The 48,099-nt window shown below is 35.5% G+C and carries 41 protein-coding genes and 2 pseudogenes; 18 read left to right on the top strand and 25 right to left on the bottom strand.

The features are described from left to right. Nucleotides 1–136: 136 nt before the first annotated feature. Both IQ247_RS14830 and trmFO read right to left on the bottom strand, forming a co-directional pair. Complete coding sequence (locus IQ247_RS14830) at nucleotides 137–865, bottom strand: phytanoyl-CoA dioxygenase family protein (protein ID WP_193921196.1); 729 nt, start codon at nucleotides 863–865, stop codon at nucleotides 137–139. A gap of 139 nt (nucleotides 866–1,004) precedes the next feature. Beyond that, nucleotides 1,005–2,393, bottom strand: a complete 1,389-nt coding sequence (gene trmFO, locus IQ247_RS14825; RefSeq protein WP_193921195.1) for an FADH(2)-oxidizing methylenetetrahydrofolate--tRNA-(uracil(54)-C(5))-methyltransferase TrmFO — start codon at nucleotides 2,391–2,393, stop codon at nucleotides 1,005–1,007. Between the two features lie 225 nt (nucleotides 2,394–2,618). Here trmFO and ychF point away from each other — a divergent pair, with 225 nt between their 5' ends. Further along, nucleotides 2,619–3,707, top strand: a complete 1,089-nt coding sequence (ychF, locus tag IQ247_RS14820; protein ID WP_193921193.1) for a redox-regulated ATPase YchF — start codon at nucleotides 2,619–2,621, stop codon at nucleotides 3,705–3,707. 179 nt (nucleotides 3,708–3,886) lie between these two features. Further along, on the top strand, nucleotides 3,887–5,053 hold the full coding sequence (locus tag IQ247_RS14815; RefSeq protein WP_193921191.1) for an NAD(P)/FAD-dependent oxidoreductase: 1,167 nt from the start codon (nucleotides 3,887–3,889) through the stop codon (nucleotides 5,051–5,053). Here IQ247_RS14815 and IQ247_RS14810 read toward each other — a convergent pair. The 3 genes from IQ247_RS14810 to IQ247_RS14800 all read right to left on the bottom strand — a co-directional run bounded on the left by IQ247_RS14810 (nucleotide 5,050) and on the right by IQ247_RS14800 (nucleotide 10,017). Then, entirely contained in the window at nucleotides 5,050–5,427 is a 378-nt protein-coding gene (locus tag IQ247_RS14810) for a response regulator (protein ID WP_193921189.1), read from the bottom strand. The two genes, IQ247_RS14815 and IQ247_RS14810, sit on opposite strands and share 4 nt — an antisense overlap. Nucleotides 5,428–5,559: 132 nt before the next feature. Next, nucleotides 5,560–8,268: a response regulator gene (locus IQ247_RS14805; RefSeq protein WP_228059750.1), complete on the bottom strand. Its 2,709-nt coding sequence runs from the start codon at nucleotides 8,266–8,268 to the stop codon at nucleotides 5,560–5,562. Between the two features lie 78 nt (nucleotides 8,269–8,346). Beyond that, a complete protein-coding gene (locus tag IQ247_RS14800; protein ID WP_193921185.1) occupies nucleotides 8,347–10,017 on the bottom strand; it encodes a GAF domain-containing sensor histidine kinase in 1,671 nt (556 codons plus the stop codon). Between the two features lie 463 nt (nucleotides 10,018–10,480). On the opposite strand from IQ247_RS14800, the gene IQ247_RS14795 reads away from it, so the two are divergent. Beyond that, on the top strand, nucleotides 10,481–10,693 hold the full coding sequence (locus tag IQ247_RS14795) for a CAB/ELIP/HLIP family chlorophyll-binding protein (protein ID WP_193921183.1): 213 nt from the start codon (nucleotides 10,481–10,483) through the stop codon (nucleotides 10,691–10,693). Nucleotides 10,694–10,736: 43 nt separating this feature from the next. Then, complete coding sequence (locus IQ247_RS14790; protein ID WP_193921181.1) at nucleotides 10,737–10,976, top strand: hypothetical protein; 240 nt, start codon at nucleotides 10,737–10,739, stop codon at nucleotides 10,974–10,976. A 164-nt stretch (nucleotides 10,977–11,140) separates the two neighbouring features. Here the strand turns inward: IQ247_RS14790 and IQ247_RS14785 are convergent, their stop codons facing one another. From IQ247_RS14785 to IQ247_RS14775, 3 genes are all read right to left on the bottom strand, one after another. After that, nucleotides 11,141–11,845, bottom strand: coding sequence for a hypothetical protein (locus tag IQ247_RS14785; protein ID WP_193921179.1), 705 nt, complete (start codon nucleotides 11,843–11,845; stop codon nucleotides 11,141–11,143). Nucleotides 11,846–11,985: 140 nt separating this feature from the next. Further along, nucleotides 11,986–12,636 (bottom strand): methyltransferase family protein, encoded by a 651-nt coding sequence (locus IQ247_RS14780; RefSeq protein WP_193921177.1) that lies wholly within the window; start codon nucleotides 12,634–12,636, stop codon nucleotides 11,986–11,988. 49 nt (nucleotides 12,637–12,685) lie between these two features. Then, entirely contained in the window at nucleotides 12,686–13,345 is a 660-nt protein-coding gene (locus tag IQ247_RS14775) for an acetoacetate decarboxylase family protein (RefSeq protein WP_193921175.1), read from the bottom strand. Nucleotides 13,346–13,585: 240 nt separating this feature from the next. Here IQ247_RS14775 and IQ247_RS14770 point away from each other — a divergent pair, with 240 nt between their 5' ends. Further along, complete coding sequence (locus IQ247_RS14770; RefSeq protein ID WP_193921173.1) at nucleotides 13,586–15,160, top strand: hypothetical protein; 1,575 nt, start codon at nucleotides 13,586–13,588, stop codon at nucleotides 15,158–15,160. 41 nt (nucleotides 15,161–15,201) lie between these two features. Here IQ247_RS14770 and IQ247_RS14765 read toward each other — a convergent pair whose 3' ends face one another. Both IQ247_RS14765 and IQ247_RS14760 read right to left on the bottom strand, forming a co-directional pair. Continuing rightward, nucleotides 15,202–15,666 carry a cupin domain-containing protein gene (locus IQ247_RS14765; protein ID WP_193921171.1) on the bottom strand — a complete coding sequence of 155 codons (465 nt, stop codon included), beginning with the start codon at nucleotides 15,664–15,666 and terminating at the stop codon, nucleotides 15,202–15,204. Nucleotides 15,667–15,739: 73 nt separating this feature from the next. After that, complete coding sequence (locus tag IQ247_RS14760) at nucleotides 15,740–16,360, bottom strand: DNA-3-methyladenine glycosylase family protein (protein ID WP_193921169.1); 621 nt, start codon at nucleotides 16,358–16,360, stop codon at nucleotides 15,740–15,742. Between the two features lie 143 nt (nucleotides 16,361–16,503). On the opposite strand from IQ247_RS14760, the gene IQ247_RS14755 reads away from it, so the two are divergent. The 7 genes and pseudogenes from IQ247_RS14755 (at nucleotide 16,504) to IQ247_RS14725 (ending at nucleotide 21,619) form a co-directional block, all read left to right on the top strand. Continuing rightward, on the top strand, nucleotides 16,504–17,232 hold the full coding sequence (locus IQ247_RS14755) for a PEP-CTERM sorting domain-containing protein (protein WP_193921168.1): 729 nt from the start codon (nucleotides 16,504–16,506) through the stop codon (nucleotides 17,230–17,232). Between the two features lie 97 nt (nucleotides 17,233–17,329). After that, the gene (locus IQ247_RS14750) at nucleotides 17,330–18,424 is read left to right on the top strand and encodes a TRAP transporter substrate-binding protein (protein ID WP_193921205.1); all 1,095 of its coding nucleotides are present in this window, start codon (nucleotides 17,330–17,332) and stop codon (nucleotides 18,422–18,424) included. A gap of 92 nt (nucleotides 18,425–18,516) precedes the next feature. Next, nucleotides 18,517–18,612: pseudogene (locus IQ247_RS14745) on the top strand (hypothetical protein); the annotation flags it as partial. Between the two features lie 61 nt (nucleotides 18,613–18,673). After that, entirely contained in the window at nucleotides 18,674–19,063 is a 390-nt protein-coding gene (locus IQ247_RS14740; RefSeq protein WP_322745507.1) for a TetR-like C-terminal domain-containing protein, read from the top strand. Nucleotides 19,064–19,739: 676 nt separating this feature from the next. Then, nucleotides 19,740–20,249 carry a universal stress protein gene (locus IQ247_RS14735; RefSeq protein ID WP_193921167.1) on the top strand — a complete coding sequence of 170 codons (510 nt, stop codon included), beginning with the start codon at nucleotides 19,740–19,742 and terminating at the stop codon, nucleotides 20,247–20,249. Nucleotides 20,250–20,578: 329 nt separating this feature from the next. Further along, nucleotides 20,579–21,016, top strand: coding sequence for a Na-translocating system protein MpsC family protein (locus IQ247_RS14730; RefSeq protein ID WP_193921166.1), 438 nt, complete (start codon nucleotides 20,579–20,581; stop codon nucleotides 21,014–21,016). Between the two features lie 210 nt (nucleotides 21,017–21,226). Next, entirely contained in the window at nucleotides 21,227–21,619 is a 393-nt protein-coding gene (locus tag IQ247_RS14725; RefSeq protein ID WP_193921165.1) for a Na-translocating system protein MpsC family protein, read from the top strand. Between the two features lie 3 nt (nucleotides 21,620–21,622). Here IQ247_RS14725 and IQ247_RS14720 read toward each other — a convergent pair whose 3' ends face one another. The 3 genes from IQ247_RS14720 to IQ247_RS14710 form a co-directional block, all read right to left on the bottom strand. Continuing rightward, nucleotides 21,623–22,042: a response regulator gene (locus IQ247_RS14720; RefSeq protein WP_193921164.1), complete on the bottom strand. Its 420-nt coding sequence runs from the start codon at nucleotides 22,040–22,042 to the stop codon at nucleotides 21,623–21,625. A 377-nt stretch (nucleotides 22,043–22,419) separates the two neighbouring features. Beyond that, nucleotides 22,420–22,851, bottom strand: coding sequence for a response regulator (locus IQ247_RS14715; RefSeq protein WP_193921163.1), 432 nt, complete (start codon nucleotides 22,849–22,851; stop codon nucleotides 22,420–22,422). Nucleotides 22,852–23,044: 193 nt separating this feature from the next. Next, entirely contained in the window at nucleotides 23,045–26,242 is a 3,198-nt protein-coding gene (locus tag IQ247_RS14710; RefSeq protein WP_193921161.1) for a PAS domain S-box protein, read from the bottom strand. Nucleotides 26,243–26,717: 475 nt separating this feature from the next. On the opposite strand from IQ247_RS14710, the gene IQ247_RS14705 reads away from it, so the two are divergent. From IQ247_RS14705 to psb35, 3 genes are all read left to right on the top strand, one after another. After that, a complete protein-coding gene (locus tag IQ247_RS14705; protein ID WP_193921159.1) occupies nucleotides 26,718–26,921 on the top strand; it encodes a hypothetical protein in 204 nt (67 codons plus the stop codon). Nucleotides 26,922–27,430: 509 nt separating this feature from the next. After that, entirely contained in the window at nucleotides 27,431–27,613 is a 183-nt protein-coding gene (locus IQ247_RS14700; RefSeq protein WP_193921157.1) for a CsbD family protein, read from the top strand. A 541-nt stretch (nucleotides 27,614–28,154) separates the two neighbouring features. Then, a complete protein-coding gene (gene psb35 / locus IQ247_RS14695) occupies nucleotides 28,155–28,310 on the top strand; it encodes a photosystem II assembly protein Psb35 (protein ID WP_375341230.1) in 156 nt (51 codons plus the stop codon). 249 nt (nucleotides 28,311–28,559) lie between these two features. Here the strand turns inward: psb35 and IQ247_RS14690 are convergent, their stop codons facing one another. The 12 genes and pseudogenes from IQ247_RS14690 to IQ247_RS14635 form a co-directional block, all read right to left on the bottom strand. Beyond that, nucleotides 28,560–29,132, bottom strand: a complete 573-nt coding sequence (locus IQ247_RS14690; RefSeq protein WP_193921155.1) for a hypothetical protein — start codon at nucleotides 29,130–29,132, stop codon at nucleotides 28,560–28,562. Between the two features lie 169 nt (nucleotides 29,133–29,301). Then, nucleotides 29,302–29,664, bottom strand: coding sequence for a hypothetical protein (locus IQ247_RS14685; protein ID WP_193921153.1), 363 nt, complete (start codon nucleotides 29,662–29,664; stop codon nucleotides 29,302–29,304). Nucleotides 29,665–29,871: 207 nt separating this feature from the next. Then, nucleotides 29,872–30,729 carry an SDR family oxidoreductase gene (locus tag IQ247_RS14680; RefSeq protein ID WP_193921151.1) on the bottom strand — a complete coding sequence of 286 codons (858 nt, stop codon included), beginning with the start codon at nucleotides 30,727–30,729 and terminating at the stop codon, nucleotides 29,872–29,874. Between the two features lie 144 nt (nucleotides 30,730–30,873). Beyond that, nucleotides 30,874–30,990 (bottom strand): annotated as a pseudogene (locus IQ247_RS33610) (zinc ribbon domain-containing protein); the annotation flags it as partial. 68 nt (nucleotides 30,991–31,058) lie between these two features. Next, a complete protein-coding gene (locus IQ247_RS14670) occupies nucleotides 31,059–31,400 on the bottom strand; it encodes a hypothetical protein (protein ID WP_193921149.1) in 342 nt (113 codons plus the stop codon). Between the two features lie 186 nt (nucleotides 31,401–31,586). Next, nucleotides 31,587–31,856, bottom strand: coding sequence for a GlsB/YeaQ/YmgE family stress response membrane protein (locus IQ247_RS14665; protein WP_193921147.1), 270 nt, complete (start codon nucleotides 31,854–31,856; stop codon nucleotides 31,587–31,589). A gap of 409 nt (nucleotides 31,857–32,265) precedes the next feature. Beyond that, nucleotides 32,266–33,600, bottom strand: a complete 1,335-nt coding sequence (locus tag IQ247_RS14660) for a hypothetical protein (RefSeq protein WP_193921145.1) — start codon at nucleotides 33,598–33,600, stop codon at nucleotides 32,266–32,268. A gap of 166 nt (nucleotides 33,601–33,766) precedes the next feature. Further along, the gene (locus tag IQ247_RS14655) at nucleotides 33,767–34,876 is read right to left on the bottom strand and encodes a sensor histidine kinase (protein ID WP_228059749.1); all 1,110 of its coding nucleotides are present in this window, start codon (nucleotides 34,874–34,876) and stop codon (nucleotides 33,767–33,769) included. A 154-nt stretch (nucleotides 34,877–35,030) separates the two neighbouring features. Next, nucleotides 35,031–36,278 (bottom strand): ATP-binding response regulator, encoded by a 1,248-nt coding sequence (locus tag IQ247_RS14650; RefSeq protein ID WP_193921143.1) that lies wholly within the window; start codon nucleotides 36,276–36,278, stop codon nucleotides 35,031–35,033. Between the two features lie 316 nt (nucleotides 36,279–36,594). Then, nucleotides 36,595–37,146, bottom strand: coding sequence for a response regulator (locus tag IQ247_RS14645; RefSeq protein WP_322745506.1), 552 nt, complete (start codon nucleotides 37,144–37,146; stop codon nucleotides 36,595–36,597). Nucleotides 37,147–37,207: 61 nt separating this feature from the next. Then, entirely contained in the window at nucleotides 37,208–39,004 is a 1,797-nt protein-coding gene (locus tag IQ247_RS14640) for a sensor histidine kinase (protein WP_193921142.1), read from the bottom strand. Nucleotides 39,005–39,007: 3 nt separating this feature from the next. Continuing rightward, nucleotides 39,008–41,344: a PAS domain-containing sensor histidine kinase gene (locus IQ247_RS14635; protein WP_193921141.1), complete on the bottom strand. Its 2,337-nt coding sequence runs from the start codon at nucleotides 41,342–41,344 to the stop codon at nucleotides 39,008–39,010. 483 nt (nucleotides 41,345–41,827) lie between these two features. On the opposite strand from IQ247_RS14635, the gene IQ247_RS14630 reads away from it, so the two are divergent. The 3 genes from IQ247_RS14630 (at nucleotide 41,828) to carB (ending at nucleotide 48,069) form a co-directional block, all read left to right on the top strand. Further along, nucleotides 41,828–42,547 carry a response regulator gene (locus IQ247_RS14630; protein WP_193921140.1) on the top strand — a complete coding sequence of 240 codons (720 nt, stop codon included), beginning with the start codon at nucleotides 41,828–41,830 and terminating at the stop codon, nucleotides 42,545–42,547. Between the two features lie 272 nt (nucleotides 42,548–42,819). Continuing rightward, the gene (locus IQ247_RS14625) at nucleotides 42,820–44,637 is read left to right on the top strand and encodes an aspartate kinase (protein WP_193921139.1); all 1,818 of its coding nucleotides are present in this window, start codon (nucleotides 42,820–42,822) and stop codon (nucleotides 44,635–44,637) included. 174 nt (nucleotides 44,638–44,811) lie between these two features. Beyond that, a complete protein-coding gene (gene carB, locus IQ247_RS14620) occupies nucleotides 44,812–48,069 on the top strand; it encodes a carbamoyl-phosphate synthase large subunit (protein ID WP_193921138.1) in 3,258 nt (1,085 codons plus the stop codon). Nucleotides 48,070–48,099: the final 30 nt, after the last annotated feature.

Here is a 48,099-nt window from a genome sequence, read left to right as displayed (position 1 = left end):
AACTGATAACTGATAACTGAAATTACGCAATGGAAAAATATCTTACTAGGAGTGAGGAGTTAGTTTACAGTTGACAGTTGAAAATTAACTGATCACTGATAACTGATAACTGATAACTGATAACTGATAACTGATTTCAAGGGTAAACTCCGGGTGTTTTAAGAATTCCTCGTTGGCATGGAGTTAAATCTGTAAAATCATCGGGATTATAGTAGTTTCTCAACCATGCATATGAATGAGGAGAATATTTATAAAATAATGTTCTACGCTCATTTGTTCCTTGCCAAGGAAGGGTTCCGTGAGTTAAAGCTTCAGTAAATATAATGGCGTTTCCAGCTTTAACGGTAACTGATTTTACGCAACTTTTGGGCAGTTCTAAATTAAGCCATGATTGGGGACAGGGTAAATTACTTTTGTGACTACCGGGAATACAAGCAAATCCCCCATCACCGGGATGTACATCATTTAATTCGTAAGCAACCGCTAGCAAACCATTGTAAATTCCACCGTTGCGGAATGAGTAATACTGGGTTGGATCGTAGGGAGTTCCTCCACCGTGCAAATAACAGCCAATGGGACCAAGCCCTTGACGGATAATATGAAGGTAATCGTGGTCTAAACGAAATTTTCCTCCTAATAACTCAGATAAATAAGGAGTTATTCGGGGGTTATCGATCAAACTGCGGAAAGGTTTCCCCCACGAAAGCAAACTATCAAACCTTAATTTAGCTGCTTGCGGTTGATTTGCGATCGCAACTTGCTCGTCTACCAATTCCTTCAAAGCAGCAATTTCTTGGTTGCTAAGAACATCTTCAACAACTAAGAATCCTTGTAAATCAAATAAATAGCGTTCGGATTCGTTCATTTAATCTAGGGTGTTGAGCTTTAGGGATGGGGAGATGGTAAGCCACTCTCGTGCGGAGGAACACGACCGTTGAGAGAAGTGGCGCAACCCGAAGGGGGGTATGGGGTTCGGGGGAAAAATAAATAAGAACTGTCAACTGTCAACTGTCAACTAACTCCTCACTCCTAACTCTATCCCTGATAATTGCTAACTGCTCCAAAGCGCGATCGCGATATTTTCCGTAACGTTCGGGTTTGTTCTTTATTTTTACTCCTAAGTCCGGTAATATACCGAAGTTAGGGGGCATTGGTTGGAAGTGTTTGGGAGATGCGGAACTGATGAAGTCAAATAGCGCTCCCATCATAGTTGTGTTGGGCATGGTTAGGGGTTCTTTTCCTAAAGCGATTCGGGCGGCGTTTGTTCCCGCTAACCAACCTCCGGCGGATGCAGCGCTGTATCCTTCGGTACCAATAATCTGTCCGGCAGCTAGTAAGGTGGGACGTGATTTAAATTGTAGTGTGGGAATCATTAATTGGGGTGCATTAATAAAGGTGTTACGATGCATTACTCCCAATCGCACAAATTCGGCATTTTCTAAACCGGGTATCATCTGGAATATCCGCTTTTGTTCTCCCCAACGTAGGTTTGTTTGGAATCCAACCATGTTCCACAGTTTACCAGCTTTGTCTTCTTGACGTAACTGAACAACTGCGTAAGGACGTTGCTTTTTAACTTCTTCTCCTTCTGGAGTTGGTTTGTCAGGAGAATCATCACTCCATCCCGCAGTTGAAGGAGGAGTCAAACCTACTGGTTTGAGGGGACCATAACGCATGGTATCTTCCCCCCGTTGCGCTTGTTCTTCAATGGGTAAACAAGCTTCAAAAAATTTGGCGTTTTCTCGTTCAAAGCCTTTTAATTCAATTTGTTCAGCTTGACGCAATTCTGACCAAAATCGCAGATATTGCTGTTTATTCATGGGACAGTTGAGATAAGCTGCTTCACCTTTATCGTATCGGGATGCCATGAAGGCAACGTCATAATTAATCGATTCTCCCACAACTATGGGACTGGCAGCATCAAAAAAGCTGAGATATTCCATCCCGGTAAAGCGGCTCAAATCTGCTGCTAAATCGGGACTGGTTAAAGGTCCGGTTGCTAAGACTACAATACCTTCCGGAATTTCTCGTAATTCTTCCCGGCGAAAGTCAATTAAAGGATGGCTGCTGAGAGTTTCTGTCAAATCTTGACTAAATACACCTCTATCAACCGCTAAGGCTCCACCTGCGGGGACTTGATGCTCGTCGGCTTTGGAAATCACGATAGAACCGAGACGGCGTAGTTCTTCGTGTAGCAAACCAGCGGCTCTATCAGTTGCCATTGCTCCAAAGGAATTACTACATACTAATTCGGCTAAATGCTCCGTATGATGCGCTCCTCCGAAACGTTGCGGACGCATTTCATAAAAAATTACTGGAACTCCAGCGTTGGCTATTTGCCATGCTGCTTCAGTTCCAGCGAGTCCACCACCAATTACTATTATTGGATTCATACTTTAGATTACTAATGATTGACGGTCTAGTTTGGGACAAGATCGAGGGAAGTTTATTGTACCAGATGACTTTAATTCCCTTTTACCTGAAGATATTTTACTCCCTTGCTCTGAGGTGAAAAGTTGAACAAGCCCCTTCGGCTCAATAACCAAATAGAATTGAAACAAATTGCTGTTGGATTTAAGATAACCTGTGAGTTATAAATCTAAAATCTAAAATCCAAAATGCTAAGAGCCGGTATTGTCGGACTTCCGAATGTGGGAAAATCTACTTTATTTAATGCTGTGGTGGCTAATGCTAAGGCTGAAGCAGCTAATTTTCCTTTTTGTACTATTGAACCGAATGTCGGTATTGTATCGGTACCGGATGAACGGTTAGAAGTTTTAGCGAAGATTTCCTCTGCAAAGCAAATTGTACCCGCTCGTGTTGAGTTTGTGGATATTGCTGGTTTGGTTAAGGGTGCTAGTAAGGGTGAGGGATTGGGAAACCAGTTTTTATCCAATATCAGGGAAACTGATGCGATCGTTCATGTGGTACGTTGTTTTGATAATGATGATGTAATTCATGTTTCTGGTTCCGTTGGACCTGCTAGAGATATTGAAGTTATTAATTTAGAGTTGATTTTAGCAGATTTATCGCAAGTTGAGCGTCGCATGGATCGGACTCGCAAACAAGCGCGAGCGAATAAAGATGCTCAATATGAAATGTCGGTGTTGGAAAAGGTTGCAGCTGAGTTAAATGAAGGTAAATCGGTTCGTCAAATCGAGTTAACTGAAGAAGAAGCAGAAATAATTAAACCTTTGACACTGCTGAGTGCTAAATCGATTATTTACGCTGCAAATGTTTCCGAAGATGATTTGGCAACTGGGAATGAATATGTCGAAGAAGTGCGAAAAATTGCATCTCAAGAAAATGCTCAGGTAGTAATAGTTTCCGCACAGGTAGAATCGGAACTAGTGGAATTATCGGAAGAAGAAAGACTTGATTTTCTCGAATCTTTGGGTGTCAAAGAAGGTGGTTTGAAATCTTTGATTCGCGCTACTTACGATTTATTAGGTTTGCGGACTTATTTTACATCTGGTGAGAAAGAAACTCGTGCTTGGACAATCAAAGCTGGAATGTCAGCACCGCAAGCAGCAGGTGTAATTCATAGCGATTTTGAAAAAGGATTTATTCGTGCAGAAACCGTTAGTTACAATGATTTAGTTTCCTCTGGTTCCCTCGCTTCTGCGAAAGAAAAAGGTTTAGTTCGCGCTGAAGGAAAAAATTATATTGTTAAAGAAGGTGATGTCATGTTGTTTCTAACTAATTAATGTGAATTAATATTTTTGTAAGGTGTGTGACGCTGCGATAAATATTGATTGTGGTTATAAGTCGTGGGGTAAGAAGTCGGGTTTTGATGATTATTTTTTGGTTTTATCGATATAAGATTGTAAAAACCCGACTTCTATGATTTTTTTCCTACTCCCTACTCCCTACTTCCTATTTTCCTATGAAAACCTACGATATTATTATTATCGGTGCTGGAATTGCGGGTGCTGCACTTAGTTACGAATTAGTAACAAAAGGATTTTCAGTACTCTTATTAGAACAACATACTACACCGGAAAATGCTACTCGCTATAGTTACGGTGGGTTGGCTTTTTGGAGCGGTACAAATCCTTTAACTCGTCAATTATGTAATGAGTCAAAAAAACTTTATCAAACATTATCTCAAGAATTAAATACTGATATTCAATTTCGCGAATTAGATTTATTATTAACAGTTTCTAGAGATAGTAATCCACAGGAAATTGCTGCATTTTACCAAAGTGTTGTCACACCTCCACAATTACTCAATATTAATCAAGCTTGTGAATTGGAACCTTTATTAAATAGAGAAGCAATATCTGGTGCTTTAACTGTAAAACACGGACATATTCATCCAGAAAAAACAACACAAGCTTATATCAAAGCATTTTTACTTGCTGGGGGTAAAATGCAAATTAGCCAAGTTTTAGAGATAGAGGAAAATAATTTATCAGTTAAAACAAATACCGATACCTTTCATTGTAAAAATATTGTAGTTTGTGCGGGTGGATTTAGCAGACAGTTACTTCAAACATCTGGTATTCCTATCCAACTGTATTTTACCCATGCGGAAATAATCGAAACTGCACCCGTAGATTTTCATTTACATACATTAATTATGCCAGCAAATCTTCAACGTTTTCAACTAGAAGCTGACTCTACTAAAGATGATAAATTATGGAATGAAAGTAATCATCAACTTGGTTGGATTTTAGACGTAGGTGCAGTTCAATTTCAAGATGGTAGTTTACGATTAGGACAAATTAGCTATATTAATCCAAATCCTCATGCTGATGTAGATTCTACAAAAAGTGAAGCAGTATTACGAGACAATATCGGTAACGTATTACCTAGATTAGAAAATATATCGGGAACTTGGAATCATTGTTTAGTAACTTTTAGTAAAGATAACTTACCTTTGATTGGTGCTGTTACCCAAAATAATCATCATCATAATATTCATATTTTTTCTGGCTTCAGCAATCCTTTAGTAATTATTCCACCATTAGCGCGACGTTTTGCGAATTATCTGGCTGGCAATGAAGATGATATTGTTTGTCAATTTTCTCCACAACGTTTTAACAGTTAAATTCCTAATACTTCCCGTGATTTTTCTAAAATTGCTTTGGGGCGAAAAGGCTTAGTCATATATAAATCAGCACCAACTTCTAAGCCTTTCTCTTTATCATTTTCTTGCCCTTTGGCTGTCAAAATAATAATATAAATATCTGGAATTTGTAATTCTTTTTTTACAGTTCGACATACATCTAAACCGTTCATTTTCGGCATCATTATATCTAGAAAAACTAAATCAGGTTTCTGATTTTCAATTATTTCTAAAGCTTCTTGTCCATTTTCTGCAATAAGTAATTCAACACCTTCATCTTCTAATTTTTCTAAGACTTGTTCCATTAAGATGCGAATATTTGCTTCGTCATCGACAATTAAAATTTTCTTTTCCATAAATACCTGTTACTTCCACTTATTTAAACTATAATATCGAACCCGAATGGTTAGTTATTATTCCCTATTCCCTACTTTCTTTATTACAAGCATTTAACTGGACATTATATGAATAAAAAATCAGCATAAATCTTATTTGTCAGTATCACCTAATAAAATAAAAAATAAATTTTCTAAACCTTTTTCAAATCGTAATGTTTTGACTAAATCGTGTTCTTGTGATAAAACGGAATCAACAATAATCATATCAGGTTTGACAGATAAAGCTTTTTCTATACATTCTTCACCATTAGACGCTTCCACAACGTTGTAACCTTGTGTTTTGAGAATTTGAGATAAAGTTAATAAAGTTGAAGCAGTTGTATCTACTACTAAAACTTTTTTCGCTGATGTACCTTGAGATAGTAATAAGCCAATTTCTTTCATTAACTTATTGTTATCAATTGGTTTGGTCATATATCTATCAATACCCAATCTATATCCTCTTTCTTTATCTTCAAAGATAGATAACATAATAATGGGAATATCCATTTTAGTAGGGTCATTTTTGATAATTGCAGCGGTATCAAAGCCATTAATTTGAGGCATCATAACATCAAGTATAATTAAATCTGGTTTATCAGCTTTAATTTGATAAATTGCATCTAAACCATCTGTAGCTTCTCTGACTGCATAACCTTGATTTTGTAAAGATTGTCTGAGCAATTCACGAATATTCGCATCGTCATCAACCACTAAAATAGTTTTTTGACGGTCATAAGTCAGATTATTATTAGTAGAATGTTCTTGTAACTGTTGAACAATAGTATTTAAATTGACAATCTGTTCAAACTGGTTAATGACATTAATTTTAATTGGGATAGAAAATGCAAAAGTACTACCTTTCCCTAATTCACTTTCTACCCAAATATTACCACCATGATGTTCAATAATTTGTTTGCAAATTGGTAATCCTAAACCCGTACCTTGGGGTTTGTCGGTGAGGGTTTCTCCTACTTGTTTGAATTTATCAAATACTTTTGCTTGGTCTTCTAATGCTATACCATTACCTGTATCAATTATACTGACAACAATATTACTATTAATTAGTTTAGCACTACAGGTAATAGAACCTTCATGAGTAAATTTAATAGCATTTGATATGAGATTAATTAAAACTTGTATCAGACGGTTTTCATCGCCAATAATTTGCGGTAATTCTGGTTCAATATTTGTGATTAACTCTAAATTTTTGGTTGTAAATAAAGCGGATATAGCAGCTAAAGAACGCTCAATTAATTTGTCAATACTTATTGCTTCTTGCTTCCAATCAAGCTTTCCTGCTTCCATTTTTGCAATATCTAGTACATCGTTGATTAAAGCAGTTAGACGCTCAGCTTCAGAGATAATAATATTAATATTGTCTTTTACTCTTCTGATAGTTTTGTTAGTTTTGCGATTTTCCACAGGTAGAAAAGGAAAGACATCTTCTTCTAGTTTTTCTTGAATGATAGATGCAAATCCTAATACAGAAGTTAAAGGAGTTCGTAACTCGTGAGAAACGGTAGAAATAAAATCTGTCTTCATTGCATCAATTTCTTTTTCTTGAGTAATATCTCTAACGAGAATAACTGAACCAAAGGATTTACAATAAGACTCGTTACAATTAGTTTCTAAAATTGCAGTGACAGATGCTTTCGCAATTTGCTTTTCATTTAGTTGTAATTCTTTTGTAAAAACTGCTGTAGGGTTTTGCTGACTATTGTTTACCAATTCTATAATTTCAGGAAGAAATTCTTGACAGGAGATTCCTTTGATATCTACATCCCTCAAACCAAACATTTTAGTAATAGCAGGATTGTAATTAATTATTTTACCGTTAATATCGCTGACTAATAAACCATCTGCAAGGTTATCAATAATTGCGTTTAAATGTGCTGTATTTGCTGCTTGTTCTTTTAACAGTTGCTTGACTCGATTAATCAGATGGTTAAAAGAAAATGCTAAAATACCAATTTCATCTTCTGTAGTAATCGGAACTTGTAAGTCGAAATTTTCTGACTGCGTTACTTTTTTCGCAACATTGGTTAGTTCAATAATAGGAGAAGATATTGCCCAACTAATTTTTCTAGCTAATAAAAATTTTATAATAATAGATAGGAAAAGACTGCTAAAGATAATCCAATTACGAAATAAAATTGCTTGATTTAAGTTCTTTTTTGCTTGTATGATTTGTTTATAAAAAATATTGATTATTTCAGTTAAACTGTCGGAAATTTCATCGAATCTAATTGCTACATCACTATTAGTAAATTCTAAAAGTTGAGTTTGAGCAGTTGTAATTTTTTCTGCGGAATCTAAGTTAGTAACTGGATTTTTGTTTACTAGTTGATTTAATGATTGTAAATATTTTCCTGATACTCCTTCATAGGATTGGATAAATTTTTCTAATTTTGATATTTCTTGTTGTGAGTAATAGTTTTCTTGTGCTTTAATCAATTTAATTTCTGACCAACCTTTTTGAATAGCTGCTGAATGTTTAATAATATGAGCATATTCTTCTTCAAATTTTTCTGGCTGCTTGCTTAACGGAATTAGTTGTTGTTGATGGGTTCTTACTTGTAAAACTCCTGTTTGCAAACGATGAAGAGAATTAGTATTAATTAAAGCGTATTCTTCTTGTTCCAAAGCTTGTTTTTCCCATTCATTGCCAATTATCACTCCTAAGACAGTTCCGAATATAGAAATCCCAAAAGCAACAGCATATCCTAGGGAAATTTTGCGATTGATTTTCAGATTTTTGAACAATTTATAGTTTAAGCTGTAGATAGATTTCGAGTTGAATAAACTATTTAATTTCATGTTTTTAGTATCAATAAAATAACTTATTAAGAGTTTTCCCATTAAATTTCCAAAAATAACAATCAAACGAAAAAAAAATTATATTTCCAAATTTTTAGATAAATTCTCTGGATTTGGTTCAATCGGGATCTGAATACAAAATTCTGTTCCCTTGCCTAATTCTGATAGACATTTGATAAGTCCACCATGTTTTTCTACTATAATTTGATAGCTAATTGCCATACCTAATCCGGTACCTTTACCAACTTCTTTTGTCGTAAAAAATGGGTCATATAGCTTTTTCTGAATATCTTCTGCAATTCCTGGACCATTATCTATAATAGAAATATTTACCCAGTTATTACCAATCATTTGAGTACGAATTAAAATCAAATTTCCCTTTTCTTGTAAAGCATCAATAGCATTACTAATGATATTCATAAATACTTGATTTAACTGTCCTGCATAACAGCTTACTAAAGGTATTTCACCATATTCTTTAACTATCTCGATGGATTTTCGTTTTTCATTTCCATCCAAACGATGACGTAAAATTAACAAAGTTCCATCAATACCTTCATGAATATCAACGGGTTTTATTTCTGCTTTATCAAGGTGAGAAAAAATCCCTAAAGAACGCACAATATCTTTAATTCGGTTAACTCCTACTTTCATGGAATTAAATAATTGGATAAAATCTTCCTTAATAAAATTAAAATTTATATCCTCAATTTTGTCTTCAATTTCTGCTATTGGTTGGGGATAATTTTTTTGATATAGACTTACCAAATCAATTAAATCTTGAGCATAATTAAAGCCATAACCAATATTACCTTTAATAAAATTAACTGGATTATTGATTTCATGAGCAATTCCAGCTACCATTTGTCCCAAACTAGACATTTTTTCACTGTGTACTAATTGAGCTTGGGTTTGCTGCAATTTATCTAAGGTTTGTTGTAACTCTTTTGCTTGTTGTTGAGCGCATTTCGCAGCATTTAAACTTTGTTCGTATAATAGCGCTTTCTCAATGGCGATCGCCGCTTGAACGGCAAATATATTAAGGACTTTCAAATCTTCTGTGGTATAGTTAATTCTTGCTTGACTAGCAACAGCAATCGCAGCAATTACTTCCTCTTTATTCTTCAAAGGAACGCAAATTAATGAACTAATTGGTTTATCATTTGTAGGGCATATTAAACTGTCACAAAGATTGTTGATTATCTCTCCTTTACCTCTTTTAATTATCTCACTTATAATACCTTCACCCAATGTTATAGGAAACTCAAAAGAGCTAATATTACCAAATTGATAAAGAGGTTGAAGTTGACCAGTTTGAGGTTCTAATAACAAAAAAACACCAATATTACATTCAATTATTGTACTAATTCTTTCTAAGACTAATTGAGCAATTTGATTTAAATTTAAACTATTTGTAATCTGTGTAGATAGTTCATCAAATAAATCAATTTCTTCATATCTTTCTAATAACTCCTTAGCTAATGACTTTTTTTCCAACTCTTGTTTAATCAAAAAAGAAAGCAATTGAGAAACTACTAAAGCTCTGGAATCACCAACTACCCAAGCAAATATTTTATCGAATAATTCAACCGGATATTTCTCGATTAATTCTTTTTGATATTCACCATGGATAACTTTGCCATCACTATTCATGATATACAAAGGTGTTTTCTCGGTTGCAAAAATATTTTTTATCAGGTAAGTAATATCTTTTTGAGTTAAAAATTTCTCAACATTAATGCTACTCATCAACTAACCACCTCAAAACTGGGAACACTAGAAACAATTAATTATGTGTTTTACCTCCAACTCAGTTGTCATCTCTAATATTATTCAAACTTTCTAAGTTTAGAAAGCTAGAAAAAGAGATGAAAATAAAAATAAAAGAGTTTCATTTTTATCTCTTAACCTTGTTTTAGACAAAACAAAGATTTACTACATCAAAAGGTCTAATATTTAGGTTTCCCAAAATCTTCACAAAATCACCATAATTCCCAAAAAATCATCCTGAACTCAAACAAGAAGTATTTACTTATCTCAATATTTCTTTTAACGACTAGGAAAATAATTAGATATTCATCTAAGCAGTTTTCTGGATACCAAGCTCGCCATTTCGGTATCCCCTACAACTATGTACGGTTGTTACAGCTTTTAATAAAAATTTACATAATGTTACATTAGTTAACAAGAAACGCAGATTAAGGATAAAAACATGATAAGTAGAGGTTTTACGAGTAACGAACTAGGTCAACTGAATAATTTTGCGGTTGAACCAAAAGTTTATGTTGACGAGACATCAAGAGTCGGTTTTACTGAATATGCAGAGAAGCTGAATGGTCGCCTTGCAATGATTGGCTTTGTTTCAATGATTGCTGTGGAGCTTTTAAGCGGACGGAGCTTTATTGGATGGTTAACTAGTTTATAGGAATTGTAGTTAATAGATAGATAACAATAGAGGATAACTTACTATGAAAACTGATTTTGATTTTCCTAAAAAAGATTTACTTGGTTCCGTTGTTTTTCGACCAGATTTTAACAATTTTGCAGCGATTAATGTAAATCAAGCTTGGTCTTTATTTTTGACAGCAGGTAAAGATGATAAGCTATTGGGAGAGCAAACTGAATTGGGTAAATTTTTTACCAATCTTTTAATTGGTATAGGAGTAACTGGAATTCTTTGGGTAAGTTTGTTCAGGAATTTTGGATAAGTATTTGGGTTTATATTTTCAATTTAATCAATTTATTTGAAGTCTTGGTGAAAGTAACCGAGACTTCTTTCAATATTTACTGATTCTCTAGATTTGATGTTTTTTGAATTCATCTTTGATGCGTCTATCGAGATTTTAAATTGAGTGTTTATCACAATAGTTAATTAATTAACGGAATTATTAATTCTTTCCGAATCTAAAATATGTGCTGCTTCTTGTAAAAGTTCTTGTTGTTCTTTGTGAATTTCTTCTAATCTTGCGGAAATATCGTTTAATCTTTGTTGTTTATAATGAGAAGAAACTATTTTATAAGTAGTATTATCTTGTAATTTATATTCTAAAATGTTATTTAATGCTTTTACATCTCTAAACTGGTTAGTTGCAAAATGATTAAATAATTTACTTAACCATAACCAACTATATTTAATTAAAGCTTGAAATAATTTTAAAGGTATTTGCAGTATTGATAAGCTAATAGATTCAATTAAACGACCTATGGCTTTGATTAAACTCCAAAAAATAGCTAAGCTAAATAAAATAATAATTAAACTAATAATAGAATGATTTATTGACCAATTGAATAATGTAATAACTTTTAAAAATGCTGGATGTTGTTCAAACCAATCTGCAACTGAAGAAGTAACAACAGTTTGTACTGATAGAGGTTGTAAATTTTCTTGTAAAGAATTCTTAGCTTGTTCTACGGTATTCGTAACTGCATTCATAGCATTATGACTACCTTGAATTGCCGTTTGTTTCCAATCATCGGTAAAATCGTAAAGGTTTTCTCCTACAGTTTCTTTAGTTTGTCGTAAGCGTTGAATTATAGTTACTAAAACGTTAATATTTAAACTATTTTTTATATTCATAAAAGATTTTAAAGTATTACTAATATCATTAGGAGTCGGGTTTTTCCAAATTTATCTAGTCCTAAAGATAGTTATTTTAAAAACCCGACTTCTTCACCCAACTTGTGTAGTCAATTCTTAAAAGTCGGGTTTTTTCAAATTCACCCAACTTGTGTAGTATCCCTTTGAGAATGATTTACCCAAAGTTTAGGTAACAATAATCCAGAATTTGTTTTATATTCTGTAAACTCAGGATAGCGAGATAAAGACTTATCTTTCTTGAGCATATTAGGAACGAAAATCATCGCTGCAAATAATCCTAAAATTGCAAATGGTAGCCAATGCTGAACTAATAAAGCAAAACCAAAATAGATACAAATTTCTCCTAAATAATTAGTATTACGACAGCGAGCAAAAAAACCTTCGGTTATCAAACCAGATTTGTATTTGAGAGTATAGTATTTTTGGGCATCGCTACTGTAGTGCAGGAATATTCCTAATATATTAATTGAAATTGCCGCCGCGATTAAAGGTGAAGGAGGAATCGAACCACTACTAATTAAAATAAATGGTGCTACCCAATATAAACTGATGAAGAAAAAACTAAGTATTCCCATTCCTAGGGAAACTTCTTGTTCCCATTGTTTATCTGGATAAATTCGGTCTTTCAATAGCCATAATATTCCATAAGTACCGTGGAGTGCTAAATAAACCCAAGCACCGATAGTAAAGTTTTGATAGATTATCATTAATGCTAAAACAAATATAAATGTCGAACATTTATGTAAGTTGATTGGATATTTGACTTTCATAGTTTTTTAGTGAAAATTCAAGGTAAAAAATACAAAAAGATTTGTCTGATCAACTATAACTATATTTCAGAGCTTTTTGTCCTACAACCTTTGGAACATCTGTAATTAATTCTAGCTTTTGTAAGTTCAAAGTACACAGTGGTTTATCTAGATTTAAAGATACAAAAGGACTTTCTTGAGGAATTGCTAATTTACCTTGAACCAAACTTATTTGTGATTTAAACTGACTTTCAAAGCATAGTAATTCAGAACCCAAACCACTAAAAGCTCTACCATTAAATCCTTGTTTCCACCAAGTAGAAAAATTAAACAAACCTTTTTGATAGCGCAAACTGCATAATTCGCGGTTATTCTGACTAACTCTGACACTACCGTTATTCCAAGAAAAATCTGCCATTTCTTTGGGTAAACCCCAAATTTCTCTACCTCCAGCGACTGAATCTTGATTATCAACGTAAATATGGGAAACCCAAATTCCAATTTTCCCTTGATAACGTACAAATCCAGGAACTACTATCAACTCGTTGTATGTCAATAACGAGCCACTTTCATAGCAAGATATATAGACACTTGCTAAAGTTTTTCCTGGTAACAGTGAAATTATTTCTAACTCTGAAGGAATAAAATTGCTGGCTTGTTCAACATTAACCAATTGTAAGGTTTGAACTGCATAACCTTTGAGCGTCCAAGGTGCGGGAGGATAAGTCATCAGTAGTAACTAGACTTGTATATAGGTACTTCTAACATTGTAGAAGGTTAAGGATTCATTTTATTCAGTCTAAGAAAATTATAAAGATATTCTTACAAAGATTACATAAGTGAAATTCTATACAAAGTAATCACTACTAATTAAGTAATAATAAGTTAATTAATAGGCTATATGAAGCTGTAGATAACTGAGTTAGGGGTTGTATCTGATGCTTTATACTTTTATCACTTAACTGAAAAAATGGGTTGTAAAATTTATTTACCAATAATTCACTTGTTTGCCTATTCTCGCGCTCCTAAATTAGAAGATTTATTAGCAGATGAAAAAAATATAAATCCTGATTGGCTATGGGAAAAGTGTAATTCCATGGTTAGAACAAAATTATCATACGAGTTGAATCTTAAAGCTTTTTTGCAGGAAGAAAATAAGGAAGTATCAGGAGAACTTTTAATTAATCAGAAATTATCCGAGCAAGACAAACCAGAATTTATTGATATTCCCATAGATAAAAAAATAGATAGTTATGATATTGAAAATTATTTTCCAATTTCAATTAAAGAGGAAAATGATATTCTAGCTGAAATTTACCCATTAAGGCTTTATGAAAGTTATGCATTGGGTTTAAGTTTTTATCCCAAACGGGAATTAGAGAATAAAAAATTTACTATTCAAGAAATAAAACAATATAATTTAAATCCCCATAACTGTTTATTTTTATCCCAAGAAAACAATAGTCCATTTTTGGGTCAGACAATATTAATTACAGCTAAATTAACCGGAAAAGACCGAAAAAAATCTTTAGAGTGGTTAAAAAATCATATTGCTGATGAATACTTAGATGCTTTATTTATAGAAAATAAAAATTTGAGAAAACCTGCTTTTAATAGAGCCGGTAAATTATTCGGTAGACCAGTTTTTGAATATGGTATTTTTAGACAATTAGACAGTTATATTCATGTTTTAGTTTGGTTAATCGAAGATAAAGATGAAAAAAATATTGTAGAAAAATTTTATAGCAAGTTATTAGATTTATTTTTGTTTAGAACTAAAGTTGTTCAAGCCTATAAAGAAACAAGAACACATTCAAAGGACGCAAAGGATAAAAATAAAGAAATAGAAAATAAGCTAGAAGGAATGATTACAAATTCATCTTTAAAAACAGGAGAAAACAATTTTAATCTCATAAAAATATCCCAAGATATAATCGAATTGACTCAAATGTCCGTAAGATATGCCAATGTTTTGAGAGATATAGAAGAGTATCAAAATGCTATAGTTGATAATACTCGAAATTATAATGACAAAATACGAGAGATAAAAAGCTTTTCTCCCAATGAAAGTGTGGGGTTTTTAAGCTTTTTTGGAGAAAGGGCTTGTCGTTCTTTTAAAGACCAGCTTACAGCAGAATTAGCCTATTTTCAACATGGTATTGATTTAGTTGATAACGTAGTTGACGCACTCCGAGGACAAATCGCAATTGAGCAGGCAAATAGAGAACGACAACTGCAAACTACAATTACAAGTTTAGGTATTGCTATCGCTGGTGCGGGAAATTTTGCATCTAGTTATGAAGCTGGATCTGTAACAGAAAAGAAAGATGAAGTAGCTAAGTTACCTGTGATTGGAACAATTCACATACCTCATTTTGTATTTTCCTTTTCCATAAGCATAGTGGTTGGTATTATTGTATGGAAAATAGCATCAAAATACTTGAGACAAAGTTATAGAAAGAACGAGCTTATATTTTCTCCTAAAAAACATAAATCAACCGATTTGGGCGCAAATAACCAGAGTCAATTAGAACAAGATAATTAAAGTCAATACAACTATTTTTTCAAAATATAATCAAATTATAATTACTTGTAACTAGTATCATCTTTACGAGTAAAAATTACCGACTTATCATCATCAGATGGTTTCGCAATTAAATCATTATCAGGATAATTTACAATATCATTCGGAGTTCTATCCCCCACTTCTAAATAAACTGCAACTTGATTAGAACGATTGATTAAATGATGTCCGTTGGCTTCATTAGCCGGAAATCCAGCAGCCATCCCCGGTATTAAAATTTCTTCTCCCGCATCAGTAATTAATGTCAATTCACCTTCTAAAATATAAATAAATTCATCTTGATGTGAATGCCAATGTCTTAATGCTGAAGCGCTTCCAGGAGATAACTTTACTAGATTTACGCCAAAATTATTCAATCCCGCAAAATTTCCCAACCGCTGACGAAATCTTCCCGATACTATGGACTTGAATTCCTCTGGGTAATTTGTACTTTGTTCAATTGGTACATCTTCAGGATTAATAATCATATTTATTTGGTAATGGGTAATTGGTAATTGGTAATTGGAGAGATATAAATTACTAACTCCTAACTCCTAACTCCTAACTTTTTAAATAAAAGTTCCACAAAATCCTTGCAGCGATCGCCCTCCAAGGTCGCCAATTTTCGGCTATAATTTCCATGTCATCAGGTGTGGGACGTGTTGATAAATTTTTCAGCTTTTGATATGCGACAATTACTCCCAAATCACCTTTAGGAAAGGCATCTGGACGCTGTAAACACATTAATAAGTATATATCCACCGTCCAATCACCAATACCTTTGATCCGCTTGAGTTGATTTCTAATCGTTATATCGTCAGCAAACGCTAATTCTTGCAAATTTAAATCTTGATTAAAAATTGCGATCGCCAATTCTTTAAGATAAATGATTTTTTGACGGCTAATTCCACAGGTTTTTAACTGAATATCATCAAACTTAAGTAAATTCTCAGGTGTCAGTGGTACCACCGTTTCACATAAACGCTTCATAGTAGCACTTGCAGAACCCACCGAAACCTGTTGTCCTAAAATTGTCCGTACCAACCCAGAAAAACCCGGTTTTTCCTCCCATTTTGGCGGATTACCCCATTTTTCCAGAATCCCCGCAAAATCTTCATCCCTCCTAGCAAGCTCTTTTAACCCAACAATAAAACTTTCCTGAGTAAGTGCTTCTTGTATCATTTCTCTGTTCTTTCTTCCTCTGCGTACTCAGCGTACTCTGCGGTTAAATAAATCAAAAATATCGCAGCAAAACCACTAGTAATTTTTAACCTCAGCGAATACCATGAAAATCAAACCGAATTTAAACACAAACTTCATCATTAATGAACAAAATAATAACCACTCTAGCAACAACCTTAACCATCTCCCTAACCTTTAACACCACAGTACAAGCCAGAATAATTAACAGTATCAGCCCACCTTCAGGAACAGGTCAAGGGGATGTATTTTGTCCACAGGTGCAAACTTCCGTAGATACCCCATTTCCTAATAATAGTGGCAATCAAATTAACAACTTTCCCGGTTTATCCTGTACACCAAAAACCTTCCGCGAAATTGCTCCCATCGACACCCAATTATTCGTTGAGCCATCTGGGGGAATTACAGAGTATTTACTGAGGGAAACAGTTGTAAATAGTACTGAATCTATTTGGGATGGCTTTAATATGGCAATTGGTTTTCAATCCGATGATGCTTTAGGTGGAGATAACTTTGCATCCCCAGCGGTAATTTTAGTTCCTGCCGGCTTCGCAATTCCCACTTTTAATAACGTTCAACCGACTTCCTCAAAATTCGCCCAAGTTAATCCCGATGGTTCTTTTAATCTTAACTGGTCTGGGGGTACTGTAGCGCCAGGTGAATCAGTGGATTTCACATTTTCCCTAGATATTCCTGACGATTTAGAAGGAAACAATTTCTACGATTCCTTTACAATTCGTCAACTTCCGATTGCTTCTAACTTAAATGAAAATCAAACCGTTCCCGAACCAAGTTTAATATTTGGTCTTCTGAGTTTGCTAGGTTTTGGTTTCGCTAACAAACAGAAATTGTAACATTTATTTTGATAGGTGTAAAAATTGCTTATTTTCCCCATCAAACTGTTTTAAAATGCAACAGCAACTTTGGGAATGCTTTTTTACAACAAATCACATGAAACGTCGAGAAATCATCAAAAAAACCGCGATCGCAACCGCAACTGCTGCGACTATTGTTTCCTGTAGTAGTAATCAGGGACCTGCGGTAGGCAAGAGTTTACCAAATGTCCGCTGGAGAATGGCAACTAGCTGGCCTGAGTCTTTAATAATTTACAGCGGTCCGGAGACAATTGCCAAGCGCGTCAAGGAAATGACTGACGGACGTTTTATCATTACTCCTTCTACCGCTGGAGAATTAGCAGGTGCAACGGAAGTGCTTGATGCTGTACAAACAGGTTCCGTACAATGCGGACATACAGCAAGTTATTTTTACATCGGTAAAAACCCCGCTTTAGCCTTTGCAACCTCCGTACCTTTTGGTTTAACTGCACAGCAACAAAATGCTTGGCTATACCACGGCGAGGGACAAAAAGCAATACAGGAAATTTATGATAATTTTAATATTATTTATTTTCCGGCTGGTAATAGTGGAACCCAGATGGGAGGATGGTTCAAACGAGAAATTAAATCCCTTGGTGACTTGAAAGGATTAAAAATGCGGATTCCCGGATTGGGTGGGAAAGTCATGTCTCGTTTGGGGGTTAACGTCCAAGTATTACCCGGAGGAGAAATTTATTTAGCCTTAGAAAGGGGTGCAATTGATGCAGCAGAATGGATTGGCCCTTACGATGATGAAAAACTAGGTTTAAATAAAGCCGCGCAATTTTATTATTATCCCGGTTGGTGGGAACCCGGTTCCAGTTTAGACGTATTAGTTAACCGTAATGCTTGGCAAAAATTACCAGAGGAATACAAGCAAATCTTCCAAACTGCGGCTTATGAAGCGAATATGGATATGTTAGCAAGATATGAAGCTTTGAATGGGCAAGCATTAAGTGAGTTAACTAAGAGCGGTACAAAATTAGTTGCCTACAGCGACGATATCTTACAAGCAGCACAAAAAGCCAGCCTTGAAGAATTAGAAGAAAGTGCAAGTAAAGATGCAACCTTTAAGAAAGTTTACGAACAATGGCAAGGTTTTAGAGAGAAGCTTTATAACTGGAATCGCGTGAATGAATTGAGTTTTGCTAATTTTGTAACTAAAAAATAGGTAATAAATAATCATGTAGAGACGTTGCATTGCAACGTCTTTTTAATGTATGGAATACTAAGTTTAAATTTGGATAATTTTTTGACACAGAGCATGACGATTATCAACTTCTTGATATCGGTTGGGATGGACTCAAGCAAGTTTATAACTGTTTCATCCATAATATAGACCTCTCGAAACAAACGTAAAGCGCGATAGCCCTTTATAGCGACGCTTCACGTATCGCGTTTCAAAAAGTCAATTGAAAGTGTGAGGGAAGAAGTGGTCATTCCTGATACAGGAAATATTTGGGATGATATTGATGCTTTGATTGAGAATGCTGAACGTATTACTTTTAATTCTTTGGGAAGACAAACTGTAGCGACAATTATTAGCAGCGCATTAAGTAGCTCTGGATTTGCTCAAATTTATTCAGAAAAATATTTGCGATCGCGAAGGGAAGCTTTTGCTGTAGTAATTGAAAGAGCGAAAGCGAGAAATGAAGTTGGAGCAGATTTAGATGCTAATCTTGTATTTGATGTGATGAGTGGAATGATGCTTTACGGCTTAGCATTTCCACCGGCATCTGAATCATGGTCAGCATATGTTCGTCGTGCAGTGGAAGCAATTATCATATTATGTCCGATTAAATACTTTTAATAAAGGAAACAGGGAAAAGGGAATAGGGAATAGTAATATAGCTGATTAGTAATTATACAAATAATTTTGCTTAAATACTTATCAGTTATCAATTGACATAGAAATTATATTGATGAATTAATCAATATAAAGCCGTCCTAGAAGGACGAGGCTTCAGACCCAAATCTTTGGTGAATTGTTTACTGATTTAATTGCTAGTATCTAAGGATATATTTATTTTACAAAATCTCATGCTACAGATAGAGATTAAAATATATAGCAATCCTAAATGACTTGTGAGAAATTTATGTATAATCTGGCGGTTAAAACCGCTACGACACCTTCCTAAGTCCACCTGCGTGGACTCTATAAAACAACCCGCTCACCATCCGGGTTTTGCCTGTGTAGCCAAGGCCGCGCGCAGAAGGGGGGGTCTCCCCCATGAGCGACTGCCGTGCGACTTATAGTCGCCAGGAGTGATTTAAATGTAACCTCTATTCCTAACTTTTAATCTACGTATTTTCTCACATCTCAATTCGGATTGCTATATCTTTAGAATGAAATTATCAGCTTGTAAGTCTTTATGAAGACACTTCTATTATTTCGCTTGATTATACTTATTAAATATTATAATTAGTCTGATATCTTGTTAGTTGATTTTAATAATTAATATAAGTACATAAGACAAAAAATCATTATGACCTTTAAAAAAATCTTGGTAGCTTTGGAACTTTCACCTAGAGATGAAGCTGTATTTTCGGAAGCAGTAAGTTTAGCCCAAAATATCGGAGCGCAAATAACGCTAATTCATTGTTTGTCTGAATTTACGGAAATGGCAATGATGTCTCAAACCGCTTTGGGTAGAGGATATGGGTTTACGGAAACATCTTTTACAACTACCATGTCCCCAGCAATGGTAAATATGGAGTTGATCCAACAAGCAAGCCTGACAAAACAGCAACAAGCTGAAAAACATTTAAGTTATTACCAACAAAAAGCAGCTTTAGGGGGTGTTTCCGCTGAATATAAATGTTATGAATCCACCACAAGTATTGGTTATCAAATTTGTCAAATTGCTGAAGATTTGAAAGCAGATTTGATAATTTTAGGTCGTAAAGGACATAACGGAATTGCAGAAGCTTTGTTAGGAAGCGTCAGTAACCATGTACTTCATCACGCTCCTTGTGCCATCTTAGTTATTCAATAAGCAGAGGAAATGTTCATTAATTTCAAAAAAATCTACATCTCTAGAATTACTCACTAACCTGAAAATATCTACCACTCGAATGCTGTTTTCAAATTTTTTAAGCTATATTCTATTAGATAGATAATAATTGGATACGGGTTGCAAACAAATTGAATATTACTGCTTTTGATAACTCAAGTTGTTTTGATATGTTTGGCTTTTGCTAGCATTTTTTTGTATATCAGAAGCAAATCAAAAACAAGGTAAGCAGTATTTTAATGCATTAATTCCTAATTAATGGCTTATCGATAGCGGTCTAATCATATTTGAAACTAAATAAATAGATAGTAATGAAAACATCAATTCCAACTCGAGGACAAAGAGAAAGAGAGCTTTCACAGCGGATTCAAGCTTTATATTCCAATCAGTTAGGACACAGACCAACAAAAGTCACCTGTCAACTGTTTGATAACTCTTTAGCAATTGTCATGGAAGATTCAATTACTCCAGCGGAGCAATTATTAGTTGATCAAGGACAAGAAGAGTTAGCAGAACAAGTACGTTCTGGCTTGGATGATGCAATAGAACCCAAACTCAAAGTACTGATTGAAGAAATTTTGGAAGTTAAAGTATTAGATTTAATGGGTGATGCGACTTTACAAACTGGTAGGAGCGGTATAGTTGTCGTACTATCAAATACACCGGAAGTCCGTAACCCAGATGCAATTCCTAAAGCAAAGTCTAAGGCATTAAATAGTAGAAATGGAAGCAATTCTATAAATGAATAAATCCTACTGGTAAAAGGGTAATACCATTTGAGATTTTGGATTTTAAAAAAGTTGCTAGTTCGGCTTTTTAAGATTTCATTTGTCGCAATCATTTTCTAAATTGGTATAAAAAGGAAGATTTTACCCTTTACCATCTAGGCAATATAGAAGATAATTTTCCTTGATTGAATAAAACTAATAAATTACGGCTGTCCTTAAGGGGTATTCCCTATGCATTCTCAAATTTCCCATTCTCAAAATCTCGAAAAAATCATCGCTGAACGCATACAGTCTTTGTTTATAAGTCAGCTTGGACATCAACCTAAAGATGTATATTGTCGTTTTTTGGATGATAAACTAACAGTTATTATTGAAAATGCTGTTACTAAACCCGAACAATTATTAATGGCAGCAGGTCATCAAGATGTAGTTATAAAAGCAAGAGGTCGTATTGAAGAGATTTTACAACCTCAGCTACAAAAAATAATTGAGGAAGTTACTAATTCTCAAGTTAAAGATATACTTTTTGCAACTCATCTTGATACCAATTATGTTAGCATCATTGCTTTATTTGCCGATAAATGCAATGTTACTGCGGAGCAAAAACAAAAACTTATTAAATAAAAATTAACTTTTGTAGTTGAGGTAACGGCAAATCACTTCTTCGATGTCTTCAAGCATATAAGGTTTGCTAACATAAGCGTCGAAACCAGCTTCTAGAATTTTGTGTTTTTCTTCAGCACTTGCTAAAGCTGTCACCGCAATTATCGGTATATGCTTTGTTGAACTATCTTGCCGCAGAACATGAAAAAGGTCGATACCATTTGCTTCTGGCAACATGATATCTAATAATATTAAATTTGGTTGAAATTCTCGTGCAATTAGCAACGTCTTGTTTCCGTCTGGTTCACCAATAAATCTATAGTTTAAAGAATCGACGATATAATTTACTATCAGTAAGTTATCTTCGTTGTCCTCAATTGCCAGAATCAGAGGAGTCTGAGAAGTACGCTGCTGTTTGTCATTGTCATCAAGTTCCATTTTCATCGTCTGCTCCTAAAAGTCTATCGATTATATACTTAAGCACAGACGAGGCTTTTCTCCAGCAGCCGAAACCAAGCTTTAAGTGGATGAATTGACTCGTAACTTGCCTTCTATCAGTTTACTAATGCTTTGCCTTTTAATTACAGGGAAAGGAATTATTTAAGCTAATACAACGGAAATCACATTCCGATTATAAACTAAATTTTGTGTGATTAGACAACAAATAGATAGATATTTTTAGTTTAAAAGATGGTATGCACAACTTTATTATATTAAATTATACTAAAAGATTCTAAAAATATTTAAGAATATACCAGTAAAAATTTTGCGTTCCTTTGTGTGTACTTTAGCGTACTTTAGCCTTAAAAAGCACAGGCTGATTAAGGTATTTCACATAACATCCAATATTTATTTAAAGTTGCCATTGTTTCAATGAATTGGGAAAAATTTACTGGTTTTAACAGATACCCGGCTACATTTAAATTATAAGCCTCGATTCTATCTCGATCTTCGTCAGAAGTTGTCAATACAATTACTGGTATTGATTTGAGATCGGCATCTGCTCTTAACTCTTCAAGAAACTCTAATCCACCCATTCTAGGCATATTTAGATCGAGCAAAATGATTCTTCGCTGCTTAGGAATATTTAAAGAAGTTTCATTTTCACCTCGCAACATTTTTAATGCTTCAATTCCATTACAAGCAACATAAAGAGGATTTCTCAAATTATTCTTTTTTAGCGCTCTTTTGACGTTCATTACATCTACTTCATCATCTTCTACCAGGAGTAGATTTAAAATTTTTTCCTCCATTTTTCTTTCCTAATTGAATTTTTGTTAAGTCGTTTTTAACTTTATTTGCAGGATACTAAATTTCCATTATTGTTGCCTCATCTAATAGTAATAATTACACAATATTACTTCTTACTCTTGAGGAATAAATAAAGAAATTAAAAAATAAATACAGTGAGCAATTACTAATACCCCTCATTGTATATTATATTTTTTACATTCTTTTTTTCAGCCAGGTAAACCGGAAAGTTGTTCCTTTACCAACTTCCGATTCTAAGCTGATAGTTCCTCCGAGTTCGTTAACTATTCTCTTGACTATAGCCAAACCAATACCAGTATTTTCTTGCTTATCTCGTGCTTCCAAAGTTTGAAATATGACAAATATTTTCTGATGATATTGTTCTGCAATGCCAGTACCGTTATCTGAAACTGCAAATTCGTAAAAAATATCTTGTTCTTTGACTTCAATGGTAACTTTACCATCCGTGCGATGGTGATGTTTGACAGCATTACTAATTAAGTTACTAAAAACCTGTTGTAAAGGAATTTTTTCTGTCACCAAGGTGGGCATTTGTCCGACAATCTCAATGGTAAACTCTTGGGGAGGAGCAATTGAGTCAATTATTTCTGTTAAAAGTTGACCAACATTAACTGTTTCCGGTTCAGTTTTGATTCTTCCGATACGGGAATATTTTAAAAGTCCGTTAATTAAAGCTTCCATACGATGAACTCTTCCCCGTAACAAGTTCATTTGCTTTTGCGTATCCTCAGTTAATACTTCTTGTAAATCTTCCTCAATCCACTCTGATAAATTTGCGATCGCTCTGAGGGGTGCTTTCAAATCGTGGGATGTGACATAAGCAAATTGGTCTAATTCTTTATTGCGTTTTTCTAACTCTCTGGTAGTTTGCAACAATATCAAATTAATTTGAGCTAATTCATCAGCTCTCGATTGTAAAACAGCTTCCGTTTGCTTGCGTTCGGTAACATCATTAAGGGTACCATAAACGCCAATTTGTTCATCATCGGAATTAGTTTCTAATTGTGCGTACATTTCTAACCAACGGAAATCACCATTTTTAGTCAGAATGCGAAATTCATATTGAAAATTTTCTTCATTTCCTGAAATTACTGATGCAAATAATTCTCTACCCTTAATTTGTTCTTCTTCCCCATACATCAAATTTGCAAAGTATTTGCATAAACTCTCTTTGATACTATAACCAGTAATATCAATCCAAGCTGCACTTAAGAATGTCCAACAACCCGTTTTATCTATTTGAAAAACGACTTCTTTAACACTGTTAACTACATTACGATACAACCGTTCACTTTCTGCTAAAGCTGTTTCCATACGTTTACGTTGGGTAACATTATCAAAAGCCACACCAACTAAATTACCTGGTAAAGGAAAAGCTGTTACTTTAAAAAATGAACTATTAATCCGCTCGTCACCGTAGGTAAATTCTCCTAAATCTTTCACTTGCTTGGTTTTAACTACTTGAGCATAAGTCTGTAACTGTATGAGATGTTCTTCATTTAACATATTAGGAAAACATTCCTCTATTGGCTTACCAAGATAATTTTGGATATTTAAACCTAACATTCGCGATGCCGCAGGATTAGTAGTTACCAACCGAAAACTGGTAATATCGTTTAAATCATCCATTTGCCAAATACACAAACCAATTTGGATGCTTTTGACAATATCCTCATAAATTTTGACTTCTGCTCTTGCCGATTGCTCGCTTTCAATTAACTCGTCTTTACGTCGATTTGATTCTTCTAACTGCGCTGTTCGTTGTCTAACTCGTGCTTCCAACTCTTGATTTAAACGAATAATTTCCGCTTCCGCTGCTTTGCGATCGCTAATATCTTGGTGGGAACCAATCATCCTAACTGCAACTCCAATTTGATTCCACAAAGCCATACCGCGAGCTAAAATCCATTTGTAGCTACCATCTTTACAGCGTAAACGAAACTCAACCTGATACTGAGGAATTTGATGATTTAAGTAAGCATTCCAAGTTGCTTGGGTTAACTCAACATCTTCTGGATGAATCAAATTTTCCCATCCTTCGTAGCTGTTTTCCACTTCCCCATCTTCATACCCCAACATTTCTTTGTATCGAGTTGAGAAAAAAGCTTCGTTAGTAGCAATATTCCAGTCAAATATGCCATCTCCAGTACCTTGCAAAGCAAGCTGCCAACGTTCTTCGCTTTTTTGCAGCGCTTGAATCATCACTTTTTTATCCGTAATATCACGGCCTTCGGGAATCAATAATTCTACTTCTCCCTGTTCGTTAAATACAGGTTTGAGAGAAAAATCAATTGCCGTCACTTTATCCCCAGCACCTAATAAATCTACTTCATAGCGAACAAACTCACCATTTGCAGCTTTTTCGATGGCTTGTTGTAATGAGTGCTGCGTTTCCGGAGAAATCGTCCACCAATAATTTTCCCAAAATGGTCGATTCACTACGTCTTCTTTACTTATTCCCCCGAAATCCAAAGCAGTTTGATTGACTTCGACTAAAGTACCATCCGGTTTCAGTAAGCCGATAAACTGAAACATCGAATTAAAAATTGCTCGGAAACGACGTTCACTTTCTTGTAATTGCGCTTCCGCTTGTTTGCGTTGGGTAATACTAACGCTGGTACCGATAATCCGATAAATTTGATTTGCTTCGTCATACAATGGTTTTAAGCTCGTTAACCACCAAGAATCTTCTTCTGAGCCATTAAATTTTAAACATTCTTCATAAGTAATACTTTCCCCAGTTGACAAGCAGCGATTGTAACGTTCTCGAACCGTTGTTGCAGAGTTATTGGGTAGAACTTGTTCGGGAGTTTTTCCTTGAACTTCCTTGGAACTCATCCCCATTACCCTTTCAGTCACTGGATTAATACTTGTATAGAGAAATTCGCCTTGTTGTGTAGTATCAACTACAAAAATTGCCTCTGTTACCCCTTCGTAAATACTACGTAAAAATTGCTCGTTCTGCTTTCTAGCTTGAATTTCCGCTTGCAATTTCTCAGGTGTTGGTAAAGCTAAAATTTGCGGAATTAAATGAGTTAAAGCAATTGCCGTTATCAATGAGACGATGGCAGTAATTGCTCTAATATAACCCGAAATCCAATAATCTGGATGCCATAACGTCCAGATATCCATCAAATGTCCGCTACCGCAAAAAATAATAAAACTAGCAAATAGCCAGAAAATCCCGTTAAAGGGGATATCCGCTCGTTTGCGAAGAATATATATAAGGGTTACAGGAATAGAAAAATAAGATAAAGCAGTAACAGCGTCGCTCACCAAATGTAGTCCCACTAATCCAGGTTTCCAAAGATAGCAGGTACCATGAGGCATAAAGGAAGCAATTGCTAAAAGATTCGCTGTAATTGGGAGCATTTTTTACCAAAAAATTACCAGATAGTATTTATATTTTTAACTATTTTTAACTATTTTTTAGTTTGTGCCAAAGTTATGTAACACAATTGACTGGGGAACGTCGGTGTACAAAAACGGTCAAAAACACAGCTAAAGCTGTTATCTTTTGCCTGTTCCCTACCCTCAAAGTTTTTTTCAGCAAACCCTATTCAATAACTCAATACCAAGCAATTACTTAGCTTCATATGACAAATCGTAAAGCCTTGTAACAAAACATCAAGAAAAATATCAAAAAAACATATATCCGTCTTAAGGAGGATGCAGGATTTATCTTTTAATAGAGTATGAGTGCTACTGTAGAACGATGAAAAATCAGGCAATTTTTAATTATATATAAAGTAGGTTTTTCTATGATTCATGTTTAAGTTAATTAGATGTAGAAGAAGACCAAAATTTGATTATGGATTAAATTATTAAAACTGCAAGAATGTGAACTATGGTTAATTCTAGAAATATCGATCAAATTCGGGAAGATAAAGAGATCAAAGCCATATTAGGCTATCCAGTTAAACGAACTGTTCGCGACAAACAAGGTAATATTATCCTTAATGTGGGAGATATCATCAGTTTTAGGGCATTAGAGCAAGTTAATCAAGCCGACGTTTTCGATTCTTTGTTTCGTTCGGTTTATCGCAAGTAATTACAAGCAATTAATTATTTAAATTTATTTCTATTTATTTATTTCTATTTATTTTTATATATATCAAACAAGACTCCAGTACAAAAGTTCAATCAAGATTGAATGATTATTATAGCAATCCGAGTTGAAATACAGCATTTTGCAGATAAATGAGGTACGGCTTTATATTATAAAGCAATGCGTGAGATGGAGAGAACAAGCCAAGGGGTGAACGGAGCATCCCTACCCGTCAGAATGTGCCTCATAAAGATCAAATATGCTGTATGAAGAGATAGGGAGATTTTGTCTAGATTCTATTCAAATTACCGCAATTAGAAATTTCCGAATCATTATATAAGCTCCTAAATTTATCGGAATTATCTATATAGATAGATAGAGATAAATCATTGAAAAACGTTTCTCATGGTAGAGCAAGAACCAAAACTAAACAATTAATATAGTAGGTAAGAAAGAAAGAAACAAACAAACAACCAATTTTTGGTTAATCATAAAAATTTAAGGGGTCAATTATGAGTACAGAAGATAAAGCAAAAGCAACTGCTAAAAATATCGAAGGTAAAGCTCAAGAAGCAATGGGTAATATGACCGGAGATACCGAAGATCAAGCTGAAGGAAAAGCTAAACAAACTGAAGCAGAAGCGCGTCACACAGTCGAGAATGCAAAAGACAAAGTTAAAAAAGCAATTGACTAATTTTTAGTCATCAATAAGCTTAATTTCAGAGATTTATAGTCACTCTGAAATAAGTTAATTAGTGTTACTAATGTGGGAAAATGGAGTTTTTTGAAAATACAGAAGTTAGAGGATGTTTTGAAAGTCTAATTTAATACTTCACCTGGCGACTATAAGTTGCACGCCACTTGCTACAACGGGGGGAACCCCCGCAAGGCAGTGGCTTGGCTACACAAACCGGCACCGGCAGTAAGGCGGGTTCTAAACTAATTAGTCCACCTTACGGTGGACTTTGTTTTTGTAGTAGCGGTTTAAACCGCCGGATACTTTTAAAACATCCTCTTACAATAATTTTTAACTTCTGAATTATTCTATTTAATTTTGAGTTGTTGATTGACAAGTGACAACAAAAAATGTGAGAATTTTGATTAATTTCTGATTGAAATATATCCGAATTATTGACTAATTAGTTGTTCAAATTTAGGCTTTCACAATGAACATTTCTTTTAACTACCTTTTAGCAGAGCTAATCGATAATTCCTACGGTCGTTCTGATTACTATATGTCCCTAACCGGAATAGTTGTTCTCGGTTTTGTTGCAGCTACTACCATAGGTTCCATTGCTTGGTACAATTCCAAACGTCCGGTGGGTTGGGAAGATAAAGAACGTCCCGATATTGTTCCCAAGGTTGAAAAATCAGAAAATCCTGGTTTGTAATATTTTTGTAATATTTTTTTATATAAAATAAACCCCGACCTGTATTTAAAATATATTATCTAAAATATATATTTAAAATATATAAGTCGGGGTTTGTTTTTGTGATTATCGATTTTTAAAAACCTTAATAAAACCCAACTTCTAAATCCAAGGTTGTGAAATACAGAAGTCGGGTTTTTTAGTATAAATATCTGTCACAAACTGACAACCTCATAAAAACCCGACTTCTAAATTCACTTTGTATTAATACTAGAAGTTGTACCCTACACCCAAAAGTAATCCAACATCAGTATTATCATCAGAAAAACCAATGTTAACACCTCCGGTTGCTGTAATTCTCTGAGAAACGGGAACGTCAACTCCTCCAGTAAGTAGGAAGCCAACATCTGCATCGCTATTAGTATTAATTGAAACTCCCGCACCGAGATAAGGTGCAACACTAAGTCTTTGAATTCCGGTATTTGCAACGTCATCAACGGGAAAATCAATTGTTAGGGGAATTAGGAATACGGGATCATCATTAATTAAAGCAGATGGACGTATAGAAAAGTTTCTGCTCAAACCGATTTTACTAATTACTGAAAAAGCACCATCACCTAATGCACTATTATCATCAAAGCTGACAAATCCACCTACTCCAAGATAGCTAGGACCAGAACGAGTAGTTCTACCAGGTATAAATTGCGCGACTTTTTCAGGTGATTTTTCAACGTATACGTTATTATTTTGAGTTTGTGCTTGAGCTTTTACTCCACTAACGGTTAAGATAGCTGCACTAAGACTAGCAACGTAACAAGCAAGTTTGAATTGTCGAAAGTTCATTGTTTGTTTCTCCAAATTAAGTTGCAAACTGCTTTAAATCAAATTTAAATTAACATTAAATAATTATTGCATGAATAAAGCAGCGGTATTTTAAGTAAAAAATCAATCGCTAAAGCTGTAAACAAAAGGTTTTTTTGTGAAAAAACTCCTTGATAATAATTAATCAAGTCTAGTTCAATATCATACTATAAATTGAATCATCAAACAGTGTAAAATCATCAAATTTTGACGAATTCACCTGATAAGCTCTCGGTGTATAATATATTTCCCAATCGACCATATTTAAAAATTCTAAAATAGCTTGAATCTGCTTAATCTGTGATTCAGTGCTATTAATTACCAATAGGTATTCTCCTTGTTGAAGAGAATTTGTATAAAAATCAATTCTATTTTGGGGAATTTCTAAATCTTCTAAAACGTAATCAAAGCACTGATTTTTATTGGGTAAAATCCGATAAATTTGCTGTACCGGAAAGCCGTCACGCTTCAAGTGCAACGTCAATTTATCGATATTGTTTTGATTGGAAAGCACAGCAATTGTGTGCTTGATATCATTAAAAAAAATACTAATTGTCTTCTCCTTTTATTTGTAATATTATGATTTGAAAAACTACCGATCAAATATAGGAATCCTGTTAGACTTCTATGTTATTAAAGATGAGCAATAATGATTAATTACCCTAGGAGTTAGTTCCTATTCACCCACAGGGTAATTCTTGATTTGATTGCTAATTACCAATTATCCATTAATCACTGCACCACCGTTGGGATGCAGAATTTGACCCGTAAAGTAAGAGGAATCGTCTGATGCCAGAAAAACATAACTGGGAGCAACTTCTTCGGGTTGTCCAGGACGCTTCATCGGTACTTGTTTCCCGAAGCTATCTACTTTTTCTTCGGGGAAAGTTGCGGGGATTAAAGGAGTCCAAATCGGACCTGGTGCAACTCCATTAACACGAATACCTTTGTCTATTAATTGTTGCGATAAAGAACGTGTAAAGGCGACAATTGCACCTTTAGTAGCAGAATAATCAAGTAATGAAGAACTACCTCTATATGCAGTAATGGAAGTAGTATTGATAATAGCATCACCCTCTTTAAGATGAGGCAATGCTGCTTTTGTGATAAAGAACATCCCAAAAATATTAGTACGGAAGGTACGTTCTAATTGTTCTGCTGTAATATCTTCAATACTTTTTTGAGGATGTTGTTCCGCTGCATTATTAACTAAAATTTCTAAATGACCGAGCTTGTTAACAGTTTCTTCAACTGCTTGTTTACAAAATTGTTCGTCACCAATATCACCTGAGATCAGAATACAGCGACGACCTTCTGCTTCTATCATTTGCTTGGTTTCTTCCGCATCGGAATGCTCATCTAGATAAACGATCGCAACATCTGCACCTTCTTTAGCGTAGAAAATAGCCGCAGCACGACCGATTCCACTATCACCACCAGTAATCAAAGCTACTTTACCAGTTAATTTATCACTGCCTTTATACTGAGAGTCATCTGCCTGGGGTTTAGGTGTCATTTCGGACTCTATACCAGGTTGACGATTTTGAGTTTGTGCTGGTGGTGTTTGAGATTGAGTCATTTTAAATACCTAGTAGCTGTTTACAATTACTCCACAATTAAAAGCAACCTGAGATAAAATCTGAGTAATTTGACATACTCCCCAGCCTAAAGGCGTGGGGATTCTAGGCTCCTTCCAGCAATTGCAGGCGTAGCCCGACTTATATCACCTAAGCTTTCGGGATGATGCCCCAACCATTTGAATGTTACGTGGAGGGTTTTCGTCTCTTCCATTAACCGATTGGCATGATGGACAACGCCATTCTCTCACTGACAAATCTAGTTTTTTTAGAACGTGTCCACAACCAGAACAAGTCTTGCTGTTGGGATACCACTAATTAAAACTAAACTTTAATTCCATTTTCGATTACCGTCTTCATCCATTCTTGCTTGACGAATTACATCAGAAATTTCTTCAGCATCTTTAACGTGATGTAATGCTTCTTCCTCACCAGTTTCTTTGTCTTCAACTACAAAATAAGTGGGAACAGTAATGTGATCTCCAGTAATATCGGGTGCATCTACAGCAACTTGCTGCGCTTTCTCATCTAAGGACTTACTTTCGTCAACTCTGTCTCCAGGATTTAACACATGGGAATTATCTGCATTTTTTAATTCTTGCTTTTGTCGATCTTTTTCTTGAAGATCAACTTGCTCAGGTGTTAAAGGTTGTTTTTTATCTTGATTAGTCATATTACAATTCCAAGTTACAATTTACTTCCCTGATATTACGGGAATTTATTCAAAAAAATAGATTCTCTTGGCAAGGGGATTAATAATTAAGAAACGATTAATTATTTTCTCAGCTATATCTGTATAGCGTCCCCATCCCTTTAAACGACTTTCCAGCAGTCCAAGAGAATCTTTACGGAGTATTTATTACGCAGCACTTCTAGTAACTAAACCCCAGATGAAAATAGCAATCATTGCACCGATAATAGCAACTATAAATCCACCAATGCTAAAACTAGTAGCGGTTAGGGCTAATGTCCCCGTATTTAAAAATGTGAATAAGCTTCCACCAACAAATGCACCAACGATACCTAAAATCATTGTTGCTAGTATTCCACCACCTTGATGACCAGGGTAAATAGCTTTCGCAATAGCACCAGCAATCAGACCTAAAATAACCCATGCAATAATATTCATAACTTAATTCTCCTCAACAAGAGTTATATTTGTTTTGTTATCCCTAATTTATCAATTCCCAATATTTTGCAAATCTATAGTGAGAAGTAATATTGATATTCGAGAGGAATAGAAATTTCACCTTGGTTGAGCAGCTATTAAATCACAAGGTAGGCACTTAAATATAATTACTTTCTAACTAATTTCAAAAGTAAGGGAGTAGGGATTGGGAGCAGGGGGAAGAATATTTTTTTGGTGTACTAATTGACTACTGGCTCCCCAATAGGAAATTTTCGCAAAAAACTAGCAAGAGTATTTGATATTCCTAGCGAGCAAGATGCTCGCACTACAATAATTATAAATTATAAATACTTCCCTGTTCCCTGCTCCCTATTCCCTAGCTTAATATTTTATGGTTCTTTTCTATTCTTCATCCACCGAATCCTCCTTTAGACTTAGTTTTACCCTTCTTATTACTCTTCCCTTTGACTTCCGATAATGCTTCTTGGAAAAGGTTATGTAGATGTAAGGGAACGCTGGCAATTTCTGGTAATACGGGGTTTAAACTTTTGTGAAATTCAGTTAACAAACTCACCAAATCTTGTTTAATATCAAATTTCGGTCTATTTAATACTTGTTGCAATAATTTCTCTAATTTTTCGGGGTATTGTGATGATAAACGCTGCCAAACACAAGCTTTAATATCGGGAGATTCCAGATATTCCCGTACTAATTTGTTTGGCTCAATTTGCTCGTCGGTATTGTCACCTATCAACAAATTCTTAAATTGAGTATAGTTTGTCAAAAAGATTTGTCCCCAACGCGGGAAGCTCAATACGGTAACTTGTTCGGCTTTTTTCAGATGTGGAGGTAATTCTACTTTCGGCATTACCATTTTGACACTTTTTTTGCTATCTAACACCTGAGAAACGGCTTTCCCTTCAACACCCATTTCTTCTACTATTTCAGACATTTCCTCATCAGAAATATCCGCTTGTTGCACTATTTCCTTGAGAGATTTGGAACTATCAATCCCTGCTGCTGCTAATTTACTTTGAGTAACTTGTTCTTGGAGTTCGCTGAGCTTTTGTTCTAATTGATATCCCGGTAAAGTAATTTCATCACTGTTGAAAAAGTCAATAAACCCTTGGTGATATTTTTCTACAGATAACCATGCTTCTTCAAGTAATTCCGGTGCATCACCGTATAGAGAGTTTTGGTAATTCTTCTTAAAATTGCCAATTGCTACGGCTAATTTTGGTTTACCCAAACGTCCCATTACAGTAACTGGAGAAGAAAACATCCAGTATTGCTCATTTACAGGTGCAATTCGTGCTAATAATATTTCTGCTGCTTTTGCACGTTTTAACTGTTGTTGTTCTTGCTCGCTAATTTTTACGATATATTCTTTTTCTGTTAACCAATTTCTCAATGCAAAACCATCATCAAAAATCTGTTTAACTACAAACAAACCTGCAAAACTGCGCTGAAAATTATCAACAAGATTTTGCTGTTGGGAAGATAAATTGGGATGAGATTCCAAAAATAAATCGATTGGCTGCTTATCTCCTACTTTACCTTCAGTAAGAAACATATTCAGCACCATTTCATTTTGAACCGCACCTTGATATTGAGAATCGGAAAAATTAGCTAACTGTTCCGCACTAAAAGCTTCTAGAGATACTGCTAAATCGTCCTCAGCATCTAACACAAAATCTAATAATTCTGAATGTAACTCTTTAGCCGTTGTTAAAATTGCATCCACAGATATCAGCCTCCATCGCGCTTTGTAATTTCTACTTTAATACCATGCTCCGCAAAGTTATGGAAAATCTAATTATCATACTCACCGTAAAAAATCTCTATGGGGAGATGGGAAGAAATAAATAAAAACTGTCAACTGTCAACTGTCAACTGTCAACTGTCAACTGTCAACTAACTTCTAACGGCAAATTAATGATAAATAAACTTCCATTACCTGGTTCGGATTCTACATTAATCGAGCCTTGGTGTGCTTCAATAATACAACGCGATAGATATAGTCCTAAACCACTACCGGAATTTTTGTTTTTACCGGGTCGAAATCTCTCGAATAAGATTGCTTGTTGTTCTGATGAAATTCCGCTTCCTGTATCTTTAATTTTGATTTCTGCTGTTTCGGAATTCATCTGTAAACTTACTTCGATAAATCCCTGATTTGTAAATTTAATTGCATTTCCAATTATATTAGTCAAAACTCTTTTAATTTCGATCCGGTCTGCAATAATGGTGAATTCATTATCTGCTAAATTTTCATCGCATAAATTTACCTTCAATGTTAATTCTTTTTCTTCTGCCAAAGGAGTTAATTCTTGAACTACATCATGAATTAAATCGGTAATATTAATTTTATCGAAATTAATTTGTTTACAATCAGCTTCATAACGATAAACTTCCAGCAAACTATTTACCATGTGTAGCAAGTCATCATTACTAGTAATCATGGTGCTAAATATCTGTTCAACTGCTGGAGGTACTTCAAAAAATTTACCTTCACGCAATAATTTTAAAACGCGATTAGAAGCTGCTAATGGTGTTCTGAGGTCGTGGGTAAAGCGGGAAACAAAATCTTGACGCAAACTCGCCATATGGTCGCGTTCATCTATACTATGTTTAAGACGTAAAAGGCTACGTACTCGCGCTTGAAGTTCATCAGCATCCACTGGTTTGTGAATAAAATCATCCGCACCTGCATCCAATCCTTCCACTGCGCTGGTGCTATCATGAGCGGTAATTAAGAGGATGGGAATAAATGGCAAATTTTGATTTTGGCGGATACGACGGGTAAATTCATAACCATCCATTTCCGGCATCATTACATCTAAAAGAATCAAATCTGGTGGAGATTCTTCGACCATAGCTAAGGCTATTTTACTATCTTCTTGAATTTCAATTTCATATCCTTCATCTTCTAAAATAGTTTGAATGACTAGTAAGTTATCAAAAATATCATCAACTACTAAGATACGGTCTTTTTTTTGTAATTTGTTATAAGACATCATGTTTTTATTTATAAATTATCTGTAAAATAAATTCCCGACTAGGGATTAAAAGAGATTGCGCTGATTTCACGGATTAACTACCCATTACCAATTATCAATTACCCATTACCAATTACCAATTATCAATTACCCATTACCTATTACCAATTACCAATTACCCATTCCCAATTAACGATTCCACTTGAATACAACGTGGTAGTTCAACTCGAAACGTCGAACCTTTATCTAATTCGCTATCAACTAAAATATGACCATTCATCATTTTGATTAAAGATTGAGTGATTGCTAAACCCAATCCTGTACCACCATATTTACGCGAAATTGATTGATTAATTTGCCGGAACGGTTCAAAAATATGCTTCATATCATTTGCAGAAATTCCAATACCAGTATCTTTTATAAAAATAGCAACATGAGTATCTGATATTTCTTTTACTTCGATGGAAACCATTCCTTCATCGGTAAATTTAATTGCATTAGAAATCAAGTTTACTAAAATTTGGCGAACACGGGTTTTATCATTAATTATCTTGGTATTTTGCAAATTTATTTTAACATCTAATTCTAAATTCTTTTGTGCTTTTAAAGAGCGTAATTCATCGACAGTGTTAGCAATTAACAAAGATAAATCTAATTCTTCAGGATTTAATTGTAATCCTACTGCTTCAATTTTGGATAAATCAAGAATATCGTTGATTAAAGCAAGTAAATTTTTCCCATTATTGTGAATTCTTTGTATCATCTCTAACTGAGAAGTAGAAAAGTTATCTTTGTTTTTGCGCTGCAACATTTGCGAAAATGCCATAATCGCATTCAACGGAGTTCTCAATTCATGAGACATTGTTGCTAAAAATTTAGATTTTGTTTCCGAAGCTTCTAATAACTTGAGATTTTGTAAATGAATTTGTTCTTTCTTTTCCTCTAATTCTTTATTTTTTTTCTTCAATTGTTCATTACTTTCTCTTAATCGCTGATTATAAGACTCTATCTCTAATTTACTTTGACAAATCTGTAATTCAACTTGATAAAGACGAATTACATTTCTTAAAGTCGCACTTAGTAAATCGGGAGTAATTCTCGACTTGGTAATATAATCGGAAGCACCTGCTTTCATTAATTGAACCGCAGTTTGTTCGTCTCCTTGTCCGGTTAAAACTATTAACGGTACTTTAGAACCTGAAGTCCGTATTTCTTGGACTAAGGCTAACCCATCTTTCCCTGGTAAAAGGTAATCTACAAAGATACAGTCAAACTCATTTTCTGCTAATATTTCAAAGGCTCCTGAATAATCGCTTGCTTCAAACAGGTTCATTTTTATTCCTGCTGCTTTTAAAGCACGACTCACAGCCATACGGTCTACTTCATCATCATCAATAATTAAAATTTTGAGGTTTTCTTCCATAGACTTGAAAAAAGCAACAAGCTTAAAAGGACAAGTTTTTTTTACTGTATCTATATATTTTATTAGTCGAGTTCTTACTATAGTTATGGACTTTTAGCTTCATCGCTTCATCTCTTGTATAATAAATTTCCGACTATCTACTACTTGTTATATATTTACAAATTTAACTTATATATGATAATCTACTGATTAAGTAAGTAAAAAATAAATATAATATTTTTTAATTTTCTCTAATAAAATTTTTTATTTGTTTAAGATGATTAAGTTAAAACATCAATTTAAAATAGTTAAATTAAAATAATTGAATTGAATTGAATTAATTCGGCATTTCTGACGAAGACCAATATTTATTAAGAGTTTTGATTAGATCAACGAATTCCGAAAAAGTTACTGGTTTTAAAAGATAGCCAGCGACATTCAAATCAAATGCTTCTATCATGTCTCTATCTTGATTTGATGTTGTCAGCATTACAACTGGGGTTAATTTTAAATTTTTATCAGCACGTAATGTCTGTAAAAATTCTAAGCCACTCATTTTAGGCATATTAATATCTAATAAAATTAAACGACGTTCGTGAGGAATCTCTAAAAGCTCTTCACTACCTCCACGTAACATTATTAGTGCTTCTATACCGTTTCTAGCTATGTAAAGTGGATTCTTAACATTAGCCTTTCTGAAGGCTCGTTCCACGTTCATAATATCTACTTCGTCATCTTCCACAAGTAAGACATTTACAATCCTGTCATTTTCCTGCATTGTAGTTTTTGATAAATCCTTTAAATGCTTATTTAAAAATAATATAGAGCATTCTAAAAGTCGTGCCTTTATGAATTGTAAGCTGATAGTTGAACGGCGGTGTTTGACCAATAGTGAGGATTTGCTCTCAAATCATCTATACCTATCGGATGATGTACAAATGTTCTATCGACTATTTCAACCAAGTGAAACGAAAAGTTGCTCCTTTACCCAACTCAGAATCCAAGATGATTTTACAGCCTTCTGACTCAATAATTTTTTTGACAATAGATAAACCAACGCCGGTATTTTCCTTTTTATCGCGAGATTCAAGGGTTTGAAAAATACCGAAAATCCGATCTTGATGTTGGATGTCAATACCACAACCGTCATCAGCAACGGCAAATTTATAAAAATCGCCATTGTCTTCTACAGAAATACTGATATTACCATTATTGCGGGGATGATGTTTGATAGCATTACTAATCAAATTGGCAAATACCTGACTCAGAAGTAATTTTTTGGTTATAAATACCGGCATTTCCCCAGAAATTTGGATGTTGAATGTGGCTGGGGGATTAAGAGAATCGATAATTTCGGCTAAAAGTTCGTTAACATCAACTTTTTCGCGAGCAATTTCAATTCTTCCTACCCGCGAATATTCGAGTAAACCATCAATCAAAGCTTCCATACGGTAAACTCGTTTTCTTAAAAGTTCTAGCTGCTGCTGATTTTCCGGTGCTAAATCATCTTTGATATCCTCTTCTAACCATTGAGAAAGATTTCTAATTCCCCTCAACGGTGCTTTTAAATCGTGAGAAGCGATGTAAGCAAAGTTATCTAATTCTTGATTGCGTTCAGTTAAAGCTTGATTAGTATTTGCTAATAATAAACTCAATCGAGATAATTCTTGAACGTTGGCTTCTAATTTTTCTCGAATTTGCATTTGTTCAGTAATATCCCGAACAATTACCATTTTACCTTGACCATTTTCTAAGTTGCTAATAGATATTTCTACAGGAAAATTTGCTCCTACTTGACGATTCCCCTCCATATACATTGGTAAACTTTGGTGAGTTGCAGAAATAGTATTAGTAAATTGGTCTTTTTCAGTTTGATTAATTTCTGGAATTAATAAATTAATTTTTTCCCCGATTACTTCTTCTGATGGATAACCAAACATGGTTACTGCTGCTTGATTAAAACTATCAATCTTATCTTGTTTATCTAAAGTAATAATTCCATCTACAACATTCTCCATGATTCCTTTAAGCAAGCTTTTCTTTCCTTGGAGTTGTAATTGTTGTCCTGCGATTTGCCAATCCAGCTTGCTGAATAAATAAATTGTTCCTATATAGCTCGCTATACTAATTGCCAGGGTAATCCATAAAACTAGATTATTTTTATCGCTAATATCATCTAATTCTTGACGATAGATATCTAATTGACGTAATTCTTCTTCCTGAAAAGCATTAATTTCCCTGCGAATATTATCCATGACATCTTTGCCTTGATAAAGCAAAATATCTGCTGATGGGGGGATATTATTTTGCTTTTTTCGGTCAACTTCTGCTATTCTTTGCTCTAGAATAGTGATGTTTTGCTGCGCTAAATTTTCAATAATTTTAAATCTGTTTATTTGAGCTTGATTGGACAAGTTTTGTTCTAAATGATTAAGGATTTCCGGTAATTTTTGAATCGCTTGATTATATGGTTCTAAAAAATTTTTATTTTGAGAGATTGCATATCCACGACTACCCGTTTCGGCATCTAATAATATTCCCAGTAGTCTGTTACTATCTAAAATGATTGTTTTTGTATGGTCAATTCGCTGATAAATTGCCAGAGAATTTTCTTTTGACCAAACTGAAGCAAATAAAGTAAATATTAAACAAGAAAAGGGTAAAGCAATAATAATTGCACCACGATAGCGTATGGGTAAAGAGTGCCAAATAGTAGTTATTTTTCTCAAAAAATTGAGTTGGGGCATTATTTATGATGACTTATGCCAGTTAAAACGGAAAGTTGAACCTTTTCCCACATCAGATTCTACAGTAATTGTAGCTCCTTGACTTTCCAAAATTTTTTTGACAATCGATAAACCGACTCCCGTACCTTCCTTTTGATCGCGAGCTTGCAAAGTCTGGAAAATTACAAATATTTTATCGTGATATTGCGGAGAAATGCCCGGCCCATCATCTGATACTGCAAATTCATAAAATTCACCCTTATCTTCTACAGATATTTTAATATGACCTTCGCCACCATGATGATGAGTAATTGCATTATCAATTAAATTTCTTAATACTCGTCTCAACATCATACCCTTAGTATTCAAAATCGGCATAGGATGTTTTACTTCAATTGTAAAATTTTCTGGTGGTGCAATATCCTCAATTATTTCTTCTAAAAGCTGACCAACATTGACTATTTCTTTAGCAGTATCAATACGTCCGACACGAGAATATTGTAGCAAACCATTAATCAAAGCTTCCATCCGGTATACTCGTTGACGCAATAACTCTAAGTAACGACGATTTTCTGCTTCGAGTACTGTCGATAAATCATCCTCCAACCATTGTGAAAGATTCGCGATCGCTCTTAAAGGTGCTTTTAAATCGTGGGATGCAATATAAGCAAATTGGTCTAATTCCGAGTTACGTTTTCTTAATTTTGTTGTAGTATCGGTTAATAATATATTTAATTCCTCTAGCTCTTGCGCTCGCAGTTGTAATTGAGTTTCCACCTGTTTGCGCCCACTAATATCTTGAATCACACTGAGAAAATATTTGGGTGAACCATTTGGTTGACAGACGAAGGAAACCGTTATTTCTACCCAAATTACAGAACCATCTTTACAAATGTAGCGCTTCTCCATCGAGAAATTTTCAGTTCTACCTGCAAGCAAATCGCGGACTTTTTTTAAATCGCTTCGTAAATCATCTGGATGAGTAATTTGGTGAAATCTGAATTGTAAAAGCTCCTCGCGGCTATAACCCAAAATATCGCACAATTTCTGATTAACTCGGATAAATTTACCGCTTAAATCTGCATGAGCAATACCCACTGCTGCTTGTTCAAAAGTTGAACGAAAACGTTTTTCACTTTCTTGTAATGCTTCTTCCCATTGTTTCCGCTGAGTAATATCAGTAACAGTACCTACATAACCGATAACAACTTCATCCGCATTCATTTCCGCAACCGATTGAGTGAATACCCAAACTAGAGATTTATCGGGACGCTGAAAGCGAAACTCGCATTCAAGGGGTATTTTATCCTGTATAGTACGTTTTACTTCTGCTTCGACTCGTGCTATGTCTTCTGGATGAATTATTTGTCGCCATTCTTGGTTAATTACTTCCTCAAAACTATACCCAGTAATTTCACACCACCGTTGATTTACGTAAAGTAAATTTACTGAAGTATCGCAACGAAAAATACCAACCGGGGAAATTTGAGCTAAAGTACTGTAACGACGTTCGCTTTCCTGTAAAGCCTGCTGCTGTTTTTTACGCTCACTAATGTCAATGACAGTCCCAGCCATCCGCAAAGCTTTACCATCGTCATCATAATAGTAACGACCATAAGATTCAACCCAGCGGACGCTACCATCGGGTAAAACTATGCGATACTCACAAGCATAATCTTTATGCTCTCGTAAAGCAGTTTTCCAAGCAGACTCAGCTAACGCTAAATCATCCGGATGAACGCGAGAAACCCAATCTTCATAAGTATGTTCTCCATTACCCGGTTCATAACCAAAAATCACATCATGGTAAGGAGTCCATAAATTTTTATTAGTAAATGAATCCCAATGCCAAGAACCCATCTTAGCAGCATCTAACGCTAAGGTTAGTCTTTCAAAGTATTTTTGAATTTCTAAATTTACTTTTTGACTTACTTGTTGCTGTTTTAATTCAGTTTCTATATTCTTATATTCGTCAATATTCTGACAAACTACTACCCATTCAATTATTTCTCCAGATTCATCAAAACAAGGCTGACCAGTAGCTGCATACCAATGAGCTTGATTATCTTGATGTATAATTATGAACTCATATTTCCATAATTGCTGTCTGTTTATCGCCGAAAACCAAGATTGAGAAACTCCATTGCGTTGTTGAGAATCAACAGCTTGGAGAAAATTTAAACCCAAAGATTGATTTTCATCTAATCCAGTTAATTGGTACCATTGTTGATTGAAATAAGTAGCTTGTCCATCCCGATTCGCACACCAAATAATTTGCGCCATAGACTGCACAATTCGCTCAAACGGAGCATCAATTTGAGGAGTATTATTACTGGAAGCAGTATAGCGACTTGGATTCATAATTTAGGGCATGGAGCATTAGAAATTGGTAATGGGTAATGGGTAATTGGTAATGGGTAATTGGTAATGGGTAATTGGTAATGGGTAATGGGTAATTGGTAATGGGTAATTGGTAATTGGTAATTGGTAATTGGTAATGGGTAATGGGTAATTGGTAATTGGTAATGGGTAATGGGTAATTAATACTTTTAACCTTCGACCTTCGACCTTCGACCTTTAACCTTTGACCTTTAACCTTTAACCTATATATACTTGTTTAACCCTTGTTTTTCCTAGCTTCTGTAGTTTAGTTATTTTATCTACGAGTATCTATCGTCAGGATGAACTGTAGAAATTTTGTTTATAACTATTTGTAAACAAAATACTTATGGTAATGCGACAATGGTTGTAAATCTATCTAATAGAATAAACATAAAGTTTATTGCACAATAGCTCTGCTATCTTAAATAGGGTTTTAAATAATTTGGCTAGAGGTTGCTTGATATGAATGAAATTAGGGTAGTTATAATTGAAGACCATAACTTAACCAGAATCGGTTTACGAGCGGCTTTGGAAACTCGCGAAACAATCAAGATTATTGGTGAAGCTTCCAATGGAAATGATGGTTTAAACCTTCTCAAGAGTTTAAAACCAGATGTTGCTACCATTGATCTTGGTTTACCCGATATCGATGGTATTGAATTAACGCGAAGATTTCGACAATATCAAGCAGAAATTCAAAACGAAGATACAAAGCTGTTAGTTCTAACCATGCAAAACAGCGATGAAGCAGTATTAGCAGCTTTTGGTGCTGGTGCGGACTCTTACTGTATGAAAGATATTGAAAGCGATAAATTAGTAGAAGCAGTAGAAGCCACAGCTTCAAGCAGTTCTTGGATTGATCCAACTATTGCAGATATTGTACTCCGACAAGTGCGTGAAGAAGTATCCCAAGGAAAAACATCTGCGGATGCAAAAACCGTGGCAATTCAAGCAGTAGACCCAGAAGTTGAAAAAGTTATAGAAACTTATCCTCTCACAAAACGAGAATTAGAAGTATTAGAATTAATAGTTTCTGGATGCGACAATGCAGAAATTGCCAAAAGACTTTACTTGACAATCGGTACTGTAAAAACCCATGTACGAGGAATTCTCAGCAAACTTTGCGTTGACGATCGCACTCAAGCAGCAGTTCGCGCTTTACGTTCAGGTATTGTCCAGTAATTTAAGATGGGGTTCGGGAGATGGGGGGACAAGGAGATGGGGGGACAAGGAGATGGGCAAAATAAATAATAACTGTCAACTGTCAACTGTCCACTGTCAACTGTCCACTGTCAACTATTTCCAAAATAGTAAAAACGTCCTTTACTAATGGGGTATGGAGTCTGATAAGTTAGTTAAATATATACTTGGCAATATCTTGCGGTAGCTTTACCCAATTGCGCTGGTATTTAAACAGTAACTTACTTGTCCATCCACTTCCCCATACAATTATTATGGCGCTGATAGTTCAAAAATATGGTGGTTCTTCTGTTGGTTCAGTTGAACGCATTCAAGCGGTAGCAAAGCGCGTCTGTGAAACGGTTAAAGCTGGAAATTCCCTGGTAGTGGTGGTTTCTGCAATGGGGAAAACTACTGATGGACTTGTGAAATTAGCCTCTGAAATTTCTCCCCACCCTTCAAAACGAGAAATGGATATGTTGCTTTCCACTGGGGAACAAGTATCTATTGCTTTGGTTAGTATGGCATTGCAGCAAATCGGACAACCAGCTATTTCTCTGACGGGGGCGCAAGTCGGAATTGTTACTGAAGCTGAACATACCCGCGCTCGCATTTTACATATTGCTACACAACGCATCGAGAAATGTCTGGAAGAAGGTAGAGTTGTTGTCATTGCTGGTTTTCAAGGAATTAGTAGCACTGAAGAATTAGAAATCACAACTTTAGGACGCGGTGGTTCGGATACTTCAGCAGTGGCGATCGCCGCTGCATTGAATGCAGATAAATGTGAAATTTATACAGATGTACCGGGGATATTAACTACAGACCCCCGTTTGGTTCCAGAAGCACAATTGATGGAACAAATTACCAGTGATGAAATGCTGGAATTAGCTTCTTTAGGAGCAAAAGTTCTGCATCCCCGTGCTGTAGAAATAGCTCGTAATTACGGCGTGCGTTTGGTGGTACGCTCCAGTTGGACGGATCACCCCGGTACTATAGTTGACTCTCCCCAACCAAAACCGCGATCGCTAATTAATTTAGAAATAGCACGACCTGTTGACGATGTTCAATTTGATACTAATCAAGCCAAAATATCCTTGTTGCGAGTACCCGATAAACCAGGAATTGCAGCGCAGTTATTTGGTGAAATAGCCCGTCAAAAAGTTGACGTAGATTTAATTATTCAATCAATTCATGAAGGTAATACAAACGACATTGCTTTTACCGTAATGAAACGTATTTTGAAAAAAGCCGAAGCAGTTGCTTCAGCCATTGCACCTGCACTTCGCAGTTCTAATCATGGAGAATTAGAAGAAGCCGAAGTCATGGTACAGGAGCAGATTGCCAAAGTAAGTATAGCCGGTGCGGGAATGATTGGTCGTCCGGGTGTTGCAGCAGAAATGTTTGCTACCTTAGCGCGTAAGGGAGTTAACATCAAAATGATTTCCACGAGCGAAGTAAAAGTTAGTTGTGTAATTGACAGTGCAGATTGTGACAAAGCTGTAACTGCACTGCGAGAAACATTTAATATAGAAGAATCTATTCCCTCATCGCCCTATCCCCCATTCTCCCCCTCCTCTTCTCAGCCTCCAGTAAGGGGAGTAGCTCTTGACATGAAACAAGCGCGTTTGGGGATTCGTCGAGTTCCAGATTTACCAGGGATGGCAGGGAAAATTTTCGGAACTTTAGCTGATAATAAAATCAGCGTTGATATGATAATTCAATCCCAGCGCTGTCATGTAATCAAAGGAATTCCGACGCGGGATATTGCCTTTACAGTAGCGCGAGTAGAAGCAAAACAAGCTCAAGAATTATTGCAAAAAGCAGCAATCGAATGCGGTTGGGGTGAAGTAGTCCTTGACATGGAAATCGCCAAAGTCAGCGTCGTTGGTGCGGGAATGGTAGGACAACCAGGAGTTGCAGCCAAAATGTTTACAGCTTTATCCCAGGAGCAAATCAACATTCAAATGATTACCACCTCAGAAATTAAAATCAGTTGTGTAGTAGCAGAAGATCAAGGAGTCAAAGCCTTGCAAGCTATTCATACAGCATTTGAACTTGGTGGCAAAGAAAAATTTGTCATGCCGACATAGGTTAATGTGGGGTTAGAAGTCGGGTTTCTTAAAGAAACCCGACTTCTGTGTTTGCGAATCTGCTCAAAAAAATTCGTCATGAAACCAATAAACCTTGATAATAAACTGCATAAGTGCTATCAAAGACCCTTAAAATAATCAGGATTCATATTCTCGTATTTAAAGGCAACAACTATGCCCCGTCGCGAAGACTTGCAAAAAATTTTATTATTAGGTTCTGGTCCCATTATCATTGGGCAAGCTTGTGAGTTTGATTATTCCGGAACCCAAGCTTGTAAATCGTTACAGGAAGAAGGCTACGAAGTTGTGCTGGTAAATTCTAATCCAGCGACAATTATGACTGATCCAGAAACGGCCGATAAGACTTATATTGAGCCGCTAACCCCGGAAATGGTAGAAAAAGTTATTGCAAAGGAACGTCCTGATGCTTTGTTACCAACAATGGGAGGACAAACTGCTCTCAACATAGCTGTAACTTTGGCGAAAAATGGCGTTTTAGATCAGTATGGTGTGGAATTGATTGGGGCTAAGTTACCAGCCATTGAAAAAGCCGAAGACAGACAACTATTTAGCGATGCAATGACGCGAATTGGTGTCGCAATCTGTCCGAGCGGTACGGCTTCAACTTTGGAGGATGCTAAAATTGTAGCTAAAGATATTGGCAGCTATCCGTTGATTATTCGTCCAGCTTTTACTATGGGTGGTACGGGTGGTGGTATTGCCTACAATCAAGAAGAATTTGAAGAAATGGCTCAAGGGGGTATTGAGGCTTCTCCTGTATCACAAATTCTCATCGACCAATCTTTGTTGGGTTGGAAGGAATATGAATTAGAAGTAATGCGGGATTTGGCGGATAATGTGGTGATTATCTGCTCGATTGAAAATATTGACCCAATGGGTATTCATACGGGAGATTCGATTACGGTAGCTCCCGCACAAACACTCACTGATAAAGAATATCAACGCTTGCGGGATATGGCAATTAAAATTATCCGCGAGATTGGTGTGGAAACTGGCGGTTCTAATATTCAGTTTGCCGTCAATCCTCTTACCGGGGAAGTGGTTGTAATTGAAATGAATCCCCGTGTTTCTCGTAGTTCGGCTTTAGCTAGTAAAGCTACGGGTTTTCCCATCGCTAAAATTGCCGCTAAATTGGCTGTAGGTTATACCTTAGACGAAATCAAAAACGACATTACCAAAGAAACTCCCGCATCTTTTGAACCAACCATTGATTATGTCGTCACCAAGATTCCCCGCTTCGCTTTTGAAAAATTTCCCGGTTCTTCCTCTGTATTAACAACTCAAATGAAGTCGGTAGGGGAAGCAATGGCTATTGGCCGGACTTTTAACGAATCCTTCCAAAAGGCTTTGCGTTCCCTGGAAACCGGAAGAGCCGGTTGGGGTTGCGATCGCGATGAAAAATTGCCTTCTGGGGAGCAAATCCGCGCTCAATTGCGAACACCCAATCCAGAGCGGATTTTCGCGGTGCGCCATGCGATGCAGTTGAAAATTAGCATGGAGGAAATCTATGAACTTACGGGAATTGATCCCTGGTTCTTAAATAAAATGCAGCAATTACTGGAGGTGGAAAAATTTATCAAGCGAACTCCTTTGGAACAATTGACAAAAGAGCAATTGTATGAAGTGAAGCAGTATGGTTTTAGCGACAAACAAATTGCTTATGCAACCAAAACCACCGAAGATGCAGTTCGAGAAAAACGCAAACAATTAGGAGTTATCCCAGTCTATAAAACTGTCGATACCTGTGCGGCGGAGTTCGTTGCATTTACTCCTTACCATTACTCGACTTACGAAGAAGAAAACGAAATCATTCCCAGCGATAAACCCAAAGTCATGATTTTGGGTGGAGGTCCCAACCGTATCGGACAAGGAATAGAATTTGACTATTGCTGTTGTCACGCTGCTTATGCTCTCAAGGATGCGGGTTATGAGACAATTATGGTTAACTCAAATCCAGAGACAGTTTCTACCGATTACGACACTAGCGATCGCCTTTATTTTGAACCGTTAACCTTAGAAGATGTTCTCAACATTATTGAGGCAGAGAATCCCGTGGGGATAATCGTGCAATTTGGAGGACAAACACCTTTAAAGTTAGCTTTACCCTTGCAGAAATATTTAGATACTCCAGAATCTCCAACAACCAAAATCTGGGGAACTTCTCCTGCTTCCATTGACGCTGCTGAAGATAGAGAAAAATTTGAAAAAATTCTTCAGGAATTGGATATTACTCAACCCCAGAACGGTATTGCTAGAACCTACGAAGATGCTTTGATTGTTGCGAAGCGTATTGGTTATCCGGTAGTAGTACGTCCGAGCTATGTCTTAGGTGGAAGAGCGATGGAAATCGTTTACTCGGATGCAGAACTAGAGCGTTATATGACTTTTGCGGTGCTGGTAGAACCAGAACATCCGATTTTAATCGATAAGTTTTTGGAAAATGCGACGGAAGTAGATGTGGATGCGATTGCTGATAGCACGGGTAAAGTGGTAATTGGTGGCATCATGGAACACATCGAACAAGCGGGAATTCACTCAGGAGACTCAGCTTGTGCGCTACCGACAATTTCTCTACCCCAAGGGATTCTCAACCAAATTCGTACTTCTACAATCAAGTTGGCACAAGCTTTAAAAGTTGTAGGATTAATGAATGTCCAATTTGCGATTGTAGGCGTTCAAACTTATTCTCCTCAAGTTTACATTTTAGAAGCAAATCCCCGCGCTTCTCGTACCATACCCTTTGTTTCCAAAGCAACAGGTGTACCCCTCGCCAAATTAGCATCTTTGATTATGTCGGGTAAAACTTTAGAGGAACTAGGATTTACCAAAGAAGTTATACCATCCCACATTGCCGTTAAAGAAGCAGTATTACCATTTAATAAATTCCCCGGTACCGATACCATTTTAGGACCAGAAATGCGTTCTACAGGGGAAGTAATGGGTATAGATAGCGACTTTGGTAGAGCCTATGCTAAGGCAGAAATGGGTGCAGGAGAACATTTACCATTAAGTGGTACAGTATTTATATCGATGAACGACCGTGATAAAGCTGCTGCGGTGCCGGTAATTAAAGAATTTATCGAATTAGGATTTTCGGTAATGGCAACTAGCGGTACCCGAAGAGTACTTCAAGAAAATGGATTAGATGTAGACTTAGTACTCAAACTTCATGAAGGTCGTCCCCATGTTCTTGATGCTATCAAAAATCGTCAAATTCAGTTGATTATCAACACTCCTTCGGGGCAAGAAGCTCAAAGCGATGGTAGATTAATTCGACGCACTGCATTATCTTACAAAATTCCCATACTAACCACAATTGCCGGTGCAAAAGCAACCCTGGCTGCTATTCGTTCCTTACAAAATACTAATCTGGATGTGAAGCTGATTCAAGATTATTGTTTGATTGACTAACAATTAAGATGGGGGGATGGGGAGATGGGG

This window comes from Plectonema cf. radiosum LEGE 06105 (assembly GCF_015207665.1).
Taxonomy (GTDB): domain Bacteria; phylum Cyanobacteriota; class Cyanobacteriia; order Cyanobacteriales; family Nostocaceae; genus Rivularia; species Rivularia radiosa_A.
This window is presented reverse-complemented; position numbering and strand designations above follow the sequence as displayed.

What these genes read in the sequence shown, in the direction of transcription:
- IQ247_RS14755 (WP_193921168.1), top strand. Translation starts at nt 16,504, where the DNA reads ATGAACAAAATAATAACCACTCTAGCAACAACCTTAACCATCTCCCTA.
- IQ247_RS14805 (WP_228059750.1), bottom strand. Translation starts at nt 8,268, where the DNA reads ATGAAATTAAATAGTTTATTCAACTCGAAATCTATCTACAGCTTAAAC.
- IQ247_RS14680 (WP_193921151.1), bottom strand. Translation starts at nt 30,729, where the DNA reads ATGACTCAATCTCAAACACCACCAGCACAAACTCAAAATCGTCAACCT.
- IQ247_RS14795 (WP_193921183.1), top strand. Translation starts at nt 10,481, where the DNA reads ATGATAAGTAGAGGTTTTACGAGTAACGAACTAGGTCAACTGAATAAT.
- IQ247_RS14635 (WP_193921141.1), bottom strand. Translation starts at nt 41,344, where the DNA reads ATGAATCCAAGTCGCTATACTGCTTCCAGTAATAATACTCCTCAAATT.
- IQ247_RS14810 (WP_193921189.1), bottom strand. Translation starts at nt 5,427, where the DNA reads ATGGAAAAGAAAATTTTAATTGTCGATGACGAAGCAAATATTCGCATC.
- IQ247_RS14690 (WP_193921155.1), bottom strand. Translation starts at nt 29,132, where the DNA reads ATGAACTTTCGACAATTCAAACTTGCTTGTTACGTTGCTAGTCTTAGT.
- IQ247_RS14735 (WP_193921167.1), top strand. Translation starts at nt 19,740, where the DNA reads ATGACCTTTAAAAAAATCTTGGTAGCTTTGGAACTTTCACCTAGAGAT.
- IQ247_RS14725 (WP_193921165.1), top strand. Translation starts at nt 21,227, where the DNA reads ATGCATTCTCAAATTTCCCATTCTCAAAATCTCGAAAAAATCATCGCT.
- IQ247_RS14630 (WP_193921140.1), top strand. Translation starts at nt 41,828, where the DNA reads ATGAATGAAATTAGGGTAGTTATAATTGAAGACCATAACTTAACCAGA.
- IQ247_RS14830 (WP_193921196.1), bottom strand. Translation starts at nt 865, where the DNA reads ATGAACGAATCCGAACGCTATTTATTTGATTTACAAGGATTCTTAGTT.
- ychF (WP_193921193.1), top strand. Translation starts at nt 2,619, where the DNA reads ATGCTAAGAGCCGGTATTGTCGGACTTCCGAATGTGGGAAAATCTACT.
- IQ247_RS14625 (WP_193921139.1), top strand. Translation starts at nt 42,820, where the DNA reads ATGGCGCTGATAGTTCAAAAATATGGTGGTTCTTCTGTTGGTTCAGTT.
- carB (WP_193921138.1), top strand. Translation starts at nt 44,812, where the DNA reads ATGCCCCGTCGCGAAGACTTGCAAAAAATTTTATTATTAGGTTCTGGT.
- IQ247_RS14640 (WP_193921142.1), bottom strand. Translation starts at nt 39,004, where the DNA reads ATGCCCCAACTCAATTTTTTGAGAAAAATAACTACTATTTGGCACTCT.
- IQ247_RS14765 (WP_193921171.1), bottom strand. Translation starts at nt 15,666, where the DNA reads ATGATTATTAATCCTGAAGATGTACCAATTGAACAAAGTACAAATTAC.
- trmFO (WP_193921195.1), bottom strand. Translation starts at nt 2,393, where the DNA reads ATGAATCCAATAATAGTAATTGGTGGTGGACTCGCTGGAACTGAAGCA.
- IQ247_RS14710 (WP_193921161.1), bottom strand. Translation starts at nt 26,242, where the DNA reads ATGCTCCCAATTACAGCGAATCTTTTAGCAATTGCTTCCTTTATGCCT.
- IQ247_RS14780 (WP_193921177.1), bottom strand. Translation starts at nt 12,636, where the DNA reads ATGAAAGTCAAATATCCAATCAACTTACATAAATGTTCGACATTTATA.
- IQ247_RS14720 (WP_193921164.1), bottom strand. Translation starts at nt 22,042, where the DNA reads ATGAAAATGGAACTTGATGACAATGACAAACAGCAGCGTACTTCTCAG.
- IQ247_RS14715 (WP_193921163.1), bottom strand. Translation starts at nt 22,851, where the DNA reads ATGGAGGAAAAAATTTTAAATCTACTCCTGGTAGAAGATGATGAAGTA.
- IQ247_RS14760 (WP_193921169.1), bottom strand. Translation starts at nt 16,360, where the DNA reads ATGATACAAGAAGCACTTACTCAGGAAAGTTTTATTGTTGGGTTAAAA.
- psb35 (WP_375341230.1), top strand. Translation starts at nt 28,155, where the DNA reads ATGTCCCTAACCGGAATAGTTGTTCTCGGTTTTGTTGCAGCTACTACC.
- IQ247_RS14700 (WP_193921157.1), top strand. Translation starts at nt 27,431, where the DNA reads ATGAGTACAGAAGATAAAGCAAAAGCAACTGCTAAAAATATCGAAGGT.
- IQ247_RS14650 (WP_193921143.1), bottom strand. Translation starts at nt 36,278, where the DNA reads ATGGAAGAAAACCTCAAAATTTTAATTATTGATGATGATGAAGTAGAC.
- IQ247_RS14730 (WP_193921166.1), top strand. Translation starts at nt 20,579, where the DNA reads ATGAAAACATCAATTCCAACTCGAGGACAAAGAGAAAGAGAGCTTTCA.
- IQ247_RS14705 (WP_193921159.1), top strand. Translation starts at nt 26,718, where the DNA reads ATGGTTAATTCTAGAAATATCGATCAAATTCGGGAAGATAAAGAGATC.
- IQ247_RS14655 (WP_228059749.1), bottom strand. Translation starts at nt 34,876, where the DNA reads ATGATGTCTTATAACAAATTACAAAAAAAAGACCGTATCTTAGTAGTT.
- IQ247_RS14670 (WP_193921149.1), bottom strand. Translation starts at nt 31,400, where the DNA reads ATGACTAATCAAGATAAAAAACAACCTTTAACACCTGAGCAAGTTGAT.
- IQ247_RS14800 (WP_193921185.1), bottom strand. Translation starts at nt 10,017, where the DNA reads ATGAGTAGCATTAATGTTGAGAAATTTTTAACTCAAAAAGATATTACT.
- IQ247_RS14785 (WP_193921179.1), bottom strand. Translation starts at nt 11,845, where the DNA reads ATGAATATAAAAAATAGTTTAAATATTAACGTTTTAGTAACTATAATT.
- IQ247_RS14815 (WP_193921191.1), top strand. Translation starts at nt 3,887, where the DNA reads ATGAAAACCTACGATATTATTATTATCGGTGCTGGAATTGCGGGTGCT.
- IQ247_RS14770 (WP_193921173.1), top strand. Translation starts at nt 13,586, where the DNA reads ATGGGTTGTAAAATTTATTTACCAATAATTCACTTGTTTGCCTATTCT.
- IQ247_RS14775 (WP_193921175.1), bottom strand. Translation starts at nt 13,345, where the DNA reads ATGACTTATCCTCCCGCACCTTGGACGCTCAAAGGTTATGCAGTTCAA.
- IQ247_RS14750 (WP_193921205.1), top strand. Translation starts at nt 17,330, where the DNA reads ATGAAACGTCGAGAAATCATCAAAAAAACCGCGATCGCAACCGCAACT.
- IQ247_RS14665 (WP_193921147.1), bottom strand. Translation starts at nt 31,856, where the DNA reads ATGAATATTATTGCATGGGTTATTTTAGGTCTGATTGCTGGTGCTATT.
- IQ247_RS14790 (WP_193921181.1), top strand. Translation starts at nt 10,737, where the DNA reads ATGAAAACTGATTTTGATTTTCCTAAAAAAGATTTACTTGGTTCCGTT.